General features: G+C 43.4%; 54 protein-coding genes and 1 riboswitch (1 of these 55 running past the window's edge). Of the genes, 41 read left to right on the top strand and 13 right to left on the bottom strand.

The window, feature by feature from the left end:
* Positions 1-372 carry the 3' portion of a hypothetical protein gene (locus KJS58_RS19070; protein ID WP_213534889.1) on the top strand. 189 nt of this gene lie to the left of the window's left edge, so only the last 372 of its 561 coding nucleotides appear in the window; its start codon lies beyond the left edge, outside the window; its stop codon occupies positions 370-372.
* A 40-nt stretch (positions 373-412) separates the two neighbouring features.
* Here KJS58_RS19070 and KJS58_RS19065 read toward each other — a convergent pair whose 3' ends face one another.
* Positions 413-850: an Rrf2 family transcriptional regulator gene (locus KJS58_RS19065; RefSeq protein WP_213534887.1), complete on the bottom strand. Its 438-nt coding sequence runs from the start codon at positions 848-850 to the stop codon at positions 413-415.
* 162 nt (positions 851-1012) lie between these two features.
* Complete coding sequence (locus KJS58_RS19060) at positions 1013-1648, bottom strand: NAD(P)-dependent oxidoreductase (RefSeq protein ID WP_213534885.1); 636 nt, start codon at positions 1646-1648, stop codon at positions 1013-1015.
* A gap of 265 nt (positions 1649-1913) precedes the next feature.
* On the opposite strand from KJS58_RS19060, the gene KJS58_RS19055 reads away from it, so the two are divergent.
* The 6 genes from KJS58_RS19055 (at position 1914) to KJS58_RS19030 (ending at position 8103) form a co-directional block, all read left to right on the top strand.
* The gene (locus KJS58_RS19055) at positions 1914-3050 is read left to right on the top strand and encodes a metallophosphoesterase (protein WP_249717640.1); all 1137 of its coding nucleotides are present in this window, start codon (positions 1914-1916) and stop codon (positions 3048-3050) included.
* A 345-nt stretch (positions 3051-3395) separates the two neighbouring features.
* Complete coding sequence (locus tag KJS58_RS19050; protein WP_213534881.1) at positions 3396-4613, top strand: multidrug effflux MFS transporter; 1218 nt, start codon at positions 3396-3398, stop codon at positions 4611-4613.
* A 280-nt stretch (positions 4614-4893) separates the two neighbouring features.
* The gene (locus KJS58_RS19045; protein WP_213534879.1) at positions 4894-5490 is read left to right on the top strand and encodes a copper resistance CopC family protein; all 597 of its coding nucleotides are present in this window, start codon (positions 4894-4896) and stop codon (positions 5488-5490) included.
* A 50-nt stretch (positions 5491-5540) separates the two neighbouring features.
* Positions 5541-6572, top strand: a complete 1032-nt coding sequence (locus KJS58_RS19040) for a copper resistance D family protein (protein WP_213534877.1) — start codon at positions 5541-5543, stop codon at positions 6570-6572.
* A gap of 105 nt (positions 6573-6677) precedes the next feature.
* A complete protein-coding gene (locus KJS58_RS19035) occupies positions 6678-6989 on the top strand; it encodes an ArsR/SmtB family transcription factor (RefSeq protein ID WP_213534987.1) in 312 nt (103 codons plus the stop codon).
* Positions 6990-7119: 130 nt separating this feature from the next.
* Entirely contained in the window at positions 7120-8103 is a 984-nt protein-coding gene (locus KJS58_RS19030) for a Gfo/Idh/MocA family protein (protein WP_213534872.1), read from the top strand.
* A gap of 76 nt (positions 8104-8179) precedes the next feature.
* Here KJS58_RS19030 and KJS58_RS19025 read toward each other — a convergent pair whose 3' ends face one another.
* Both KJS58_RS19025 and KJS58_RS19020 read right to left on the bottom strand, forming a co-directional pair.
* Positions 8180-8665, bottom strand: a complete 486-nt coding sequence (locus KJS58_RS19025) for a CarD family transcriptional regulator (RefSeq protein WP_213534870.1) — start codon at positions 8663-8665, stop codon at positions 8180-8182.
* 880 nt (positions 8666-9545) lie between these two features.
* Positions 9546-10829 carry an ammonium transporter gene (locus KJS58_RS19020; protein ID WP_213534868.1) on the bottom strand — a complete coding sequence of 428 codons (1284 nt, stop codon included), beginning with the start codon at positions 10827-10829 and terminating at the stop codon, positions 9546-9548.
* A 461-nt stretch (positions 10830-11290) separates the two neighbouring features.
* On the opposite strand from KJS58_RS19020, the gene KJS58_RS19015 reads away from it, so the two are divergent.
* Positions 11291-12433, top strand: a complete 1143-nt coding sequence (locus KJS58_RS19015; RefSeq protein WP_213534866.1) for an AI-2E family transporter — start codon at positions 11291-11293, stop codon at positions 12431-12433.
* Between the two features lie 69 nt (positions 12434-12502).
* Here KJS58_RS19015 and KJS58_RS19010 read toward each other — a convergent pair whose 3' ends face one another.
* Complete coding sequence (locus tag KJS58_RS19010) at positions 12503-12877, bottom strand: ArsR/SmtB family transcription factor (RefSeq protein WP_191800219.1); 375 nt, start codon at positions 12875-12877, stop codon at positions 12503-12505.
* Positions 12878-13068: 191 nt separating this feature from the next.
* Between KJS58_RS19010 and KJS58_RS19005 the strand changes: the two genes are divergently transcribed.
* The 3 genes from KJS58_RS19005 (at position 13069) to KJS58_RS18995 (ending at position 17956) form a co-directional block, all read left to right on the top strand.
* Positions 13069-15324 carry a heavy metal translocating P-type ATPase gene (locus KJS58_RS19005; RefSeq protein WP_249717637.1) on the top strand — a complete coding sequence of 752 codons (2256 nt, stop codon included), beginning with the start codon at positions 13069-13071 and terminating at the stop codon, positions 15322-15324.
* 286 nt (positions 15325-15610) lie between these two features.
* The gene (locus KJS58_RS19000) at positions 15611-17038 is read left to right on the top strand and encodes an aldehyde dehydrogenase family protein (protein ID WP_213534864.1); all 1428 of its coding nucleotides are present in this window, start codon (positions 15611-15613) and stop codon (positions 17036-17038) included.
* A 174-nt stretch (positions 17039-17212) separates the two neighbouring features.
* On the top strand, positions 17213-17956 hold the full coding sequence (locus KJS58_RS18995; RefSeq protein WP_213534862.1) for a MerR family transcriptional regulator: 744 nt from the start codon (positions 17213-17215) through the stop codon (positions 17954-17956).
* 68 nt (positions 17957-18024) lie between these two features.
* Here KJS58_RS18995 and KJS58_RS18990 read toward each other — a convergent pair whose 3' ends face one another.
* A complete protein-coding gene (locus KJS58_RS18990; protein ID WP_213534861.1) occupies positions 18025-18507 on the bottom strand; it encodes a GAF domain-containing protein in 483 nt (160 codons plus the stop codon).
* A 205-nt stretch (positions 18508-18712) separates the two neighbouring features.
* On the opposite strand from KJS58_RS18990, the gene KJS58_RS18985 reads away from it, so the two are divergent.
* Complete coding sequence (locus KJS58_RS18985) at positions 18713-18997, top strand: hypothetical protein (protein ID WP_213534859.1); 285 nt, start codon at positions 18713-18715, stop codon at positions 18995-18997.
* Positions 18998-19118: 121 nt separating this feature from the next.
* On the opposite strand, the gene KJS58_RS18980 is transcribed toward KJS58_RS18985, so the two are convergent.
* Positions 19119-20129, bottom strand: coding sequence for an alpha/beta hydrolase (locus tag KJS58_RS18980; RefSeq protein WP_213534857.1), 1011 nt, complete (start codon positions 20127-20129; stop codon positions 19119-19121).
* Between the two features lie 167 nt (positions 20130-20296).
* Here KJS58_RS18980 and KJS58_RS18975 point away from each other — a divergent pair, with 167 nt between their 5' ends.
* From KJS58_RS18975 to KJS58_RS18965, 3 genes are all read left to right on the top strand, one after another.
* Positions 20297-20866: a GNAT family N-acetyltransferase gene (locus KJS58_RS18975; RefSeq protein ID WP_213534855.1), complete on the top strand. Its 570-nt coding sequence runs from the start codon at positions 20297-20299 to the stop codon at positions 20864-20866.
* A 130-nt stretch (positions 20867-20996) separates the two neighbouring features.
* Complete coding sequence (locus KJS58_RS18970) at positions 20997-22502, top strand: MDR family MFS transporter (RefSeq protein WP_213534853.1); 1506 nt, start codon at positions 20997-20999, stop codon at positions 22500-22502.
* Positions 22503-22668: 166 nt separating this feature from the next.
* Positions 22669-23076: a hypothetical protein gene (locus tag KJS58_RS18965; RefSeq protein ID WP_213534851.1), complete on the top strand. Its 408-nt coding sequence runs from the start codon at positions 22669-22671 to the stop codon at positions 23074-23076.
* 77 nt (positions 23077-23153) lie between these two features.
* Here the strand turns inward: KJS58_RS18965 and KJS58_RS18960 are convergent, their stop codons facing one another.
* Entirely contained in the window at positions 23154-24422 is a 1269-nt protein-coding gene (locus KJS58_RS18960; RefSeq protein WP_213534850.1) for a BaiN/RdsA family NAD(P)/FAD-dependent oxidoreductase, read from the bottom strand.
* A gap of 279 nt (positions 24423-24701) precedes the next feature.
* On the opposite strand from KJS58_RS18960, the gene KJS58_RS18955 reads away from it, so the two are divergent.
* From KJS58_RS18955 to KJS58_RS18925, 7 genes are all read left to right on the top strand, one after another.
* Positions 24702-26393 (top strand): two-component system sensor histidine kinase NtrB, encoded by a 1692-nt coding sequence (locus tag KJS58_RS18955; protein WP_213534848.1) that lies wholly within the window; start codon positions 24702-24704, stop codon positions 26391-26393.
* 462 nt (positions 26394-26855) lie between these two features.
* Positions 26856-27290 (top strand): BrxA/BrxB family bacilliredoxin, encoded by a 435-nt coding sequence (locus KJS58_RS18950; RefSeq protein WP_213534846.1) that lies wholly within the window; start codon positions 26856-26858, stop codon positions 27288-27290.
* Positions 27291-27403: 113 nt separating this feature from the next.
* Positions 27404-28213, top strand: coding sequence for an ammonia-dependent NAD(+) synthetase (gene nadE, locus KJS58_RS18945; RefSeq protein WP_213534844.1), 810 nt, complete (start codon positions 27404-27406; stop codon positions 28211-28213).
* A 164-nt stretch (positions 28214-28377) separates the two neighbouring features.
* The gene (gene acpS / locus KJS58_RS18940) at positions 28378-28785 is read left to right on the top strand and encodes a holo-ACP synthase (RefSeq protein ID WP_213534836.1); all 408 of its coding nucleotides are present in this window, start codon (positions 28378-28380) and stop codon (positions 28783-28785) included.
* A gap of 48 nt (positions 28786-28833) precedes the next feature.
* Positions 28834-29979 carry an A/G-specific adenine glycosylase gene (gene mutY, locus KJS58_RS18935; protein ID WP_213534835.1) on the top strand — a complete coding sequence of 382 codons (1146 nt, stop codon included), beginning with the start codon at positions 28834-28836 and terminating at the stop codon, positions 29977-29979.
* Between the two features lie 162 nt (positions 29980-30141).
* On the top strand, positions 30142-30543 hold the full coding sequence (locus tag KJS58_RS18930) for a CopG family transcriptional regulator (protein ID WP_213534833.1): 402 nt from the start codon (positions 30142-30144) through the stop codon (positions 30541-30543).
* 14 nt (positions 30544-30557) lie between these two features.
* Positions 30558-32300 carry an ABC transporter ATP-binding protein gene (locus KJS58_RS18925; protein ID WP_213534831.1) on the top strand — a complete coding sequence of 581 codons (1743 nt, stop codon included), beginning with the start codon at positions 30558-30560 and terminating at the stop codon, positions 32298-32300.
* Positions 32301-32367: 67 nt separating this feature from the next.
* On the opposite strand, the gene KJS58_RS18920 is transcribed toward KJS58_RS18925, so the two are convergent.
* The gene (locus tag KJS58_RS18920) at positions 32368-32979 is read right to left on the bottom strand and encodes a superoxide dismutase (protein ID WP_213534829.1); all 612 of its coding nucleotides are present in this window, start codon (positions 32977-32979) and stop codon (positions 32368-32370) included.
* A gap of 540 nt (positions 32980-33519) precedes the next feature.
* On the opposite strand from KJS58_RS18920, the gene KJS58_RS18915 reads away from it, so the two are divergent.
* The 6 genes from KJS58_RS18915 (at position 33520) to KJS58_RS18890 (ending at position 38517) form a co-directional block, all read left to right on the top strand.
* The gene (locus KJS58_RS18915; RefSeq protein WP_191800250.1) at positions 33520-33945 is read left to right on the top strand and encodes a GNAT family N-acetyltransferase; all 426 of its coding nucleotides are present in this window, start codon (positions 33520-33522) and stop codon (positions 33943-33945) included.
* Positions 33946-34117: 172 nt separating this feature from the next.
* A complete protein-coding gene (gene lepB, locus KJS58_RS18910) occupies positions 34118-34702 on the top strand; it encodes a signal peptidase I (protein WP_213534827.1) in 585 nt (194 codons plus the stop codon).
* A gap of 51 nt (positions 34703-34753) precedes the next feature.
* Positions 34754-36577 (top strand): tRNA epoxyqueuosine(34) reductase QueG, encoded by a 1824-nt coding sequence (gene queG, locus KJS58_RS18905; protein WP_213534825.1) that lies wholly within the window; start codon positions 34754-34756, stop codon positions 36575-36577.
* A 125-nt stretch (positions 36578-36702) separates the two neighbouring features.
* The gene (locus tag KJS58_RS18900; protein WP_213534823.1) at positions 36703-36966 is read left to right on the top strand and encodes a YneF family protein; all 264 of its coding nucleotides are present in this window, start codon (positions 36703-36705) and stop codon (positions 36964-36966) included.
* 48 nt (positions 36967-37014) lie between these two features.
* On the top strand, positions 37015-37608 hold the full coding sequence (gene folE, locus KJS58_RS18895) for a GTP cyclohydrolase I FolE (protein ID WP_191800258.1): 594 nt from the start codon (positions 37015-37017) through the stop codon (positions 37606-37608).
* A gap of 117 nt (positions 37609-37725) precedes the next feature.
* Entirely contained in the window at positions 37726-38517 is a 792-nt protein-coding gene (locus tag KJS58_RS18890; protein ID WP_249717633.1) for a lipoate--protein ligase family protein, read from the top strand.
* A 107-nt stretch (positions 38518-38624) separates the two neighbouring features.
* Here the strand turns inward: KJS58_RS18890 and KJS58_RS18885 are convergent, their stop codons facing one another.
* Together KJS58_RS18885 and KJS58_RS18880 are read right to left on the bottom strand one after the other, a co-directional pair.
* Positions 38625-39866 carry a Fe-Mn family superoxide dismutase gene (locus KJS58_RS18885; protein ID WP_213534819.1) on the bottom strand — a complete coding sequence of 414 codons (1242 nt, stop codon included), beginning with the start codon at positions 39864-39866 and terminating at the stop codon, positions 38625-38627.
* Between the two features lie 238 nt (positions 39867-40104).
* The gene (locus tag KJS58_RS18880; RefSeq protein ID WP_213534817.1) at positions 40105-41103 is read right to left on the bottom strand and encodes an alpha/beta hydrolase; all 999 of its coding nucleotides are present in this window, start codon (positions 41101-41103) and stop codon (positions 40105-40107) included.
* A gap of 410 nt (positions 41104-41513) precedes the next feature.
* On the opposite strand from KJS58_RS18880, the gene KJS58_RS18875 reads away from it, so the two are divergent.
* The 3 genes from KJS58_RS18875 (at position 41514) to KJS58_RS18865 (ending at position 45536) form a co-directional block, all read left to right on the top strand.
* Positions 41514-42263, top strand: coding sequence for an IclR family transcriptional regulator (locus KJS58_RS18875; RefSeq protein ID WP_213534815.1), 750 nt, complete (start codon positions 41514-41516; stop codon positions 42261-42263).
* 117 nt (positions 42264-42380) lie between these two features.
* A riboswitch (TPP riboswitch) is annotated at positions 42381-42491 on the top strand.
* 298 nt (positions 42492-42789) lie between these two features.
* Positions 42790-44571: a phosphomethylpyrimidine synthase ThiC gene (thiC, locus tag KJS58_RS18870; RefSeq protein WP_213534983.1), complete on the top strand. Its 1782-nt coding sequence runs from the start codon at positions 42790-42792 to the stop codon at positions 44569-44571.
* 110 nt (positions 44572-44681) lie between these two features.
* Positions 44682-45536: a manganese catalase family protein gene (locus KJS58_RS18865; RefSeq protein WP_213534813.1), complete on the top strand. Its 855-nt coding sequence runs from the start codon at positions 44682-44684 to the stop codon at positions 45534-45536.
* Between the two features lie 105 nt (positions 45537-45641).
* Here the strand turns inward: KJS58_RS18865 and acnA are convergent, their stop codons facing one another.
* Complete coding sequence (gene acnA, locus KJS58_RS18860) at positions 45642-48368, bottom strand: aconitate hydratase AcnA (RefSeq protein WP_213534811.1); 2727 nt, start codon at positions 48366-48368, stop codon at positions 45642-45644.
* 214 nt (positions 48369-48582) lie between these two features.
* Between acnA and KJS58_RS18855 the strand changes: the two genes are divergently transcribed.
* From KJS58_RS18855 to KJS58_RS18810, 10 genes are all read left to right on the top strand, one after another.
* A complete protein-coding gene (locus KJS58_RS18855; RefSeq protein ID WP_249717631.1) occupies positions 48583-49629 on the top strand; it encodes an amidase domain-containing protein in 1047 nt (348 codons plus the stop codon).
* A gap of 134 nt (positions 49630-49763) precedes the next feature.
* Complete coding sequence (locus tag KJS58_RS18850; protein WP_191800274.1) at positions 49764-50858, top strand: D-alanine--D-alanine ligase; 1095 nt, start codon at positions 49764-49766, stop codon at positions 50856-50858.
* 84 nt (positions 50859-50942) lie between these two features.
* The gene (locus KJS58_RS18845) at positions 50943-51266 is read left to right on the top strand and encodes a hypothetical protein (RefSeq protein WP_213534809.1); all 324 of its coding nucleotides are present in this window, start codon (positions 50943-50945) and stop codon (positions 51264-51266) included.
* A gap of 83 nt (positions 51267-51349) precedes the next feature.
* On the top strand, positions 51350-52351 hold the full coding sequence (gene uvsE / locus KJS58_RS18840; RefSeq protein ID WP_213534808.1) for a UV DNA damage repair endonuclease UvsE: 1002 nt from the start codon (positions 51350-51352) through the stop codon (positions 52349-52351).
* A gap of 145 nt (positions 52352-52496) precedes the next feature.
* Positions 52497-53369 (top strand): inositol monophosphatase family protein, encoded by an 873-nt coding sequence (locus tag KJS58_RS18835; RefSeq protein ID WP_213534980.1) that lies wholly within the window; start codon positions 52497-52499, stop codon positions 53367-53369.
* 15 nt (positions 53370-53384) lie between these two features.
* A complete protein-coding gene (locus tag KJS58_RS18830; protein WP_213534806.1) occupies positions 53385-53663 on the top strand; it encodes a hypothetical protein in 279 nt (92 codons plus the stop codon).
* A 128-nt stretch (positions 53664-53791) separates the two neighbouring features.
* A complete protein-coding gene (locus tag KJS58_RS18825) occupies positions 53792-55054 on the top strand; it encodes an SGNH/GDSL hydrolase family protein (RefSeq protein WP_213534804.1) in 1263 nt (420 codons plus the stop codon).
* Positions 55055-55395: 341 nt separating this feature from the next.
* Positions 55396-55839 (top strand): helix-turn-helix transcriptional regulator, encoded by a 444-nt coding sequence (locus KJS58_RS18820; RefSeq protein WP_213534802.1) that lies wholly within the window; start codon positions 55396-55398, stop codon positions 55837-55839.
* 32 nt (positions 55840-55871) lie between these two features.
* Positions 55872-57044 carry a rhamnogalacturonan acetylesterase gene (locus tag KJS58_RS18815; RefSeq protein WP_213534800.1) on the top strand — a complete coding sequence of 391 codons (1173 nt, stop codon included), beginning with the start codon at positions 55872-55874 and terminating at the stop codon, positions 57042-57044.
* A gap of 36 nt (positions 57045-57080) precedes the next feature.
* Positions 57081-57464, top strand: coding sequence for a sensory rhodopsin transducer (locus KJS58_RS18810; protein ID WP_213534798.1), 384 nt, complete (start codon positions 57081-57083; stop codon positions 57462-57464).
* 116 nt (positions 57465-57580) lie between these two features.
* Here KJS58_RS18810 and KJS58_RS18805 read toward each other — a convergent pair.
* Positions 57581-57671: IS3 family transposase (locus tag KJS58_RS18805; RefSeq protein ID WP_213531749.1), on the bottom strand; the 91-nt coding region annotated here is incomplete at its 5' end.

Raw genomic sequence — 57671 nt, 5'->3', positions numbered from 1 at the left:
GAATTCAATGAGAGCGAGCAAACGAAGGCGGATGTCCCTGTACTGCTGCAAGCGAACGATCACTTTAAACAAGCGGAAGTTCATTTGAATCAATTCTATTCTTATTTTTCATATCGACTCACGGACCTTCAAGTCCTGTATGAAATACAGTACAAAGAAGAGCTACATGTATTCACTATACCTATCGATTATATAATGGGAAGAGGCAGAGAGAGTGATATTCTGTACCTTATGGAGTATTCAAGTTTATTACTAGATGTATTCCCCTTAGAGTATACGAAGAATAATCGAACTGATTTCTTTATCCAATTTAATGATGTAAATGATCAAGTAAATAAGCACGATTTTAAAAACGAATATATTTGGTCGTAAAAATAAATTGAAAGGAATCTCTGTAAAACGGGTTAACCGTTTACTCCAGAGGTTCCTTTTCTTTTTGGGAGAGGTCATAGATCACATCAGCGATGGAGACACTCGCAAGCTGATCTTCCATTGCTTTTTGAGCAGAAATAAAGATAGGGGAGATCGCATTTTGAATATTACGCCCTACAACGCAGGCAGGATTCGGAGAATCATGTACAGAAAATAGAGCATCTTCTTCCACCGCATTTACCGCCCGGTACACGTCGAGTAGAGTGATGTCTGCTGCCTCTTTTTTGAGCTTCGCCCCTGCAACGCCCGGTTTCACATCAACAAGCCCTGCTTTACTCAGCATGCCTGTAATTCGGCGAATGACCACGGGATTGGTGCCCACGCTGCCCGCGAGAAAGTCTGAGGTGTTGACGGTATCTTTGTTAATCTCAAGCAGTGACAAAATATGAATGCCAACAGCAAATCGGCTAGTAACCATCTTTACGTTAACTCCTTTATTCTTCTGCTCATAGCAGAGTGATTCTTCTATTAAATACGTACATACGTCTTTAATAGTGTAATCTATTGTACCCTGAGTGAACAGTTGTAAACAAAAAGATCCTCCGGGTGGCGGCCCAGAGGATCTGAAACAACAAGGAGATTATTTTTGCTCGCCAACGACAGTGAAACGTTCACCGATATGTGCTGGGTTTTCGATTTCATCCACAATCGCAATTGCATAGTCCGCGTAGCTGATGTAGCTGTCACCTTTAGCGTTCACGATCAAATTATCTTTTCCTTTTTGATAAGAACCACTGCGTGCACCTTCTGCATCAAACATCGCCGCTGGGCTTACGAAAGTCCATTTTAGGTCTGTAGAAGCTTTCAGGTCCTCCAGGTTTTTTCCTTGATTGCTTGCGGTTGGTTTGTAGAGGTCAGGGAATTCTGGTGTGTCGATCAGTTTTGTCGTTTTCGCTTCATCAACGTACAAACTTCCTGCACCGCCGACAACGATCAGCCGAGTACCTTCCACACCGCTCAGTGCCTTAATGAGTGTTTGGCCTGCTTCTACGTGTTTATGCTCTTCACCTGGTGCTGCACCAAAGGCATTCACAACAACATCATATTTATTCAGATCTTCCGTCGTTAGTGCAAAAATATCTTTCTGGATGGCAGGAACCCCGCTAACCTTAGCTGCATTTCTTACAATCGCTGTGACTTCATGTCCACGTTTTCCTGCTTCATCCATAATGAATTTTCCTGCTTTACCACTAGCGCCAATAATTGCAATTTTCATTTTTATTCCTCCAATGTTGTTATTAAAATAAATTCGTTTTTTCAACCTGTAACCATTATAGTTACAAGTGAGATGATTTGTCAACCGTACTCATGATATAAGGGTAATATCGCTGTAAGGAAAGATACGATTCACGCTTACCGGATGTAATATCCAGGAGAGAATGACTGAGGTTGGAATTAGGTTCAGTTGTATAATAAAATGAAGTGTAATCAATTTGCATTATTAAGGAGCGAGGCAGGAACCAATGAAGTTTCCCTTTCGAATGATACTGAACACTTTACTTGTACTGCTTATATTTATTGGGTTACAGCTGTATATCGGCTGGAATATGTACTTGTTTCTTTCTTCTTATGTTTCTGATATCTCTATTTTCGTATTAGGTATCTCTCTGACTGTGGTATCGCTTGGGTATGCGGTCGGACGGATTAAATGGCTTGGACCCGTAGGACGCTTCATAAAAGTGATCGGTTCGTACTATTTTGCACTGCTCGAGTTCTTCATCCTTGTACTTCCGGTGATGGATCTGATCGGATGGATATGTCATCTTGCGGGAGCTGATTCTAAGGCATATATTCCGATACTTGGCTGGGCAACGGTAGTGCTTCTAGGGATCTTCCTACTGCGCGGGTCTTATAATGCGTGGAGTCCTGTCGTAAGAAAATATGAAGTAGCAGTAGCCAAGAAGCCAGAACCAGGTGCTCCCCAAAAGTACACCATCGCAGTAGCTTCCGATATCCATCTTGGAAACATTGTGGGTAATCGATATTTAGCAAAGCTGACCGGACTCCTCAATGGATTAAAGCCTGATCTGACCTTGCTGGTAGGGGATGTGCTTGATGATTCGATTGAACCTTTTTTGCGAAATAAGATGTCAAATGAGATGAAGAAATTATCTGCCAAATACGGTGTTTTTGCAGTGCTTGGTAACCATGAGTACTACGGAGGTCACGTTGATCGTTACGTGAAGGAAATGAGCGAGATTGGAATTCCTGTACTTCGGGACGAGGTAGTCAGTGTAGCAGGCGGAGCTATCTACATTGCGGGACGTAAAGATCTGACTGCAGTACGTATGGATCCAGAAGGACGTTTATCTGTATCAGATCTGCTTACTCCACTGGACCATACAAAACCGATTGTTTTGCTGGATCATCAGCCTTATGCATTTGATAAAGCTCAGGAGGGCGGCGCCGACCTGTTGTTATGCGGACATACGCATAGGGGACAGTTTGCGCCCAATCATTTCATTACAAAGCGACTATTTGAACTGGATTGGGGCTATATGCTGAAAGAACAAATGCATGTTATTGTGTCCTCTGGTTTTGGTTCATGGGGACCGCCTATCCGCCTGGCAAGCAGATCAGAAGTCATTCATATCGAATTGACACTCACCGAAGAATAAGAAAGCGATTTGAAAAAAAGACATTTCCTTTTTATGAGGGATGTCTTTTTTATTAGCACCCTATGATTTACATTATTCTGAATATGTTATCTCATGGGGTGAATAATTAAGGGGACTAAACTAACTATTATCTAAATGATTTATCCAATTAAACGTTAATCAGTAGAATAACTTAGAGAGTGAAGTGATTACGCTAGGGCTATGTTCTTACTTAGAAGTCTTGATGGTTGTAAACTGCCAGAATTATTGTAAAATGAACAAGGGAATTATGAAAAACATTACATAAAGAACTATTAATGTACACACGAGCTTTATTATTTCCATCTAAAAAAGGAGAGAACATTCATGACCCAAGCTCAGGCGATCCAGGAAGCACCGGATCGTGCGAAGCGGCTTTGGCTGGCATTTATACTCGGAACACTGTCAGCTTTCGGCCCATTCTCACTCGATATGTATCTGCCTGCACTCACCATTCTGGCAGATGATTTAAACACAACTGCATCCTATGCCCAGCTTAGTCTTACCGCTTGTATGCTGGGACTTGCGCTTGGTCAGTTAGTAGCAGGACCAATCAGCGATGCGAGAGGACGACGTGGACCGCTGCTGATCGGTCTCGGCATATTTACACTTTCCTCGATCTTATGTTTTATTGCTCCATCTATAGAAATGTTTGTTGTCATGCGTTTTATTCAAGGAGCAGCGGGAGCAGCGGGTATTGTTATCTCAAGAGCCGTGGTTCGTGACTTGTATTCGGGCACAGAGCTCACGAAATTCTTTTCATTACTTATGCTCATCAACGGAGCGGCGCCAATCCTTGCACCAATCGCAGGTGGTCAGCTGCTCACGGTGACTTCTTGGCGAGGTGTGTTCGTCGTCCTCACCGTCATCGGGGTATTATCCTTGATTGGAGTTATCCTTGGTCTGCCTGAGTCACTATCGAAAAATCAGCATACTCAAGGCGGTCTGCAACAGACGTTCCGTGCTTTCGGTACGATCATGAAAGATCGGGTGTTCATGGGCTATGCTCTTTGCCAAGGATTTGTAGGAGCTGCTATGTTTGCCTATATATCAGGCTCGCCTTTTGTTCTTCAAAAAATCTATGAAGTCAGCCCTCAAACCTACAGCTTGATCTTTGCTATGAATGGAGCGGGTATTATTATTGCGAGTCAGATTGCGGGAAGACTTGCAGGACGTGTGGGAGAAACAAGACTGCTGATTGCAGGCTTGTCCCTTGCCGGGATCGGCGGAATCAGCTTACTTCTTGCCATCTTAGCAGATGCTCCGCTGGTTGGTATTTTGATCCCGTTATTCCTAGTGGTTTCTTGTGTTGGTATTGTAAATACCGCAACTTTCGGACTTGCGATGCAGAATCAGAAGAATTCTGCGGGCAGTGCATCGGCTTTGCTTGGTGTTCTTATGTTCCTATTCGGAGGACTGGTAGCTCCTCTCGTCGGAATTGGCGGCGAAGATACGGCAGTACCGATGGGGATTGTGATTGCAACTGCTGAAGTGCTTGCCATTGCCCTGTATATACTCATGGTCAGATCGCGTTCGCGGAAATAGGACCATTCAAATTTTATTAAAGAAGAGGGGATTCTTGATCCTTTCTTCTTTTTGGTTTAGCCTTTTGTAGTGGACTATTTTAGAACGTGCAGTGATATGATCAAGAATATCGAGCGTATTTCGCTCGTGAAAGTTGATTTTTGTTCATAATTCATCTGGTATATCCTGTTTTTCAGAAAAAGTATGACCCGTCTGGGCTATTCTCTTGCTCTGGAAGGTTGGGTTATGCTGAGTCGTAAGTGAGTGTTACATAAAACTGCTCGAAGAGAAAGGATCGATAATGAAAATGATGAAAAAAGGAATTCTTACGCTGGTTCTGTTTTTAGTGCTGTTGCCAGGCGCTGCTTTTGCACATACGGGTCTAGAAAGTGCTGTCCCTGGAAATGGAGATACGGTGACTTCTGCACTGGATGAATTAGTCCTTACGTTTGAAACACCGATTGAGCCGCTTAGTGAGATTAAAGTAGTAAATGAAGAAGGCAACGAAATGGACCTAGCGAATATTGAGGTCAAAGAAAATACACTTACAGCGAAGTTAAGTGAACCGCTGCCGAATGGAGCTTATAAGGTAGACTGGACGATTGTTGGGGAAGATGGGCATACCATTAATAATGAATATGCATTTACCGTAGATGCACCGGTGGAGCCGGAACAGCCGGACAATACTGCTGTCGAGGATGAAAATACAGGAGCGGATACACCTGTAACAAGCGAAGACACAGTAGATGAACAAAATAATACAGCAGCACCTGTAGCAGATGATGCGCAAGAAACAGAAGCTGGCAATACAGGAAATGCAGGAATTTGGATTGCACTCATCGTTGTTGTTATTATTGCGGCTGCCTATGTTGCCCTACGACGTAAAGGGAAAAAATAAAAATGGGCTTTCTTAGCGAAGGTCTGCTATATATCTGTTATGCGTTTCTTATGGGAAGTTTGATTGTTCATCTTGTTCCGGGTAATGCAAAACCGGGGCTCCGTATCCCGCGTCAAGCGGTGATATGGAGTATCGCGGGGACAATGGTTTTAGCTTTTGCACCGCTGCTCCAGATTATTATTCGTTTTGGTTCAGGTATTGGATATGGAAAAGCACTGTCCACCGTACTATTCTCTTTCAAAGAGGGGAAAGCATATCTCCTGGTATTTGGACTCTGTTTATTATTACTCCTTACCTTTTTACTGATAAAAGATGCGCTCCAGAATAAAAAGATACTCTATCCATCTTTGCTGATTGTTCTGTGTATCATTGCAACATTCGGCTATGCGAGCCACTTAGGTGCTATTGGAGGATTTAAGGGAGCTGTCATTCAGACGGTTCATATGCTTTCTATGGCTGTATGGGCGGGAGTGCTTTTTGCTGTTGCGTGGTTTACAGCAGAAGCCCGGCACTGGGATCGTTTTCTGAAATGGTTCACCCCAGTATCGATCGGTTGTGTCGTACTTATCCTGGTATCGGGACTGCTTACGATGAGCTATACGGTACCTGAATATGTAAACTCCTGGATTCTGCCGTATGGGCAGGCACTGTTAATGAAACATTTACTGTTTGTTCCGATTATTATTTGTGGGTTCTGTAATGGATTTTTGATTCGGAGTAAAATGAAACAGAATCAAGGTTTTGCTGTCATTCCTTGGCTCAAAGCAGAAACCATTCTTATTCTATTTGTGCTCTTGTTCACGGCCTTAATGTCGCAGGAAGCACCAGCCCACACGGTTGCTGAAACACTGCAGTACAACGATGCGTCGGCCATATTCATGATGCTTCATCCTGAAGCTAGTGTACCGCTGAACTGGGGAATTACGATCCCAGCGGCTGCTCTTGCAGGGGTTGCTCTACTTATCCTTGCGGGAATGATAATCTCATTCACGAACAAAAAAGCAAGCCCCGCGATGTTACTGATTCTCGGATTTGTTTTTGTACTCACGGCTTACGGAAGCCTAATGCTAAGTGTACAATAGTACGCACCAAGTGGAAGATAGATTGGTTATCGATACCGCCTTTATTTCAAGAATAAAGGTGGTATTTTTATTTACAAATAGATAGGAGCATATATAATGAAGCTTATGGAACCTATAATGATTCATAAAGTGTTGTCGAATGAGACAAGGCGGGATATTCTTGAATGGCTCAAAAAACCCGAAGAACATTTCGGTGATCGGTACCATGCTCCTCCTAATGGAGATCTGACAAAAGGAGTATGTGTAGGAGATATTCAAGCGAAGGCAGGGCTTGCACAATCCGTTATTTCGAATTATTTATTATCGATGCAAAAGGCCGGCCTGCTCTTGTCAGAACGTGTTGGTCAGTGGACATATTACAGACGAAATGAAGAGGTAATTCAGCAGTTTTGTGATGAACTCAAAAAAAATCTATAAGAAAGGAGGCTTTTTTTCTTTATAATTATCTAGATTCCTAGATATAAAGATACGTATGAGCAGCAAAAACTCCTCTTCCTATTTATGATACAATGACAAAAAAAGAGAAGAGACAAAGAGGAGGGGTAACATGGTACGCTTCGGTATTATTGGTACAAACACGATTACAGAGCGTTTTCTAGAGGCGGCAAGCACGCTCACCGATTTCAAGCTTACGGCTGTTTATTCACGGACGGAGAAACGTGCTAAGGAATTTGCTGAGAAGCACGGTGCGGAATTTATTTATACGAATTTGGAACATATGGCTGCGAGTGAAGAACTCGATGCTGTCTACATTGCCAGCCCCAATTCATTACATAGTGAACAAGCGATCCTCATGATGAATCATGGGAAGCATGTTTTGTGTGAGAAACCGATTGCTTCTAACAGTAAACAGCTTCAGGATATGCTGGACGCAGCTGCGGCGAATCAGGTTGTGCTAATGGAAGCGATGAAATCAACACTTCTTCCGGGGTTTGCAAGAATCCAAGAAGAGCTGCCTAAGCTGGGAACGGTTCGTAAATTTAATGTGAACTATTGTCAGTATTCCTCTCGCTATGATGCATATAAAGAAGGTAAGGTTCTTAATGCTTTTAAGCCGGAGTTCTCTAACGGCTCCCTGATGGATATTGGAGTTTATTGCATCTACCCGATGGTCGTTCTGTTTGGCCAACCTGAGAATATCAAAGCAACCAGTGTGATGCTTGATTCGGGTGTAGATGGTGAGGGAAGTATCGTGTTGCAGTACAAAGAAATGGAAGGAGTTATTACATACTCCAAAATAACGAACTCTTATCTGCCATCCGAAATTCAGGGTGAAGAGGGAAGCATGGTTATTGACCATATTAGTACGCCTGGAAAAGTGCAGATTCATTATCGACAGGGTGAAACAGAGACGATCTCGGAAGTATCGAATGAACCTGCTATGAAGTACGAGGCAGCGGAGTTTATCCGTCTTGTACAAAGCGGAGAGCTGGAATCACCTGTGAATTCACATCATCATTCCAGTGTAACCATGGCGATCATGGACACGGTTCGAAGACAGATTGGGCTTGTCTACCCTGCGGATCGCTAAAATAGAGAATAAAAAGATACCCGGTACGCAGAACGAAAGGCGGCCGGGTTATTTGCATCTTTTTATTTAGGAATAATTAGTGTACTGCATGAAGGGTGTTATCCAGTAGAAGAGCTGCTTCTTCAGGCGAAATATTTCGAGCGGTTATGAGTTCGCTGATTACAAGTTTACGTGCATTGTTCAGCATGTTTTTGTCAGTCCAGCCAAGTGTCTTTTTTGAACTCAGATGACTCAAATCACGGATGACTTGCAGCTCCAAATTGAGTTCACCTGTTTTAAGTTTATTCAGCAGATTTTGCTGTCTTGCCGTAGGATTGGAGGGGAGTTCTGAACATTGTTCCAAAAGCACGGATCGTGCGCTTTCCAGCATTTCCTCATCCGCAATATTCCGGATGCCAAGCGATTCAGCATTATGGATAGGAAACGAGACTTCCATTACCGGATGCTCAATGGTCACCTGGTAATACCATTTTTTCTCCCCGAGAAATTCCTTCTCTTCCATAGCCTCAATATGACCTGCACCGTACATGGGGTAGAAAATATAATCGCCTACTTGAAACATAGATAAAACTTCCTTTCCGAAGACCTTGAAATGAAAAAAAGACCCTGATTTAGTTGGGTGTTCGCCGTGAGTTATTCTTCTATTATAGCATACGTGTGAAATCGGCCTGTTTTCAGTGAGGTTGGAGTAAGGGGATAACGGTGTTTCCAAGCTCTCTGCTCCGCTTGTTTTGTCTGGACATAAGTGGATTCGCAGAAGTAATGGTCCAGCCAAAGCGCAGAGAACTAGGAATCACCTAAATCCCCGTAGTCCAACCTTTGTTTCAAAAGGGCCGAGTTCAAAGTAATGCGGTGGAGTAAGGGGAGGACGGTGTTTCCAAGCTCTCTGCTCCGCTTGTTTTGTCTGGACATAAGTGGATTCGCAGAAGTAATGGTCCAGCCAAAGCCAAAAGTCGCAGAGATCTAGGAATCACCTAAAACCCCGGAGTCCAACCTTTGTTTCAAAAGGGCCGAGTTCAAAGTAATGCGGTGGAGTATGGAGATAGCGGTGTTTCCAAGCTCCCTGCTCCACTTGTTTTGTCTGGACATAAGTGAGTTCGAAGAAGCAATGGTCCAGCCAAAGCCAAAAGTCGCAGCGATCTAGGAACCACCTAGATCCCCGGAGTCCAACCTTACTTTCAAAAGGCCGAGTTCAAAGTTATGCGGTTGGAGTAGGGGGATAGCGGTGTTTCCAAGCTCTCTGCTCCACTTGTTTTGTCTGGACAAGGGTGGAATCGAAGAAGCAATGGTCCAGCCAAAGCCAAAAGTCGCAGAGATCTAGGAATCACCTAAAACCCCGGAGTCCAACCTTACTTTCAAAAGGCCGAGTTTAAAGTTATGCGACAACAAAAAACCGGCTGAACGGTTTGGGGAACCATCCAGCCGGTACGGAGGATATTTCATTAGAGGGGGAGGTTCGATTTTTTGATTTCTGCGGAGAGTTGCTCTGGATATCCATATGTTCCGTGTTCACTCAGATCAAGACCAACCAGCTCTTCCTCTTCGGATACGCGGATACCGATCGTTTTCTTCATGATCCACAGAATTGCGAAGGATACAGCGAAGGCGTAGATCGCACAAGTAACAACACCAAGTGCCTGAACTCCCAGCTGTCCGAAGCCGCCGCCATAGAATAGACCCGGGTTACCTACACCTAGCTTATCGACCAGTTCAGGAGTAGCGAAGAAACCAGTGGAGAGTGTACCCCAGATTCCCGCAGTACCATGAGCAGACAAGGCTGCGATGGGATCATCAATTCTCATTTTCTCGAAGAAGCGGATACTGAAGAATACGAGAATACCGGCAATCAGGCCGATCACAATGGCAGCCCAGGAATCTACATAAGCACAAGACGCGGTGATGGCAACGAGTCCTGCAAGCGCGCCGTTTAACATCATACCTACATCAGCTTTACCCATAAAGGCCCAAGCAACGAGGAGAGCTGCAACAGCACCGGCAGCGGCACCAAGCTGTGTATTGATGGCAACAAATCCGAAGAAACTTCCATCTTCCACGGTTATTGTACTGCCTGCGTTAAATCCGAACCAGCCTACCCATAGAATCATCACGCCGAGTGTCGTAAACACTTGGTTATGACCGGGCATATGATTGGGCTTACCATCTTTATTGTATTTACCAATACGCGGTTTTAACAGGATTGTTGCCGCCAACGCTGCACAAGCCCCTGTTAGATGAACTACAGTGGAACCAGCAAAGTCTTGGTCTCCATGTTCAGAGAGCCAGCCGCCGCCCCAAATCCAGTGAGCAATGACAGGATATACAAGTACGGAGAAGAGTACAGCGAAGATGAGATACGCGGATAATTTCGCTCTTTCGGCAAAACCGCCCCAAGCGATGGACATGGATACGGCAGCAAAAGCAAGTTGGAAGATGAACATAACGCTTGGAGCTACGGTGTCTTCTGCAGAAGAGCCTGTGACATTAAATGCGAAGTAATCGCCCCAACCAATGATTGCATTCCCTTGACCGCCAAAGATCAGTGCATAACCCACTGCCCAAAACACGATCGATACGATACCGACTGTAAAAATCGTCTTGCCTGCAACGTGACCGGCATTCTTCATTCGAGTAGAACCTGCTTCAAGAAGAATGAATCCGCCTTGCATGAATAATACCAAAATGGCTCCCAGCATGACCCAAACACTGTTTATTCCGATGACCTCCATCTTGAACCACTCCTTGTTTGTATAAAATGACTTGCATCACGCTGCTGACTGCAATATGAGAATGTGGTTTATATCCGACCATTCTCATAAATGGCAAAGTTTGTTTTTAAGGCTTTGACCGTATTTTAGAGGGTAAATCGCACTTTGTCAATATATCTAACATAACTATCTTTAAATTTTATTTTGTGCACACATTAATTGTATTATTGTTTGCACTTTATTACATATATATTAAAATAAACGCATTATTTGTGCGAAATTGAATAGATATTAGGATGGATAAGCCCGTAAAAGAGATGGTTTACAATAAATCGCTAATATATAACATGTATATGACGTGAGAGGGGTTTATAAATTTTTTGTTTTTTTGCAACGAAGAGCCTAGAAAAACGTATGAAAATTGGGCTTTTTTCATTAATATATAGATAGGAGCTATTGGATCGTAAGAAAGGGATGCGTATATGGAACAAGAGAGAGTTTGGCCAGACAGATTTAAGCGTTTATTTCTCAATAATAAATTTGTTCTTTTTTTGTTGATCATCTTATTGATCGGTCTCAATATTATGGTCTTTACCAAAGTTTCATTCGTTTTTCGGCCTTTAGAAGTTTTGCTTAGGACCATTGTGATACCGATTTTATTAACAGGTGTAGTGTATTATTTACTGAATCCGTTGGTGGACATATTAGAACGCCGAGGTTTAAAAAGGGTATATTCGATTCTGATCTTATATCTTCTAATTGCGGCTATTATTACGATTGTAATCCTTGCGGTCGTTCCCGTTGTACGGCAACAGATTGAGGACTTAATTCTTAATTTTCCAAGATATTATGAGAATGTAGCCTTTCAGTTTGAACAGTTTATTGGAAGTCAGTACCTGACACAGATTCAAAGCGCTGTTAATTTCGATTTGGATAGCATCATTCAGGACTTATCTAAACAGGCGAGCACTATTCTTGATACCACTTTTTCAGGAATTGGCGGTTTCTTAGGAATCCTAACAGAGACCGTGCTTACCATTGTCACCGTGCCGTTTATTCTTTTCTATTTATTAAAAGACGGCAAAAAACTGCCTAATTATCTGTTGGCCTTCCTGCCAACAAAGATGCGGCCAGGGACAACTCGAATTCTTTCGGAATCCAATCATCAGATCAGCTCGTATATTCGCGGGCAGATTATCGTGAGTTTCTGTATTGGTGTTCTGCTGTATATTGGCTATGTCATTATCGGTCTTGATTATGCGCTCATCCTTGCTGTGATTGCTGCCTTTACGAGTATTGTGCCTTATCTCGGACCGGCAATCGCGATCACACCTGCGCTTCTCGTTGCCGCCTTTACTTCGCCGGTGATGCTGCTGAAAATGATCGCCGTTTGGACGATTGTTCAACTGATAGAAGGGAAATTCATATCCCCGCAGATTATGGGAAAATCGCTTAAAGTGCATCCCATTACCATTATCTTTGTCATTCTGACTGCAGGGAATTTGTTTGGAGTGGTTGGGATTTTGCTGGCCGTACCCGGTTATGCCGTTCTCAAAGTGCTCTTCACCCATCTGTTCCATTGGTTCAGGGATGGTTCGGGGCTCTACGATCAGGATATAAAATAAAAAGAAGCATTCTTGCAGACTTTAACTGCATGAATGCTTCTTTTTATTTTTGAAGAAGGTAAACCGATGTTACTCGTGTTTAATATGCTGAAGAGTCTGGATGAAGATTTGTTCAATATGTCCATCGTCGAGCGAATAATATACAGTTTTTCCTTCTTTGCGCCGCTTCACGATACGCATGTTGCGCAGGGAACGAAGCTGATGAGAAATGGCGGATTGTCCCATATCCAAAAGTACTGTGAGATCATGAACGCATAATTCTCTCTGTAATAATGCATCAATAATACGAAGGCGGGTCGGATCACTAAATGCCTTAAACCAGTCAGCCATTTGTACCGACGTTGTTTTATCAAGCAAGGAGTTTCTAAGGTTATCTAGTGATGTATCCGAACCAGAGCATGTTGCATCACAATCTTCGATCGGTATTATTTTTTGATTTTCCATGTGTTTCACCGCCTCTTATATTGTTTTATTATAGCCAAAATAAGGGGAAGTGTATAAATATATATTTTTTGCTCCAAGTATCATTGACTTCATCTTTGACAGGTGCATATAATAAATCCATAAACATATGAACAGTTGCTCATATATTACTTTTAACGATTTCCATGGGAAGTCAGAGGAGATGACAGAGCGTGAGTAATGAAACCAAACAAGTAAAATATGAACTGCTTTTGGATGGTCTTGACTGTGCGAACTGTGCAATGAAGATTGAGAATGGGGTTAGTAAACTGCAAGGAGTCACTTCTGCAACAGTTAATTTTGCAACATGTAAAATGATTCTAACTGTAGAAGATGAGACAGAAGAAGATGTCATTACAGAAGCAAAACGTAAAATTAAGCAGCTCGATTCACATATTAAAGTTTCCGTCGTAGGAGAGAGAAGCCGTCAAAAAGAGAGTGGAAAAGATCAACATGTCCATAATCATGATGCCCATGATCACCACGGACATGATCATAGCCACGACGAAGCGGACGGGCATGAAGGACATAGTCATGATCATAGTTCAGCCCAAATGCGTAAAGTTGCTGTACGGCTTGGTGCAGGGACAGTACTTGCTGTTCTTGCAGCACTGCTGCCGATGGGTGGCTGGGCCGAGGTCTCCTTGTTTGTGCTTGCTTATCTGCTGATTGGCGGTGATGTTTTATGGCAAGCCGTTCGCAATATAGCCAGAGGTCAGGTATTTGATGAATTCTTCCTGATGTCCATTGCTACGTTGGGCGCGTTTGCAATTCGGGAATATCCCGAAGCTGTCGCTGTCATGTTGTTTTATCAGATCGGAGAGATGTTCCAGAGTCTTGCTGTGAACCGTTCACGTAAGTCCATTCAGTCATTAATGAATATACGGCCGGACTATGCAAACGTGGAGACAGACCAAGGCACTCGTAAAATCTCACCTGAACAAGTCGAAATAGGGAATGTCATTATTGTGAAACCCGGAGAGCGGGTACCGCTTGATGGAATCGTGATATCAGGGACCTCTATGCTCGATACCTCTGCGCTGACAGGAGAGTCTCTTCCTAGAGAAGCAGAGCCGGGCAGTGAGATGCTGAGTGGTTTTGTTAATCTGAATGGTGTTCTAAAAATAGAAGTAACCAAATCTTACGGTGAGTCCACGGTATCGAAAATTCTGGATCTTGTCCAAAATGCATCAAACAAAAAAGCACCTACGGAGACATTTATTAATAAATTTGCAAGGGTATATACTCCGATTGTCGTCATTGTAGCCCTGTTGTTAGCCATCATCCCACCGCTTGTGATCAATGGTGCTGAATTCTCAGATTGGCTCTATCGGGCGCTGATCTTTCTTGTTATCTCCTGTCCTTGTGCACTTGTTGTTTCCATTCCGCTTGGATTTTTTGGAGGCATTGGAGCGGCGTCCAAAGCAGGTGTACTTGTGAAAGGTGGGAATTATCTCGAAGCTTTGAGTCAAGTAAAGACAGTCGTATTTGATAAAACGGGAACTCTTACCGAGGGAGTGTTTGAAGTATCCGGAATTTATCCTTCTCGTAAGTTTCTTGCTTCTGCTAGTTCGGAAGAGGATGCCAAACAACAACTATTAGAATATACGGCTTATACAGAACTGCATTCCCATCATCCGATCGCGGCATCTATTCGGAAAGCATATCAAGAAGCGCTTCAAGAAGAGCGGGTTACAGATTATGAGGAATTATCAGGTTATGGAATTAGGGCCAGGGTGGATGATCATATCATCTTTGCAGGGAATACGAAACTCATGAAACAGCAAGAAATTGCCTATGAGGATGCAGCAGCATACGGTACAGTTATTCATGTGGCAGTTGATGATACGTATGCAGGTCATCTTGTTATCTCTGACCGAATCAAGGCAGATGCTGCCCGTGCGCTGGATGATCTTCGTTCCCTCTCGATCCATAAAACAGTGATGCTTACTGGGGACGTGCGCTCCGTTGCCGAATCTGTTGCGAGGGAACTTGGAGTAGATGAGGTGCATGCAGAACTGCTTCCACAGCATAAGGTGGAACAGATGGAACGGATTACTGCTTCAAAAGATTCGAAAGAGAAAGTGATGTTTGTTGGTGATGGCATTAATGATACGCCTGTTCTTGCTCAGGCTGATGTGGGTGTTGCGATGGGAGGTCTTGGGTCGGATGCGGCGATCGAAGCTGCTGATATTGTCATCATGACGGATGAACCTTCTAAGATCGCAACGGCGATTCGTATTGCGAAACGGACCAGAGCTATTGTGTGGCAAAATATCATCTTTGCACTGGGTGTTAAGGCAATTTTCCTCATCCTCGGTGCATTTGGGATAGCAACCATGTGGGAAGCTGTCTTCTCTGATGTGGGTGTGACTGTTCTTGCTGTACTGAACGCTATGCGTATCTTGCGATACAAAGAACCTGCTTGAGCAGTTATATAGCAACCTATTTACGCTTTAAAATGAAGCCTCATCCTTTTTACTGGATGAGGCTTTTTTTTAGGTTCGTTTTATGTTTGTCTATTTACCAAATTACGGTTCCCTCGTAGTTTTCATGAGATAATTCATATTCTACACACAGGAACATGGGCGAAAAATGTTAGTGATTATTGTTTTAATTGCTGTCAGCGGGATATTACTTTATAAGAGATAACAATTATATAAGTCTTTTTTTTCATAGATCATCTTAACTACTAATTCGACGGGAGGTCATAAGATGTTATTACAGCATTTATATATTAACGGACAATGGAGAGAAGCAAAATCCTATACAACACTCCTTTCACCTTACAGTGAAGAGACGATCGCACAAGTTGCTATTGCATCAGAACAAGATGTAGAGGAGGCAGTTGAAGGTGCAGTGGAGGCCTTTAAAGTGATGCGTAAGATGCCTGCACACGAACGTTCTTCCATCCTTGCTAAAGTTGCAGAGCTTTTAGAAGAGCGGAAAGAGGAAGCTTCAGAGCTAATCGCTAAAGAGGCTGCAAAACCTCTCAAGGCAGCAAAGGCTGAGGTGGATCGGACGATTGAAACGTATCGTTTTGCAGCAGAAGAAGCAAAACGAATTCAGGGCGAGACGATCCCTATGGATGCAGCAGCTGGCGGTGAGGGAAGGATTGCTTACACGGTAAAAGAACCTGTCGGTGTGGTCGGAGCGATCACGCCATTTAATTTTCCGATGAATCTGGTTGCACATAAGCTTGGACCTGCCATCGCAGCTGGGAATACGATCGTGTTAAAACCTGCAGGACAGACACCTTTGTCGGCCTACCTGATTGCGGAACTATTTGAAAAAGCAGGCTTGCCCAAAGGTACACTTCAGGTAGTCAGCGGTAATGGAAAAATGATTGGGGACATGCTAGTTACTGACCCGCGTGTGAAACATATAACATTTACGGGCAGTCCAAAAGTCGGAACTGGAATTCGGGAGAAAGCAGGGTTAAAAGGGGTGACACTTGAACTTGGCTCGAATGCTGCGGTCATTATTGATAAAGAACCAGGAGATCTAGAAGCCATTGCAGATCGGGTGACAGCCGGTGCTTACTCTTACCAAGGTCAGGTATGTATCTCCGTGCAGCGAGTGTATGTGCATGAAGAGGTTGCCGATACTTTTACCAAACTTTTAGCTGAGAAAGTCTCTAAGCTGCGTACAGGCGATCCTTTGGACCCAAATACGGATGTATCGGCGCTCATTACAGAGGAAGATACACAGCGAGTAAGGGACTGGATTCAGGAAGCAAAGGCAGAGGGGGCGAAAGTAGTGATTGGCGGAGAATTGGAAGGCCGGGTGCTTAAACCTACCATTCTAACCCATGTTCCGCTTTCTGCAAAAGTTTCCTGTCAGGAGGTATTCGGACCGGTCATGGTAGTTCATAGCGTGAGCTCTATAACAGAAGCGATCCAGCTGGTGAACGATTCTATGTATGGACTTCAAGCTGGTATTTTCACACAAAACATAAATAATGCGATGGAAGCAGCAGATACACTCGAGGTGGGTGGTGTGATGATTAATGATATTCCTACTTTTCGTGTAGACCATATGCCTTACGGGGGTGTGAAACAAAGTGGATTCGGCAGGGAAGGTATCAAATATGCTCTGGATGCAATGACTGAACTGAAACTTGTCGTTATTCATCGAAATTAGAACGCTGTTTCATGTTAATTTTCTTATAACTAGGTTCATTTTGAGCAGAATGGGTAACTAACCATATATAGTAAAATGAGAAGTTCGTACGTTCAAATGTACTTAATCCCATAGAAAATCACCGAGAATAAACAATCATTACAAATCAAAAACAGCAGGAAGGGGGTGTGAGCGTTGCAGTATACATTAGATGATCTTTCCTCTTTTACAGGAGTGGATCAAGAGACGTTAACTTCCTATGAGGAAGAAGGTTTACTCGAATCACACGGGGACTTAGATCATTCACCGATATATGGATATGATAGCTTGCTTGCGCTTCAGCAGATTATGTTATACCGGGAACGGTCTTTGTCCGTTAATCAAATTAAAGAACGAATGCAATCGGAACCGAAGGAACTACTGGGTAGATTGCATGATCATCGTCTACATTTACTCAGGGAATCTTCTCGAATTCATACGTTAATTCAGTCTGTAGATGAAACGATTGAGTCTTTAGAACTCCATAAGGAGGTCGAACCTGATCATTTATTTAGAGGTTTCAGCGAGGAGAAACGAAGTGAAAAAAAGGTGCCAAACCGCTCCTCAAGAGAAATTGAGATGGAGTTAAGTAACTCTACTACTCTGGTGCAGCAAGAATATTTATCATCCCAGGAGACGCTGGATATGATTAATGAACAGCTCCAACAGGCGATGGAGAGGGGACTGACACCTGCAAGTGAGGAAGTACAAAGAACGGTACGAATGCATTTAGATTGGGTTAAACAATTTTATACTCCGACGGCAACGATATATAAAGGCCTGGCAGATCTTTACGTGGAAAAGATACAGTATAGGGAGATATATAATCGTTACCATCCGGGAATGGCAGAGTATATGCGCGACAGTATGCTCGTGTTAGCAGATCGGGAACTGGAGTGAGTGTGATTCTATAAAAAAGGCACCTTGAGAACAATCTCGAGGTGCCTTTTTTTAACGCTCTATTTATCTTATAGCTGTGCTGATAAAATTTCCACGAACTGTTCCAAAAATTCCTGATCTGCTTGGTCAAAACGGGATAAATGGGGGCTGTCTATATCCAGTACACCGAACAATTCTCCATTTTTCACAATAGGAACGACAATTTCACTTTTGGTTGCTTCATCACAAGCGATATGTCCAGGGAATTCATTCACGTTCTCCACCCGTATCGTGCGGAGCTGCTCAGCGGAAGTTCCGCATACGCCTCTTCCTATACCAATACGAATACAAGCAGGAAGACCTTGGAAAGGCCCCAAAACGAGTTCCTTACCATCATAAATATAAAATCCAACCCAGTTGATATCTGTTAAAAATACATTAAGCAAAGCAGAAGCGTTTGCCATATTGGCTATTGCATTAGGTTCATCATAGATTAAGCCTTTTAACTGACTGAGGACGGTATTGTATTGTTCCTCCCGTGTTCCTTCGTAGGCAGTGGTTTGAAATGACATGTGTAATCCCCTTCCAGAAGTCGCTAGTATTATGTTTCACATGTGTATAATGAGCAAAAATCATTATTATATCTAATTAATTGTATGTGATTGATCTCACGTAAGCAAGGGTAATGATGAAGTAAACGAAGGAAGTTTTATAAAATATACAATGGATATCATTCTATGTTGGTAGGCTATTTTAATCACAGAGAGGAGTTATTATATGCTTGCAGATACACAAAATTTATTTATCCGGATCCACATGCTTCACATGGCTCAAAGTGAAGATTTGACGGTAACTGGCGTACTCACCAAACTTGAAACACAAGGTTACAGAGTAGGTGAGCGTGAAGTGAAACAAGAGCTGGAGAGACTTACACAAGAAAATTTCCTGACTTCTCACGATGATAAATTTAGTATCACAGGAGCAGGAATTGCAGAATTTAAAGAAGTTCGTACCCTGCTTGGATCGGTCACGGCAGAGGTTGTTGAAACAGAAACTGTCTAGTTCGTTCCCATCCATCATATGATAAGAAAAAGAAAAAGCGCGTGCACCTCTATGGATAAAGGGGCTCACGCGCTTTTTCTTTTTTTGATTCATGAATTAAAAAGGACGATGCAAGGACGTACTAAGCTTCTAGTGGAGTAAGTGGATCTACTCCCTTGGCTGATTCGGAAGAATAAGCGGGATGAGCGTTATGGGTTATTTCTTTACATACGAGATTTTCTTCTCTATACAAAATCTCATTAACAAAATGCATAACTTCCGTACGGTATAAGGATGGATTGGTCATATAAGCATTAGCGTGCTCTGCTTTTTCCACTAATAATATACGTTTGTATCCGATTTTATGGGTGAATAAATCTTCGCTCATATAGGTAGGAACAAATCGATCCTCTATGCCGTGAATAAACATGACAGGGAGCTCACTTTCTTCTACAGCGCGCAGCGGCGATACCTGTTCTATCCGAAAACCGGCTCTTTTTAGTACACGTCGATGCATGATCGAATAAAACCAGGGAAAAGCTTGAAGTTTCACTCGTTTAATCTGATACTTCATAAGTTCAGTCAGATCGGAGTAAGGACAATCGGCAATCACAAATTTTACACAGGGGTTTGCAATGGACAGATATTCGAGAACCGTACCGCCGCCTAAAGATTGTCCATGCAGACCGATGAGGCAGTCCTGACCAACGCGTTCGTATAAAAAATCCACCCAAGCTGCTACATCATACTTCTCTTTGTATCCAAACGTTGTATAGATGCCTTCACTTTTTCCATGTCTCCGCTGATCAACGAGCAGTAAATTAAACCCGAGCTCGGAGAACATCGTAATGTACTGCGTTGATATGGAGTGAGAAGCGGTGTAACCGTGCACTATAATAATCCAGCGATGGGAAGAAGGGTTGGGTTCGACTATGACGCCATGGAGCTTAAGACCATCTTGGCTTTTAATCCATACATCTTCTTTAGCCAGTTCATCATAGGCAGAGCGGTGATAGACACCTGCCTTTTCAAGCATGGAGAACAAATAATCTTCACTTCGTACCTTCATACGTATCATTTTTCTAAAAGTATACGTAAGAAGTCCTTCAACTAAGAGTAAGAAGGAAAGTAAAATGAAAGCAATTTGATACATCGTGGGTCGTTCCTCCTTCCATGGATACTGACCGTAGTATACCCCTTGATTTATGTCTGATATCCCGGTACCTATGATTAACCACTTGTCTTCTTTTTCTTCCTGTGATTAGATGACTAGAGCAACAAGCCGTTTTACTTCAGAAAGGATGAATAGGAGGAATTAACATGTATAGATGCTCAGGACACCTCCCTGAATTACATACAGAACGATTGTGGCTGAGAAAGCTGCAGAAGCAGGATAGCGCAGCGATTTTCCAGGTATGGTCTGATCCAGCCGTCACAAAATATATGAATATTGAGTCCATGCACAGCAAAGAGGATGCTGAGGAAATGATTGAACTCCTCGATGAGTGCTCGCAGAATGAGGAAGGTTTCCGCTTTGCTATTATTGAAAAGAGCAGTGGTAAAATTATTGGCAGCTGCGGATTTAACAATTGGCAGCTTGAAGGTGCTTTCCGTGGCGAGATTGGATATGAACTGGCTTCTTCGCACTGGCGGCAAGGATTCATGACAGAAGCGGTAACCAAAGTGTTGAATTTCGGGTTTACTACAATGGAATTAAACCGTATAGAGGCTTTAGTTGATCCTCGTAATGATGCTTCTGCCAAGCTGCTTTCATCCCTGTCATTTACCTGTGAAGGGATTCTTCGACAGCTGCAATATACATCTACAGGTTATAAGGATATGCAGATGCACTCCCTTTTGTTTGAAGAATGGAAGTACTTGAGAAAATAAAATACCAAAAACACTTCAAATTATTTCCGGTGAATAAATGAAGCTGCTTTCTTCCATGGGAAGTAAGGGAATGGTAATATGGAATAGGTTTGCGTGAAGAGCAAACAAAGGAAAGAAGGTATTAATTTTCATGACGAATACAAGTAAAATAAATGGCCGTGGCCTCATCTTAATCGGTGTGCTGCTGGCCACATTTTTGTCTGCAATTGAAGGGACTGTGATTGGACCTGCAGGACCGACCATCGTGAGTGACCTTGGCGATGTTTCGCTGCTAAGCTGGATCTTTACGTCCTACTTACTGACGATGGCGGTCAGCACCCCGATCTTTGGTAAAATTAGCGATTTATATGGCAGAAAACCTGTGTTTCTAATCGGTGTAGCTTTGTTTTTATTAGGAAGTATCTTATGTTGTTTTGCTGTAAATATGGAAAGTATGATTGCTTTTCGTGCCATTCAGGGGATTGGAGCCGGGGCTGTAGTTCCTGTGACGTTTACGATTATCGGCGACATTTACAGTATTGAAGAACGCGGCAAGGTGCAGGGATTGATTAGTTCGGTATGGGGAATTTCTTCGTTAGTCGGACCATTAATCGGCGGTTATTTTGTTGATTACCTCGGCTGGCAGTGGATATTTGGATTTAATATTCCCTTTGGTCTTCTAGCGATGTGGTTTGTTGCGAAGTACTTTAAAGAAGAAGTAGTAAAACGAAATACAAAAATCGACTTTGCTGGTGCGGCTACCTTTATTATTGGGATTACTTCGTTATTGATTGTGCTCACGCTCGGCGGTCAGTCTTACGCATGGACCTCACCGTTTATTATTCTTCTACTCATTGGTGCGATAAGTTTTCTGATCTTATTTGTTTATATCGAGAGTAAAGCAGAGGAACCGCTTGTTCCACTGAGTCTATTCCGTATTCGGGATATTACCTTATCTAATATTTCTGGCATGCTCATCAGCGCTCTGCTTATTGGTCTTTCGAGTTACCTTCCCCTGTGGGTACAAGGAGTGCGCGGAGGAAATGCGACTTCTTCCGGTTTAATGCTCGCACCGATGTCAATTGGATGGTTAATCGGAGGGATCATTGCAGGCAGGCTTCTTGTGCGGCTGGGCTCACGTAAAACTACATTGATTGGACTTACGGCTATTGTAATCGGTTCGGTCGGTTTACTATTTGTGGCAGCGAGCACACCAGAATGGGTGATGTACGTATATACTTTCATCTATGGTATTGGATTTGGATTTTCTTTTACCGTGTTTACGATTATTGCACAGTCTTCTGTGGGTCATCGTCAAAGAGGAGCTTCTACAGCGTTGAATACTTTTACACGTACGTTAGGACAAACCATCGGAGCTGCTGCGTTTGGTACTTGGTTAAATGTGCGAATTGCCGCTCTTTCTGAAGAGAATCATCTGGCCCAGCAAGGCATCACACAAGCGGATATCAATCAAATCCTTGCTCCGCATGGTACGGCTTCTATGCCAGATCATTTGAAGATGATGCTGCAAAATGTGCTCGAACTCAGTTTACATTCGCTTTTCGTTATTATGATGATCATTTCCGTTATTGCTTTTCTCGTTACTGCTGGTCTGCGGAATGCAGCGCCTGAACCTGTTACTGACGAAGATCAGTAAGGAATTATTTATCTGTACTTTAACTCCATAATCTATCTAAGATATTTTTCTCTTCATCTTTCATAAATAGACTCTAACATCGGCATACTAAGAAACAGCGTGACAGGCATTCTTGAATTCTAGATATGATGAAGAGAGGATGAGCGACGTGGAGGAACCTGCAATCATGATTCAGTTTCCTGATCAGACAAAAGCTCGCGGAGCGTTTGAAACGTTACTAGAGCTAGGATATAAACCAGAAATGCTCGGATCAGGTCTTATGGATGTAAAAATAGAGCAACAGGACATTACGACAGCTCTTGAAATCATCGAAGTATTTGAAGGAAAGATACAGGATGAGAACGGCAATCGAGAGGGGATTACTCCAAGTTTCGATGCTAAAGATGATACCGAATTCGCATACCTGTCCATTCCGGCCCATACGGTTAATGAAGATTTAGATGAAGCTTATTTATCTGGACGGAGCGACAATCCTTTCGGAGATAACTTCTTGGAAGAGGAACGTAATTACAGTACGGACCATGATGATTTTGGGGCAGCCTACGGCGGCTTTTCGGGTAGTGTAAAAGCGTGACTATACAAAAAAAGCGATCATTCCGCAATGATCGCTTTTTTGTATGTGCATAGCTCTAATAGATCGTTTATATCTGCTTATGCTCCAGTAGTTTGTTCTGCAGCGTGTTTACCTGCGGTGTATCCAGTGGAGAAGGCAGCGGTGATATTATATCCTCCGGTGTAGCCGTGAATATCAAGAATTTCTCCGCAAAAATAAAGACCTTGCATGAGCTTAGATTCCATTGTTTTCGGGTATATTTCTTTTAAGTTTACTCCGCCTCCCGTCACAAACGCTTCGGCAAGTGAACGAGTTCCTGTTACGACAATAGGAAAACCTTTTATTAAATTCGCAAGGGTTTCAAGCGCGCCTTTAGGAAGGTGGTGATATGTCGTATCTTCTTCAATCTCTGCCTTTGTCAGGATTACGGGGATAAGCCGCTCGGGAACGATTCCCTTCAGCGAGTTTTTGATCGCTTTTTTCGGTTCCTGTTCAAGTTTGTGCTTTAGTTCTTGCGTCATTTCTCCAAGAGATTTCGAGGGATAGAGATCAAGCTTCATCGTTACCTGATGTGAACCTGTTTTCTTCTGTACTTTGCGAATGAACTGACTGCATCGTAGAGCTACAGGTCCTGACAAGCCGAAATGAGTAAATATCATATCTCCTTCATGACGAATAATGGCTTTATCTTTTGCATCATGAACCGAGAGGGCAACGCCCGATAAAGACAGGCCTTGCAGTTCTTTGGACTGAATAAAACGCTCGCCTGAAACAATAGGCACCTCAGTAGGATATAGCTCTGTAATAGTATGACCCGCAGCTTCAGCCCATGGGTATCCATCCCCAGTAGAACCGGTTTGAGGTACTGATTTTCCTCCCGTCGCGACAATGACCGCATCCGAATGAATCATCTTACCAGATGCGAGTTTCACCCCAGCAACCTTCTGATCCTCATACACAATTTCGGACACGGGTGTATCTGTATACATCTTTACCCCGAGAGCGGTTGCTTTGCCGATCAGTGCATCCACTACCGTCTTGGCCCGGTCTGATACCGGGAACATTCTTCCGTTGTCTTCTTCTTTTAAAGCAATGCCCAAATCCTCAAAGAACCGCATAATTCCTCTGTTATCCATATGTTGAAAAGCACTATACAAAAACTTTCCATTTCCTGGTATGTGGCGGATCAGCTCGTCTGGTTCTTTGGCATTGGTTACGTTACAACGTCCACCGCCGGAAATTCCAAGTTTCCGTCCAAGTTTATTACCTTTATCTATAAGAAGAACGGAAGCCCCATGTTCCGCCGCTGCAACAGAAGCCATAAGACCGGATGGTCCTCCGCCAATCACAATTACATTTACATTCATTGTATGAATTAACCTCTTTCTATACCTTATTACGAATTCAAAACCCTGTTATAGGTCTCAGGGTGGGTCTCTTATCTATCGTATCAGAACCATGACATGAAGTCGAAACGATGTCGTAATTTGTGTTTATTTTGAAATAAAGAGAAAAGAACTTGATGAATATCGGTAATCTTGCGTATCTACACACAGAAAATATTGTAAAATAATGACTGCTGTGTTTTAATCAGGTTACATAAGGATGTGCTTCGGTAACGGTGCGCGAAGGAGGAATAACAGCCCATGTTAGCGGTCAAAGGTATTTTGTTGCAAGTCCTGCTTGCTGGTATAACTCCGCTTTTATTTTTCCTGTTTTTAGGGCGACTCGGGACCGAATTTCAGGAGATGAAAAAAGTATCGTCGTCAGTGCAGATCCAGCGTAGTTTACTGCTCTCTTGTCTTATTACGCTTTGTTTATGTTTTCTTTTTTCATCTGTCTTATTAGATAAGATATATCTGAACTTAAGTTTAATACCTGTCACCTTATCCATCTTGTACGGATCCTATCCGATTGGGATTTTAGTCTCTATCATCTCGATGTTAGCCTTCTCTTTTATCTCCGATTATTGGACAGAACCCGCTATCTTTTTAGGATCAGGCGCTTTACTTTATCCTATTATGTTATTGTTCGTAAAATATTTTAAAAAAGCAAGTCTATCCAGTAAAAAGAAAATATTTACGATGATTTGGTTTGCTTACACGATTCCTTGTTATGGAATTGTTCTGTGGAAATATAATAATTTAGAGCGGACAGAACAGATTGAATATGCGCTCTATTCATCGCTATACATTTTTTCCTCACTGCTTGTCTTTCTAGCTGCTATTCATTTAATGGAAAAAATTTTGGTGTATCACAGCTTTGCTGCTGAACTTGAAATACGCTGGAAAGAATATCGTCATCAATTAGATATGAATGAACATTTATTAAATACCGTACCTGTGTCGGTGGTTGCATTTGACATCGAAGGGAATATTGTCAATGCCAATACACGAATGCTTACTCAGATGAAGACGAAGGAATTTATGCCGAATTCCCCTGAAGAAATGATTGGAAGGCGAATTGAAGCCATCATTGGTATTGAACATGGACTGCGTGTAACCGAGCGAATTCGGAGTGCAAGCCAAACCGGTGAGATCACCTCTGAGTACCTGAGAGTAGGAACTAACACCTATTTCACTACCATATCTCCCGTTAAAAACCCGATTAGTGGAAGAATGATCGGATCATCAATGGTTCTTCAGGATATAACGGAACTGGAGAAACTTCGAAATGAGCTTGCCCATGTAGAAAGGCTTGGTGTTGTCGGTCAAATGGCAGCCAGTATTACACATGAGGTGCGTAATCCAATGGCTGTAGTCAGAGGATTTCTTCAGCTGCTTAGGGAGAAGAGTCCCCGGTCTCTTGATCATTATTACCATATTGTGATGGATGAATTAGATCGTGCAAACAGTATTATTAATGACTTTCTTTCTTTAGCTCAGAATCATGCTTCTGAAAAAGAAGAAGTTCATCTCCATCATATCATTAAGGAGCTGACCCCTTTACTGCTCGCAGATGCGAACATGAGAGGTCAAACCATAGAAGTTACATTAGATGACGATATTCCAAGCAAATTTGTTGATCCAAAGGAGATTAAGCAGCTGATACTGAACTTGGCACGAAACGGAATGGAAGCGATGGGGAATAAAGGAACGCTGATCATTAGTACGGCATTGGACGAGGGTGATGTGAGACTCAGTGTAAGTGACAGCGGCCAAGGGATTCCCCTTGAAACGCAAAATAAACTCTTCGAACCATTCTTTACAACCAAATCAGAAGGAACGGGACTTGGTTTATCTTTATGCCAAGGCATCGCCGAAAGACATAATGCAATCATCAGAATCGAATCCGAAGAAGGGATAGGCACTACTTTTCATGTGATTTTTAAAAATTAATAAAATGGCGGCCTGTTTAATCAAGGGCAGATTCGTGTATCAATACATAAGAACTTAGGGGCATAAGTTAAGAGGGGATAAAAATCCTTATTCAGAGTCATAATAAGTTTGCCATCATGCTTTAGGTGTGTGGCTTAAGCATAATAGATAACTTTGTGACGAAGAGAGGAGGGATTCCCTGTGTCAAAAAATGATTCTAAACAACAACAGCTTCAAAAGGAATCCAACAAAAAGAGCCATTCTAAAGGTCAAGTAACTGACAAGAAGCTGCAAGGTGACAATTTCCCTGCAACCTAGGTTGCAAAAAGATTCAAATCCTTGTGTATCTATGAAGGGGATCCATCTGTTTGATGAGCGTTCATCCTCCCTTGCGTTCACAACTTATGAATGTATAATAAGGTTAGCATCGATTTTTACAGTGATTAATCTAATATACAGATATTCATAAGGAGTGAATAAAACATGTCTATGTCTTTTGATCAATACATGAGAGATATGGTTCAGCCAATGAGGGATGAACTTACAAACCTTGGTATAAAGGAACTTCGCACTGCTGAAGAAGTAGAAGCGAATTTGCCAGAAGCAAAAGGAACAACACTGGTCGTTGTCAATTCTGTATGCGGATGCGCAGCAGGTCAGGCACGTCCAGGAGTTGCTAAAGCACTGGAAAACGAGGTGAAACCGGATCACTTATTCACCGTGTTTGCAGGTCAAGATAAGGAAGCAACTGCAAAAGCGCGTGAGTTTTTTGCTCCGTACCCACCATCATCTCCTTCTATAGCCCTGCTCAAGGATGGGGAACTTGTACACTTTATCGAACGTCATCAGGTGGAAAACCGTTCTGCAGAAGAGATTGCAGCTGATCTGACAGACGCTTTTAATCGTTACTGCAAATAGTCAGTTACATAACGCCCCTAGGTTTTCGGTTAAAACCCGAATGCGCTTGGGGCGTTTTGGCTTTTTCTTTTCTTATTGCCTATAAATATCATGGAGAAACCGAGGTGTGGATGATGAGTTTACAAGAACAGATCATTGCTGAATTAAAAGTGAAGAAAAGCATTAATCCGGAAGAAGAAGTTCGTAAACGTGTGGATTTTCTGAAGGACTATGTAAAACAATCACATACGAAGGGACTTCTCATTGCGATTAGCGGCGGACTTGATAGTGCAGTTGCAGCTGGACTATGTAAACAAGCTACTGACGAACTCACGAAGGAAACAGGGGAAGAATACAAAACGCTCGGCGTATTTCAACCTTACGGTGAACAATCGGATATTGAACATAGTTATGCTACAGCGAAAGCATTTGACCTTAAATATACAGTGGAAACGAATATTGAAGAAGCAGTAAATGAAATCGCACTTGAAGTGGAGCATGGTTTCAAAAATATGGGGATGTCTCGTCATATGTCACCGCAGGGCAAAGGAAATGTAAAAGCTAGAACACGGATGGTCATGCAATATGCATTATCTTTCGAAATGAATCTGCTCGTTGTGGGTACAGATCATGCGTCAGAGGCGATTACCGGCTTCTATACAAAATGGGGAGATGGTGCAGTTGACATCACTCCGCTATCCAGTCTGAATAAACGTCAGATTCGCCAGGTTGCTGCTCATATTGGTGTACCTGATGAAATTATTAATAAGGCACCTACAGCAGGACTATGGGAAGGCCAAACAGATGAGGATGAACTCGGAATTTCCTATGAGGATAACAGCGACTATCTGGAAGGAAAAGAAATTCCTGCTGAAGCAAAAGAGAAGCTCGAAGCAGCTTATCGACGTACTGGCCATAAACGTAACGCGATTCCAGGTATTTAATACATTACGAATAATTACGATACGGAGTGTCTTACGTATATGTTGCCCCCGTTATTTCTGGCTTATGCCGGAAACGGGGGTTTTTGTCATCTCTAGAACATAGATTCTCGTGAGTCAGACTGTTACAATAGATTGGACCTAATATAGAAGGGTGGTGATCTCAGATGATCTATGGAATCGGCAATGATGTACTGGAAACGAAGCGAATTCGGCGTATTTTAGAAAGTGATCGAAGGACTTCCTTTATTAACAGGCTTCTGACCAAAAAAGAGCAGGATCTTCTTTTTATAAGAAATAAAAATGAGCTGGCTTATGTCTCGGGACGTTTTGCTGCTAAAGAAGCCATAACAAAAGCATTTGGCTGCGGAATAGGAAAAACGATTGGATTTCAAGATCTCGAAATTTTGCCTGATGAGAAGGGGAAACCTATCGTTTCATTAACTGAGGATGCTTGGCAGCGTCTTGATCTCACCGGGGAACAGGAGTATCTTATTCATCTGAGTATTTCACATCAACCCGCTGTAGCCGCAGCTTTTGCGATCGTAGAACGAATAGAAAAAGCGGCAGAATAATGCAGCTTACTATAGATGTAGAAACAAGGATGGGAGAACAAACAGGAAATGGATCAACGTATGGCAAAACAATATTTCAGCACTGAGCTGCTGAATTGGTATATGCAGAATAAACGGGATTTGCCTTGGCGTCGCCATCGCAACCCTTATTATATTTGGGTATCTGAAATTATGCTTCAACAAACCAGGGTAGAAACCGTTAAGCCTTATTTTGAACGGTTCATTACTCGCTTTCCGACTTTGACGGATCTGGCCGAAGCGCCAGAGGAAGATGTACTGAAGCTCTGGGAAGGGCTTGGTTATTATTCACGTGCACGAAACCTTCAAGCGGCAGCAAAGCAAGTCCTTGAGCTCCATGGGGGAGAGGTGCCTAATGAAAAGGATGCTGTCTTTAACCTCAAGGGAGTAGGTCCGTATACAGCGGGTGCAATTCTCAGCATTGCTTTTAATCAGCCTGAGCCTGCCGTGGATGGAAATGTTATGCGGGTATTGTCGCGGTACTTCTTAATTGAAGACGATATTATGAAAGGCAGTACTCGGGTCAAAATGGAGACTTTGGCAGCGGAGCTCATTCCGCAAGGACGAGCAGGTGACTTTAATCAAGCGCTGATGGAACTAGGCGCCCTTGTATGTACACCGAAATCACCGCATTGTCTGACTTGTCCTGTGATGGAGATGTGCAAAGGCCGGATCGAAGGCAGAGAAGATACTTTGCCTGTGAAGAAGAAAGCGAAACCACCTCGCCCAGAGCAGCGTATTGCAGCCTTGGTTACAGGAACATCAATAAACGAAGGTAAGATTCTCGTTCGTCAGCGTCCGCAAACCGGGCTGCTTGCTAGAATGTGGGAGCTGCCGCATGTACTTGCTTCTGAGCCAGGCGGACTTGCTTCACAGGTACCGGATGAGCCAGCTATGGACATGATGAAAGGTCATCTACTAGAAGAGGGTTACGCAATAAATCCGAAAGAGTTCTGGAAGATTGCTGAACATACGTTTAGTCATATTCATTGGAATCTTCAAGTGTATCGCTGTGAACAAGCAGATCACATGGTAAGCCCTGCTATGGTGGCAGAACAGGTCGAAACTTATAAGACCGAAGGATATGTATATAAGTGGATCGGGCCAAACGATATGGAAACCATGGCGTTTCCGAATGTATTCCTAAAACTGCTTAAAGAACATTTTGCCTTATAAAATACAAATATTTCTTACGCTAAGTCTGCTTCGTTGAAGCAGACTTTTTCTTTTTATATTCAAAAAATAAAATGATTGAATATAATGGAATTAAATGTTATAAAATAAGGTATACATACTCCACACGGAGTATAAATTTAGGAAAAGAGGAATTCCCCCGAGATGAATGATCAAGATAAAATCGAGAAAGTGACCGTAAATGTAGGGATTGTAGACTTAGGTCAGATGGATTTGTTGGTAGATCAAGCCTTTTATTCAAACCGGACTGATTTTATCAGGACAGCCATTCGGAATCAGCTTGAGGCGCATCGGAAGGACATACAGGATTATGTAACACGTAAAATAACAGCAGTCGGTGTGGTGATTTATGATCGGCACGATCTTGAAATGTTACGGGAGTCAAAGACAAAGATTGAGATTCGTCTTATCGGTCAACTCGTATTTGCTAAAGATGTCGATGTAGAACTAGTACGTGACACAGTAAAGCACATCCAGCATTTCGGAGTAATAAAAGCAAGCAAAGAAGTGAAAGAAGTGATTAAGGAAATCCAAACTTTAGGATAAAAGGAGCTGTATAGGTGGCTGTTTTTAGAGGTCTAATCCGCAAATATTGGTACTTCTATGTGGTGCTTGGTCTAGTAACGGTTATTGATATCACGATGAATTTATCCATTGCATGGCTTTTTGGCAACTTAACAGAAACGGCTGTATCCCGTAATACGGCGAAATTTCTTCCTCTGCTGTACGTCGGAATCGCACTCATTCTCATCATGGGTATTAATCAATATGTGAACGGATATTTAAAATCTCGTGTATCTGCAAACGTACAGGATGAGCTCCGTGCCCTGACTTTTCGTAAAATGCTAGGGCTTTCACAAGCCTACTACGACAAGCATCATTCAGGAGACCTGCTGTCCCGAATTACGACAGACAACAAGACGATTGGCGGTGCGCTCGGTCATACTCTTATTGAATTGATCAAAAATCCGCTTATGGCTCTCTGTGCTTTTATCTACCTCGTCATCATTGAATGGCGGCTGGCATTAATCTCCTTGCTGATTGGACCGACTATTTTATTATGCGGTGTACTGCTTGGGCGCAGTATCCGGGAGAGATCAACTGTATCACAGCAAAAGTGGGGGACCATGATCTCCTTTGTGCAGGATGTGGCAGGCGCGAGTATAATTTTCAAAGTATTTCGACTGGAATCCATTTTTAATCAAAAATTCAGCACCCAGTCTAGAGCAGTAAGAGAACAGGAAATAAAGCTGGGCGCAACCACAAGTATTTTGCAATCTTTATCGAATATGATCGGTTTTTCGGCTTTTGTCCTCGCCATAACATACGGAGCCTATCTTGTAGCTGACGATGTAATTACGATCGGAAGTCTTATGGCTTTTGTTCAGCTGATGAACTACGTCATTATGCCATTCACGACATTTGCTTCTACCTGGGGAGAACTGCAGATTTCACTAGGAGCGGCGGACCGAATACAGGAAGTGCTTAAAGAGCAGCCAGAAGAAGTGGAGACACGGGGATCGTTACCAAGGAGAAACCATGGAGAGAAGGAAGTTCGTGTTTCCCTTGAGCAAGTCGATTTTGCCTATTCAGATCGTAAGGTGCTGGATCATTTCAGTATAGAGATTGAACATGGGAAGTTCACTGCAATAGTAGGAGCAAGCGGCAGTGGAAAAAGCACGTTGTTCCGATTGTTGCTCGGCTTTTATAGTCCTGATCAAGGGGACATTCGTATGAATGGGGTGAGCTATTCGGATATGTCTTTACACGAAATACGAGCCCTGTATGCACTTGTACCGCAAGAGCCTCAGCTTTTTACAGGGAGCATTCGTGAGAATATCTTATATGGTAATCCGGAAGCTGCTGAGGAAGATATGAGGGAGGCAGTAGTACATGCGAATGCTCATTTGTTCATAGAGCAGTTTCCTGAGGGACTGGATACGCAGGTGGGGGAGAAAGGCAGCCAGTTGTCTGGAGGACAACGTCAGCGGATTGCTATTGCTAGAGCGATTCTAAAGAATGCGCCCATTCTTCTTTTGGATGAAGCCACAGCCTCACTTGATAATGAATCGGAACATTTGGTACAGGATGCGCTGCGGCAGCTTATGAACGGAAGAACAACGGTAGCAATAGCCCATCGTTTGTCTACCATTCAGCAGGCCGACAAAATCGTTGTTATTCATGAGGGAAGAATCGTAGAGACCGGTACTCATGAGGATTTGATGCAGTTATGTGGTCATTATTATGAGTTATATCGGACCAGACAAAATAATGAACTCATCGAAGCAGAATCAATTGCTTAGCATAACCTGATAAAAACAGCCGCCTTGTTTATAACAAGGCGGCTGTTTCGAACAGTTAGGAAATTAATTATTTCGCAGCTTCGTAACGTTTATTTACTTCATCCCAGTTGATTACATTCCAGAAGGAAGCAATGTAATCAGGACGTTTGTTTTGATATTTCAGGTAGTAAGCATGTTCCCAAACATCAAGACCAAGAACTGGAGTCAGTCCTTCCATAATAGGGCTGTCTTGGTTAGGTGTGCTTGTAATTGCAAGTTTGCCGTCTTTACCTACAACGAGCCAAGCCCAGCCGCTGCCGAAACGAGTTGTTGCTGCTTTAGCGAAATCTTCTTTGAATTTATCAAAGCCGCCAAGCTCGCTGTCAATCGCTGCTGCAATTGCACCTGTAGGAGCGCCGCCGCCGTTAGGTCCGATAATTTCCCAGAACAGGCTGTGGTTATGATGTCCGCCGCCGTTGTTACGAACCGCTGTACGGATGCTTTCAGGTACGCTGTCAAGGTTTGCGATCAGATCTTCAAGGGATTTACCTTGAAGTTCAGGAGCGTTTTCCAAAGCTGCGTTCAAGTTAGTTACATAAGTATTGTGATGACGATCGTGGTGGATTTCCATTGTTTGAGCATCGATATGTGGTTCTAGTGCGTCGTTTGCGTAAGGAAGTGCTGGTAATTGGAATGCCATAATGAAATTCCTCCTAATAAAATAGTTTTAAGTGAAAGGTACAGTCTCTATGTAAGAATTACCTCTCGTCATTTCTATTAAACCGTATTCAGCGTATTTAATCAACATTTTTGTTGAATAAGTTGTTATATAAGGCTTTATAATTTACATGAAGTTTACATTGTAAAATTATCATATGATAGATAACCTAACGCAGATAACAGATGTTGGCCGAAATGGAAGCCTAAAAATGTAAACGCTATAAATGAAGCGCTTTCAGAAAAAAATTGCGTGTTTTCTGTAATAAAATGTGGTTTAATGGACCAAGAAGTAAATACTTTTCGTTTTTTGTCGTAATTATATTTCCTGAACATTTCTAGTTGGCCTTTATGGGCGTGACAGATGTTCCAGCCGGCTCTTGGCCGGTTTTTCTGCCTGTATTTGAATACATATTCTGATTGTATCTAAATACATACAGAAAAGTGATCATCGGGTTTTGGGTAAAAAGGGATGCCTTTTTTGTAAAACCTCACTAAAGTTAACGAAAAGGGAGATTAACAGATGAACATTCGTTCCTTTCAGTTGAGTGACGCAAATCGCGTGACGGAGCTGCTGCAAGTTGCTTTGTCGGAAGATTGCTACGAGAACACGATTGGGCCTTTTGCAAGACAATTATCCTGGGACTCGGACCTAATCATGGTTGCTGAGAAAGACGGGGAACTTGTAGGTGCATTAATTGGGACTATCGATCAGAATCAAGGTTATATTTATCGTATTGCCATTCATCCAGATGCTAGACGCCGTGGAGTGGGCAAAGCTTTGGTTAAAGCTGTGGAGAAACGTTTTCAGCAGCGCAAAGTAACCCGCGTATGGGTTGCAGGTGATGAACATAACAAGGCAGCGATGCCTTTGTACGAGGCAATGGGATATGGTGCCAACCAGATTATGAAAGCTTTTCAGAATCTGAGTATTCTGGTCCACAACTAACTAGAGAATCAGGCATAAATAATAGACACAAATAAATAGAACTAATATTCATCATATCAGGCATATCTTGGCTTCCGTTGCAAATGGAACCGAGATATGCTTTTCTATTCATATGGCATTTATAGAATATAGATAAAAAACGGCACTACAGATGATAGAGGTGACTTAAGGGATGAATCGTCATGTACCGCAAAAAAAAGATCGTCCGGTGAAACCATCTCCCTCGGGCTTTTCGATCACAAGAGAGCTAAAGGAATGGTTCAAAACAATTGCCATCGCTTTAGTCATTATGCTGCTTCTGAACCTATTTGTGTTTAACATTTCCATCGTTAAGGGTGAATCCATGCAGCCTACTCTTACCGAACAAAATCGACTATTTATAAACAAGATCATATATGAGTTTGAGCAGCCGCAGCGACAAGATGTGGTTGTGCTTCATGATCCAAGCAATGGACCTGACCGTAAAGAGTTTCTTGTGAAGAGAGTCATTGGGATTCCCGGTGATCTCGTTGAGATTCGGGATCATGTATTATATGTGAATGGTGAAGCACAACAAGAGTCTTACACGGATACAATCATTGAAGATCCAGATTTTGGACCGATCAAACTCCAGGAGGATCACTACTTTGTAATGGGTGATAATCGCCATGCAGGGATGAGTAAGGATAGTCGTTTATTCGGAAGTGTTATAGCAGATGAGATTGTAGGAAAGGCTGAATTTATTTTTTGGCCTAAGGAGAGTATGAAAAAACTCTGAACGATACAACGTATGACAGAAACATACATTATATAACTTAGAGGTGAGAGTATGATTAGCGGACAGTCAGTACCGAGCCCAGATGGGCGTTACGAATGGTTGAAGCAAGAAATTATTGCCGCAGCGCCGTCACTCGGTATTGATGATATCGGGTTTGCGGCCGCTGATCCTTTTGTTTCATTACGTTCAATCTTAGAAGAGCACCGGGCAAAAGGTTATGAATCAGGGTTCGAAGAGCGAGATATAGAGAAACGGGTCAACCCTGCTTTAGATGATGCGAAACCAGCTTCACTGATTGCGATCGCCATTGCGTATCCATCAAAGATGAAAGATCCACCGAAGTCAGAACCGGGAAAATATAGAGGGATTTTGGCGCGTTCATCTTGGGGACAAGATTATCATCATGTCCTTCGAGCAGCGATGGATAAACTTTCGGATTTTATCAAGGAAAGAGTACCAGAAGCTCGCATTGAAAGCATGGTTGATACGGGAGTTTTGGTAGACCGTGCTGTTTCCCAGCGAGCGGGTATTGGATTTAGCGGCAAAAATTGTGCCATCATTTCTCCTACACTCGGTTCCTGGATTTTTCTTGGGGAGCTTGTGACGAACATTCCTTTCACACCGGATGAACCGGTTACGGAAGGTTGCGGGGAATGCACGAAATGTATTGATGCCTGCCCTACCGGCGCTTTGGTTGGACCGGGACAGCTCAATGCTCAGAAATGTATATCTTTCTTGACACAAACCAAAGGATTTTTGGATGATGAATATATGAAAAAAATCGGGAATCGGCTTTATGGATGTGATACATGCCAGATTGTATGTCCTAAGAACAAGGGAAAAAACTGGAATCATCATCCTGAATTTGAGCCAGACCCGGAGGTTGTAAAACCGTTATTGTTACCGATTCTTGATTTAAGCAATAAAGAATTCAAAGAACGTTTTGGTCACACCTCTGCCGCTTGGCGAGGTAAAAAACCAATTCAGCGTAATGCAGTTATTGGACTGGGGAATTTTAAAGATAAGTCAGCTATACCGAAATTGAGCGAAGTGCTCCTGCGCGATCCGCGGCCTGAGCTGAGAGGAACCGCCGCATGGGCACTCGGCCAAATAGGAGGGGACGAAGTAATGAACACACTAACAAAGGCATCTTTAAGAGAAGAACATGAGACCGTCCTGGCGATGATCCAAAAAGCGGGAGAACGTTTGGGTGCTGAACTTCCTGCAAAAACCAATAGTGAAGCTGTACTAAGCAGCAGTTCTAGTGAACAACATGACGAAACTGCCCCAGAGGCGGATCATATAGAAGGTAAGACTCCGGATCAGGCTGTATCCTGGAAGCCAACAACGGTTACAAACCATTCGGGTACGCCTATTTATTATCATGAGATGATGACAGACCTTGGAGAGTTAACATTATGTGCAACGCCACAGGGCCTCGCACGACTGGACTTTGGTAATTATGCGGTGCGTGAAGCTCATCTGCAGCAATGGGCGAGAACGTGGATTGGAGAGTATCATTTTGTTCGTGATCTAACTCCTTTTAAGGAAGCAGTGTGGCAGCTGGACGAGTATCTAAAGGGTAAACGTAAATCGTTTGAACTAAAGCTCGATCAGCACGGAACCCCTTTTGAAGTTCAAGTGTGGAAAGCACTGGCTGATATTCCTTTTGGTCAAAGTGTATCAAGTTTGGATTTAGCAGAGACGATCGGCAGACCCAAAGCAGTGCGTTCTGTTGTGGCCGCTATCGGGAAAAATCCGCTGTCCATCATTATTCCACATCATCGTGTAACGGGTAATGAAGGTGGCGTTATCATATATCCAGGCGGCTTGTCTGTAAAAGAGAAGCTTATGACGATAGAGAAACAGAATTAGATAGAAAAGTGGTAAGATAAACACCAATTTCCGTTTGCTAGCAGCCATCCTACATGCTATGATATCGTTTGTAAACCGTTTTTAAACACGATAGGAAATCTAGTTAAAAATAGGGGTGTAGAAGTATGTGGGATATTATCATACCCATTATTACACTAATTGTGGGCTTGATCGGAGGATTCTTTATTGGAGCTTTCTATCTGCGTAAACAGATGGAGAAAATGCAAAATGATCCTGAGGCTTTACAAAAAATGGCTAAGCAAATGGGTTACAATTTGAATAGCAAGCAGATGCAGCGTGCTCAACAGATGATGAAATCCCAGCAAGGCGGTAATGGATCTGGTAGAATGCAACCGCCTATGCGTAAAAATCAGGGCAGAAAAAGATAGCAGCTGCAATTTGCCTGCCAAAATGCGACGGCGGGGAGGTTATACGAAATGGCTGGACTTAAAGATTACGTGAATTCTTCTGTTGCGGATAATCGCGAGCAGATTGAATACCATGTTGAACAAATATTAAAGCTGATTGGTGAAGATACAAACCGTGAAGGTTTGCTTGAGACACCAGCGCGCGTTACTCGTATGTACGAAGAGATTTTTGCAGGTTACGAAGTAGATCCAAAAGATGTGCTGGGTGTAACTTTTGATGAGAATCATGAAGAGCTTGTTATCGTCAAAGATATCGTGTTCTACAGCCAATGCGAACACCATATGGCTCCCTTTTTCGGGAAAGTTCATATCGGATACGTTCCAAGTGGACAAATTGTCGGTCTTAGCAAACTTGCGAGATTGGTAGAAGCAGTAACTCGCCGTCTTCAGGTGCAAGAACGTATCACATCCCAAATTGCTGATATTTTGGATGAAGCTTTGAAGCCAAATGGTGTGATGGTTGTCGTTGAAGGTGAACATTTATGTATGTGCGCTCGCGGCATCAAAAAACCGGGCAGCATGACGGTTACATCTGCAACGCGCGGTACATTCCGTGAGAATGCAGCTTCTCGTGCTGAGTTTCTTTCTTTGCTTAAAGGATAATACCGTTAGACGGGCCTTGGCATATGAAGTACGGATCGAAAGCCTTGACCTTATAGGTCAAGGCTTTTTTGTATGTGTACAGATGAAATATACATGGAAGGAAAGGAGCAGAATAACATGTTCGAGGAACTACAGATCTATGAATCTCCGCTCATGAGAAGTTCAGAAGATGTGCTTGCTGCTTTTGCATGGGAAGAAGTGCTCTGTAAGCAGGTTGGACAAGGGCATCCCCCGGTTGCTCATCTATGGAGGCATGAGAATGCGCTGGTGATCGGACTTAGAGACCGCAGGCTTAAAGGGGCATCAGATGTACTGCAGAGCTATGAGTCGCGCGGAATCCGTACTTGTGTACGTCCTTCGGGAGGGGCTGCTGTAAAACTTACACCTGGGGTGATTAATGTATCTTTGATCATGCCAAACACAGATCGAGTCATAAATATTCATGAAGATTTTAAGAAGATGGTAAGTTACATACAAGAGGCATTACTGCCTTGGGGAGCTGTGGCAAAGGCTGGGGAAATTGAGGGAGCCTTTTGCCCAGGAGATTATGATGTAAGCATAGCTGGTCGTAAATTTTGCGGTATAGCCCAGCGTCGTTTAGCGAAAGCCTACCTCATTACCGCTTTTATTATTGTCGAGGATCATGGGGATGAGCTGGCAGCAGAAGTACGTGAATTCTATGACGCAGCTGCCTTAGATGAAGAAGAACATTATCCGCAGGTTGTAGCAGGAACGATGGGAGGTCTCCGTGAACTGGCAGGTGTGCCTTCAGCTGAAGCTTACATGAATTCGCTTATTCAAGTTTTTCGTAAGCAAGCTGTACATGTATCTGAAACCGAGCCTAAGGTAAGCAGAGAAGAAGTAGAAAAGATGGTAACCACATTAAAAGAAAGATATGATCGGGACTAGAAAGTGATTATAGAATTGTAAAAAAAACAGCCTGTGCAGAAGCGAACAGGCTGTTTTCGCGGCATATTATTTTATTGTAATTGGCATCTATTACACTTTACTGAAGATTAATAAGGTGCCCAGCGCAGCTTACGCGCTTCCATGAATCGTTCGGATACCTCTGGCCAGTAAACCACATTCCACCAGTCCGTGATGTATCTTTTTCGTTCATTCTGATGTTTAAGGTAATAAGCATGTTCCCACAGATCGAGAGGAAGCAATGGGACGATATCGTATTGAGACAGATTCTGGTGTTTCTCCGCTTGTAGAATTTCTAGACGATGTGACCTAGGGCTCCAGACAAGAACAGCCCATCCCCCGCCCTCTACTTTATTCGCTGCTTCTGTAAAATGCTTCTTGAAAGCTTCATAACTTCCAAAGTCTTTGCGGATTTGCTCGCCGAGAGAGCCGGTGGGTTTGCCGCCCCCTTTCGGGTTCATGATGTTCCAAAAGATCGTATGCAAATAATGACCGGCTCCATTAAACGCAAGCTCCCGTTCCCAATGCTTTACGAGTTCAAAATCCCCATCTTTTCTGGCCTCTTGCAATTTCTTCTCTGCTTTGTTCAGATCATCCACATAGGTTTTATGATGCTTATCATGATGGATACGCATCGTTTTCTCGTCAATATAAGGTTCAAGTGCATTATAAGCGTAAGGAAGAGGAGGGAGTTTGTGCCCCCCGATCGGTACAGGCGATTCTGGAGTGCTTGCTTCAAGTGACACACTAGAATCCGTATCTGCTTGAGAAGAAGCTGTGGTTGCAATAGTGAAATCTTCTTCGCCAAGTCGGTCATATCCCACTACTTCGGGATAAGGGAAGGGTTCTTCATCCCAGTAGTCTCGCTTATGAGCGTTCGCATGTTGGTTAATTAGATTAGAAACCGCATTGGGATGATCCAAAGGTTTTAACTGATTTATGCTTTTTTCACACTGATTTCGAATATATTCAAGTATTACTTTTGCGGAAGGATGCTTTGCTACGGATTCACTGCCGCTTAGTAAATGACCAAGTTGCCGATGGAATTCTTTGGACTGGGAGAAACAAGTCTGAAGCAGAACATCCATCTGACCGAGCATATATTCATTAGCAGGCTCAGCAACTTCCTTCGTTTTCTTCTTCCAGTCGTCCGCTGTGTAGCTTGTTCTCTCAAAAACAGATTTCCATTCATCAAGCAGTTTTACATAAGGGGATTCTAGATTCGGTACAATAGACTGAATAATAGCAATGTATTCCTTTTCTGCATCTTTCCAAGAACCAATCTCTTCAAGAACACGCAGTGGCAAATAGGGACCATACGCAAGCTCCATATACGGGTTACCTCCTAAAATAATTGATATGTTCTTTTTCAGTCGCAGCATCTACTCGGGGACGTTATCTCTTCTATCTCTATTCTTGGAGGGGCTTGGTTTATGATGACTTGTCAAAGAATACGAAACAGGCAAGGGGGGGATAGCTGGTTAATAGATACAAGCACATGCTGCGAGCTTTTTTGGATACACAAAAAAGGCACCTTGGTTTAAGGTGCCATCTCAATGAACTATTGTATTATTGCTGTGCTAGTTGTATATTACCGAGGAACATCGATACTTTTCGTAAATATTCCTTTGGGTGTTCTCTAAAGATAAGCTCGTGCCGCGCATCCTCTACAATCCATACATCTGAATTTGGATTCGTTTGATTGCTAGCGAGTAGTTCAGCCATAGGATAAGGAGCTTTATCATCCTGTGTGCCATGAATGAACAAGATTGGAATGTCATAATCTGTTGTTTTTACTTCCTGATACGGTATGGAATTCAGACTCGTACCATTAAGAATCGGAAATAACATGGTAAGAATCTGTAGTGTCGGCTGTCTAGGTAAGTCGATCTGATTCTGGATATTATGATAAAGGGTATCTGGTTCAAGCAGGAAGGTGCTGTCGAGGATCATAGCATCAATATCATCCGAGACGAGAGCTGCCTGTAAAGCCGTACCTGCTCCCATCGAAAAGCCCCAAACAACGACTTCCTGAGCACCCTTTTGCTTCGCTAATTGTACTGCACCGAGCAACTGCTTGGACTCTGCTTTTCCTCCTGTAGCAACACCGCGGCTGTTCTGGGAGGCAAATCCGTAGTCAAACATAATGACATTAAAGTTTTGCTGGTGAGCGTAATGAGCCAGGTCATACATAGGAATCCAAGATTCCTCCCGATTAGCACCATATCCATGGCTCAAAACGATGGTTTTTTTTGCACCGTCTTCCTCTGCGGGAATATACCATCCATTCACATTCCGGCTTCCATCGACTGCAGGAAACGTAACTTCTTCATAAGCCATCCCTTTGGCAAGCATAGGATTTGAGTATACGGGTGCTACTGTCGGATTCGACAGTACCCAAGCAATATAGGCATGAAGGGCAATAAAGCAGAATACAAAAAAGAATATGATGGATAGAATAAGAGCTACAATAATATGTTTAAAACGAATCAACCGTGGTGAGATTGCTGGAGGAATCGTTGATACGTCTCGCTGAAGATGACTATTGCTCTTGGATGTAGGAAACATTCAGGATCCCCTCCTTCTAGTTAGTATTTTATACAACTTGATCTCTCACGACTAAAGGACTAGTTATTGTATGAGTTCTCATAAATTTCCGACAAAGTATGACATGTTATTCATTAGTCACTTCTTGACTCTCTTACTATTATTTTTAATCCTATGTTCTACAAGTAGCAAAGTCAATCCATTAAGATGATTTGTTACACAGATGTAATATTCGACAATCTAGTAGTAAAAGGTACTTGTCAAGTGAAGCAAGCCCTAATCTCAGAAGATGAGAAGAGGGCTTTAATAAGATGATAATATCCTCTAAATGAGATTCATTCTCAATAATTTTCTTTACTTTAAGGACGAGTTCTCATATAATTTATGTAACCAGGTTTCACGTGATGAAACATGAAAGGAGCATGGATCCCATGGAAGATCAGGATCGCAAATCAACTGTTCGAGCGGTCGAACGGGCACTGGACATTCTGCTCACTTTTACAGGTCAAACGGACCTTGGGCTAACCGAAATATCCAGCAAGATTGGATTACATAAAAGTACGGTGCATCGACTGTTGTCGACTCTGGAGGAGAGAGGGTTTGTTATCCGTAATCCCGCTACTGAGAAATATCGGCTAGGGATTCGGATATGGGAACTCGCTGCGCATATGTCGCAAAGTGATGATCCCGCCGTGTTGCTGCTCCCTGCAATGGAACAGCTGCGCGATAATCTAGGAGAGACCGTTAGTTTGTATCTAAGGGATGGCATTGAGCGTATTCGTGTTCAGGCTGTGCAAAGCAACCAGGCCATTCGCCGGGTTGCTCCTGTAGGAGTCAGACTTCCTTTATCTGTAGGTGCTTCGAGCAAAGTACTTGTCGCTTTTGCACCGATGGAAGAGCAGGAACAATTAATCAGGGAGTTTGATCCCCAGATTCCTTTTGACAAAGAAACTTATCTAGCACAGCTTCAAGAGATTAAAGCCTTGGGTTTTGCTACAAGTTATGAAGAAAGAGAGCCGGGAGCAGCCGCCGTTTCTGCCCCGATTTTTGACCGTAAAGGGAATGTGGCAGCAGCTTTATCCGTCTCGGGACCTGTCAGCAGATTATCTCAGGAGACGCTGCATGAATATGGACCTGTGCTTGTCAGAGCCGCTGCTCAGATGGGGCTTATGCTGAGATAACAACAGCTATTAAGCTGGAATATGTAAATATTAGGTTGTGTTTCTCGTTTTTATGAGATACCCTAATAGAGACCGTTCTTTACAAGGGCGGAAGTGATCTATCATTACAACGTAATAACAACTTACTAGGGGAGCCCGTAAGGCCGGGCTGAGATGGTGTCGCAAGATACCGGACTCTTTGCACCTGATCTGGATCATACCAGCGTAGGGAAGTAATTGGCGATAACATTAGGAGCTTATTCGATTCCATCTAACAGGTAGCTTATCTGATTTCAGAAGCCGTGTCATGACGCGACTTTCGAAATTCGCCTGTGTATAGATATGGAGAGAGTAGGAACAAACTATTGTATAGAAGCTGATTCCCCTAAGGGAGTCGGCTTTTTTTATTGTCGTACACTTCTTGCAGCAAAGGTTCATGTGATTCTTTTACAGGGGCGGTAAGCCACTTTGAAGGAGGATGAAGAAGATGAAATTGCAGCAACAAGGCAGTACCGAAAATAGTAAAGCAGAGGGCGTTACAGAAGGAATGGGGAGTGAATCGATGTACATTCCTTTTCCTGCAAGCCGTAAAGTGTACAAGACAGGATCCCGGCCTGATCTTGTTGTCCCGGAACGCGAAATAGAGCTCAGTCCCACACAAACTCCGCAAGGCGTAGAGATCAACGAACCTTTTCGTGTCTATGATACGAGCGGACCGATGGGGGATGCCGATTATGAAGCAGATATTACGAAAGGACTTCCTGCACTTCGGCATGAGTGGATATGGGAGCGCGGGGATGTAGAGTATTATGAGGGGCGGACCGTGAAACCGGAAGATAATGGACTGCGGTCAGAACGAAGTGTTCAGCAAGCAGCCGAAGTTTTTCCAGGAGAGACAAGCAGGCCGTTGCGAGCAAAATCGGGTCAGAATGTGACGCAGCTGCATTATGCCCGCCGGGGGATCATCACACCGGAGATGGAGTTTGCTGCTATTCGTGAAGGGCTCGAACCGGAATTTGTACGCGAAGAAATTGCTAGTGGACGAGCAATTCTGCCGTCTAATATTAATCACCCGGAAGCTGAGCCGATGATAATCGGAAGAAATTTCCTTGTGAAAATCAACGCAAACATTGGTAACTCCGCTGTTTCTTCTTCTATTAAGGAAGAGGTAGAGAAAATGACGTGGGCGGTACGCTGGGGAGCCGATACGGTGATGGATTTATCAACCGGTCGTAACATTCATACCACGCGGGAATGGATTATTCGTAATGCTCCTGTTCCCATTGGGACGGTGCCTTTATATCAGGCGCTCGAAAAAGTGAACGGAGAAGCAGATCAGCTGAGCTGGGAAGTGTACCGGGATACCTTGATTGAACAGGCAGAACAAGGTGTTGATTATTTTACGATCCATGCTGGGGTGCTGCTTAGGTATATTCCTATGACTGCCAAGCGAATGACAGGGATTGTGTCCCGAGGCGGTTCGATTATGGCAGCTTGGTGCTTAGCCCATCATAAGGAGAATTTTTTATATACTCATTTTGAAGAAATATGCGAGATTATGAAGACCTACGATGTTGCTTTCTCGCTGGGTGATGGACTGCGGCCAGGAAGTATCTATGATGCGAATGATGAGGCACAGATGGCGGAACTTGCTACGCTGGGGGAACTCACGCAAATCGCCTGGAAGCACGATATCCAGGTGATGATCGAGGGACCGGGTCATGTACCGATGCACAAGATTAAAGAAAATGTAGATCTGCAGATGGAAATTTGTAAGGAAGCTCCATTTTACACTTTGGGTCCTTTAACAACCGATATTGCACCGGGTTATGATCATATCACTTCTGCTATCGGTGCTGCGATGATCGGTTGGTTTGGTACTTCGATGCTTTGTTATGTTACGCCGAAAGAGCATCTCGGTCTGCCAGATAAGAATGATGTTCGTGAAGGAGTTATCGCCTATAAAATTGCTGCACATGCAGCGGATTTGGCGAAGGGTCATATAGGAGCACAGCGGCGTGATGATGCTTTATCCAAAGCGCGATTCGAATTCCGCTGGAGGGACCAATTCCATCTTTCGCTCGATCCAGAACGAGCGCTGTCTTATCATGATGAGACCTTGCCTGCCGAGGGGGCAAAGACGGCTCATTTTTGCTCAATGTGTGGACCGAAGTTCTGTAGTATGCGAATTACTCAGGATATCCGAAATCTTGCTGCTGAAAAGGGAGTAAGCGAGGCTGAGGCGGTTCATGCTGGAATGCAAGAGAAAGCAGCAGAGTACCGAGATAAGCGGTCCTTTGTATCGTCTTTTGATATAGATCCTTCTTAATAATAGAAAGTTATCCATTTCATGAAGCAGTACTCTCTATTGTATAAATCATGATAGGGGAGAACAAAATAGGGTATCCGAATGATCAGAAATGAAGGAGGCCCTATCCTATGTATTTTTACAAAGAAGATTTAATTAATATTATTGTACCAGACAAGCCCGATCCAGCAGCAGCTAAAGTGATTCAGGAAACGCTTGGCGGACAATTTGGTGAAATGCGTACGATGATGCAGTATTTCTTTCAGAGCAGTAATTTTCGGGGTAAAGCAACCCAGTATCGTGATTTGATTCGTGGTGTATTTCTTGAGGAAATCGCCCATGTGGAACTTGTTCAGCAAACCATTAATCAACTGCTGAGCGGAAGTGGAGAAGCAGTCCCTGGTAATGCTGGGGTAGATGGGGCACCGATTGATGAAGCTGTTCGTCATGCAAATCCTCACCATTATATTATGGGTGGACAAGGTTCACTACCTGTAGATGCAGGCGGGAATCCTTGGCTTGGAAGTTATGTATATAATCATGGGAATCTAACTGCTGATTTACTTAATAACGTGGTGCTAGAGTCTACTGGTGTTTTGCAAAAGACAAGGATCTATGAGATGAGTTCCAATAAAACATTCCGCGAAACCCTTGGATTTCTGATTGTAAGAGATAATGCGCATCAGAATGCTTTTGCCAAAGCACTGGAGACCCTGGGGGTAGACTGGGGAAAAATATTCCCCATCCCTAACTACGATATTAATAAGTATCCAGAGTGCAGAAAATATGTAGACCTGGGATACCATAATGCACAGTTTAATTTCCGATTGGATTCAACCCGGATTGGGGAGATTTTCACAGGGGAATCGCCAAGCCGAAATGGAGGGGAACTTCAAGTTACTGATCCGCCGGAAGGTTTCCCGGTACCTGAATTGCCAGAACAGCCTAATATGCATAGTCCAGGACTGTATGATCTGAACCATTAGTTAAAAAGTACTTACTGAGTATAGCAACAAAAAAACAAAGAAGCCGCAATCTCTTGCCAATAGGCAGGAAATTGCGGCTTCTTTTATAAGCTCAAAAGTGAAGGTTTAGACGGTTTGCTCGTCATTTTGCATCAGCTGACGAAGTACAGTTTGCAGAATACCGCCATTGTGGTAGTAATCTACATCCACCATACTGTCAAGACGTGCAATCACTGGGAAATCAAACTCGGTTCCATCTTCTCTAGTAGCAGTTACCGTCAGTTCTTGGCCTGGAGTGACATCATTACTGAGTCCAACGATATCAAACGTTTCACGACCGTTCAGACCTAGGCTTGACCATCCATAACCTTCTTTGAATTGAAGAGGGAGAACGCCCATACCTACGAGGTTACTGCGGTGAATCCGTTCAAAGCTTTCTGCGATAACAGCTTTCACGCCGAGCAGAAGGGTACCTTTTGCTGCCCAGTCACGGGAGCTTCCTGTACCGTATTCTTTACCTGCAAGCACGACTAAGTTTCTGCCTTTTTCTTGATACTTCATGGAAGCATCGTAGATGGACATTACTTCATCGGTTGGGAGGTAGGTGGTTACTCCGCCTTCTGTACCAGGTGCAACTTGGTTACGAATCCGAATGTTTGCGAAAGTACCGCGCATCATAACTTCGTGGTTACCACGGCGGGAACCATACGAGTTGAAGTCTTTACGCTCAACACCATGTTCTTTCAGGTACAATCCAGCAGGACTCGATGGAGAGATATTCCCTGCAGGAGAGATATGGTCCGTTGTAACGGAATCACCCAAGAGAGCTAGAACATTTGCATCACGGATATTTTGAATGTCATTCAGCTCGTCACCGAGACCTTCAAAGAACGGAGGATTCTGAATGTAAGTGGAGTTCTCATCCCACTCATACAGTTCGCCTTCTGGAATTTCAATGGCATTCCAGCGTTCGTTCGCTGTAAAGACATTAGCATATTTATTGCGGAACATGTCTCTGTTCAAGGAAACGTTAATTGCTTCTTGAATTTCCGCAGAAGAAGGCCAGATATCTTTCAGATATACAGGCTGATTATTTGTATCATAACCAATTGGATCGTTTTGAAGATCGATATTTACGGTTCCAGCCAGTGCGTATGCAACAACAAGTGGCGGAGAAGCCAGGTAGTTTGCTTTTACTTGAGCATGAACACGGCCCTCAAAGTTCCGGTTACCGGAAAGTACAGCTGCAACCGTGAGGTCGTTATCTGTAATTGCCTGGCTTACTTCATCAGGAAGTGGACCGGAGTTACCGATACATGTCGCACAGCCATAACCAGCAACATTAAATCCGAGTTTCTCAAGCGGCTCCAGAAGTCCTGCTTTTGTCAGATACTCTGTTACTACGAGAGAACCTGGAGTCAGAGAGCTCTTCACATAACCTGGTTTAGTAAGTCCGCGCTCTACTGCCTTTTTAGCAAGAAGTCCTGCACCGACCATTACGCTCGGGTTAGAAGTGTTCGTACAGCTCGTAATTGCCGCAATAACGACTGCTCCAGCAGAGAGTTCACTCTTAGAACCGTCCGGGTGAGTAATCGATACTTTCTCAGCGATCTTCTCATCGCTGAGTCCATAGCCGCCTTTATCTACGGGTGTACGTACAATGCCTTCCCAGTTCTCTTTCATTTTTGTCAGTTCAATACGGTCTTGCGGACGTTTAGGTCCTGCAAGGCTTGGTACAACAGACGCTAGATCGAGTTCAATGGTATCCGAGAAAACAGGGTCTTCTGTATGATTCGTACGGAACATGCCTTGAGCTTTGTAATATGCTTCAACCAGCTCAATTTGCTCTTCCGGACGACCTGTATTACGAAGATAGTTCAATGTTTCTGTGTCAACAGGGAAGTATCCTACGGTTGCGCCGTACTCAGGAGCCATGTTTGCTACCGTTGCACGGTCAGCAAGGCTGATGTTAGAGAGTCCAGGACCATAGAACTCGACGAATTTACCGACAACGCCTTTTTTACGAAGCATTTCTGTAACGGTAAGTGCAAGGTCTGTTGCTGTTGCACCTTCAGCGAGGCTGCCGGTAAGTTTGAATCCAATAACTTCAGGAGTTACAAAATATAGCGGCTGTCCGAGCATTCCAGCTTCTGCTTCAATACCGCCAACGCCCCAGCCAACAACGCCAAGACCATTAATCATCGTGGTATGGGAGTCTGTACCAACGAGGGAATCCGGGAATACTACTGTTTCACCGTCAATCACTTTGGTAGCGGCCACAGAAGCGAGATATTCAAGGTTAACTTGGTGAACGATCCCTGTGGAAGGCGGAACGGCACGGAAGTTATCAAATGCCGTTTGCGCCCAGCGCAAGAAGCGATAACGTTCTTCGTTACGTTCAAATTCCACTTTAATATTATAATCCAGCGCATCGTTTGTTCCGTAAGCATCAACCATAACCGAGTGGTCGATAACGAGGTCAACAGGGACAAGCGGATTGATTTTTTTAGGGTCGCCGCCTGCTTTTTTCACCGTATCACGCATCGCAGCGAGATCGACAACAACCGGTACACCGGTGAAATCTTGCAATACAATACGTGCAGGAATAAATGGAATTTCTTTATTGTTATCTTTGCCTTCAGCCCAGCCTGTAAGCTGGCTTACGTGTTCTTCTGTAATTGCGCGGCCATCGAACTGACGAACGGCAGCTTCTAGTAATACTTTAATAGAGAAGGGAAGTTTAGAGATATCGCCATGACCTTGATCTTGCAAAGACTTGAGGCTGTAGTAACGGTACGTTTTGCCCCCGACTTCAAGCGAACTTGCAGCAGAGAAATGGTTCTTTTGAGACATGCATGTACCTCCTAATTGATAGTATTCGGATGAGTTCATTTCCACAGGTCCATCGTCGTTTGTTTCACTGTACGAAACGCTATTTCAAAAACGAACTTTTGAGTTTAGTATACCGTTTTCAAACTTGTTCGTAAAGGGTTTTTTCAGGGTTGATGTGCTCAGGACCCGTACATACCCTGGGATACTTTGTCATATAGATGAAAGAAAAGGGAGCTTGGAACGTTGGCAATGGCTAGGGGCATGGGAAAGGGGAGAAAAAGGCGTGGAACGTGAATGGAATCATGCGTTATACACCTATGTTAATGATTACAATGCTTGCGAAATCAGCTGTAAACCACATCATGAGCCGTTGATTGCAGATGTGGCGATACTCGAGAAGAGGGCGGAGCGGCTCCTTTTGTTAGAGCAGTGGTATCATGAACGTGAATCTCATCCTGTCCGAAGCGAGACGCGGGCCAAACTGCTTCAGGTACTATCAAATGAGCCATACCAAGGAGTTGTCGATGTACAGCTCTATCGTCGCCTTTATTATATGAAGTCAGGTATTACCCATAGGGAGGATCGGATTGAAAAAGAGCGGCTTACTTTTTACAAACAACAAGGCCGCTGGGGCATTTCGAGTATTGTTCATGATGTCCCTGAACGTAAACCAATTATTCTAGGAGATTCAATGAGCGATGAGAATAGCTTCGCCTTAAACAAACCGCTTTTAAATAGAGAATTATTATATCCCGGCATTCCGGCAAGGCCTTCTCGTTATCGCAGAGAGGATGCGGTAGCCTATGCAGACAGGTGGTGGGATTCGGGTAATCCCGAGTTCGAGGAATTTGATGTGAACTGCACCAATTATATCTCTCAATGTCTCTTTGCAGGGGGAGCGCCGATCAACTATACTGGTAGGAGAGAGTCAGGCTGGTGGTATAGAGGTTACGTAGGTGGAAGAGAATTATGGAGCTTTAGCTGGGCCGTTTCTCATAGTTTGCAGAATTACTTAGCTCATGCTCGTACGGGTCTTACTGCAACCCTTGTTGACAGTCCGAGTGAACTTCAGCTCGGGGATGTTATTTTTTATGATTGGGATGGTGATGGTAGATACCAGCACAGCACCATAGTGACAGGGTTTGATGCGGGAGGAATGCCGCTCGTGAATGCAAACACAGTCAGCAGCCGGCATCGCTACTGGGACTATAAGGATTCTTATGCTTGGACAACTGCGACCAGATACCGTTTTTTTCATATCTCTGATACGCTAGGAACATAATACGGAACGATCATCATCCTTGATGAATATACTGCTGGCATAGATACGGTGGGCCTTGGCGGATACGATATCTTCTTAACGAATGTTTAACTTTCTCCAAGACCTATCCGTTTAATAGAAACCGGAGGTAAGGCATGGTACAGAATAAAATGACCGTAGGTATTGTATACGGTGGTAAATCAGGGGAACACGAAGTATCCCTGCAGACTGCATTTGCTGTGACAAGTGCTTTTGATTATGACAAATACGAGCTCGTTCCTTTTTATATCTCGAAGCAGGGGACATGGGCAAAAGGAAATATGCTTACAGCTCCGCCTGCAAGCGTAGATGCACTAAAACTTAAGGGTAATCCCGAGGATACTCGAGATGCACTGAATACGTTATTCAGCCGTCTATACGGCGGCGAGAGTGAAATCGATGTTATGTTTCCGCTCTTGCATGGCACGTATGGTGAAGATGGTACAATTCAAGGACTTTTCGAAATGGCTGATATGCCATACGTAGGTGCAGGCGTACTGCCATCTGCTGCCGGCATGGATAAAGTAACGATGAAGAAGTTATTTGCACAGGCGGGTATTGAGCAGTGTGAGTATGCTTACTTTAATCATATTCAGTGGAAACGTTCAAGCGATGAACTCATTGTGAATATGGAAGGCCAGCTTGGATACCCAATGTTCGTTAAACCGGCGAATCTTGGCTCAAGTGTAGGTATTTCTAAAGCACGCAATCGGGAAGAACTGATCGAAGCAGTTGATTATGCTCTTCGCTATGATATCAAAGTCATCGTAGAAGAGTTCGTCGATGCAAGAGAAGTGGAAGTCAGCGTACTTGGTAATGAAGAAGCAATTGCTTCCGTTCCGGGCGAGATCGTATCTTCCAGCGATTATTATGATTATGCAGCGAAGTACACGGATGGACAATCCGAAATGCTGATCCCGGCTCCTCTTGATGAAGAGAAAGCAGATCAAGTTCGCGAAGCAGCACTGAGTGCATTCCGGGCGATTGAAGGAAACGGGATTACTCGTGCAGACTTCTTCGTTCGCCGTTCGGATGGAAAGATTCTTATCAATGAAGTGAATACAATGCCTGGATTTACCCCATTCAGTATGTATCCACTGTTGTGGCGGGAAACAGGTATATCCTATAAGGCGCTTCTTGATCGTATGATCGAGCTTGCCTTGGAACGTTATGAACTGAAACAAGCATTGCAATACGAAAATAATAAATAAGATGTAAGCGAGAAGGGGAGCGATGACTTCCCCTTTTTGCTATAACGAAAAAGGAAATAAGAGAATGGAAGGGGAGGACAAGTCATGGGATTTCAGACCGAGTTTAATTCAGTATGTAAGTTTAAAAGTGAACAAGAGCTGTACGAGCTTCTAGAATACGGAAGAGGTAAAATGGTGAAACAGGGCTTGCGCGTCTTTCCTACAGGGCAAAAAGTAATTGCGTATACCCCAGATAACGTGGCGATCGCGATAGTGAAAATTGTAGGCTGCATCGCAGAAATTAACTTTCAGAATCAAGAAGTGACCGAGGTTGAGATGATTCTCGAGCGTAAGCTTACAGAAGAAGAGTCACGAATTCAGACAAAGCTTGCTTATGAAATGTTCTTTGGAGAACAAACGAAGAGCTGAAGCAGAAGGAACAGGGTTTTAACAAGTCTCTTACGGGTATAATCTGTACTATTAAGGTTACTGTGAGAGGAAGGACTCATCCTATGATCGTACGCTTCGGTTATGTAGCTATGTCTGTCCTTGTAAACAATGCTTCTCCATCGAAGACGATGACAATGGCTAGTTTTAATAAAATGGGAGATCGAGAGGCAGCCATTCGCAAACTTGAGCGTATCGCTGCCGAAAATTTACATAACACATTAAGATTACTTAGGCACAACCTCGCTCATCAGATTTGGGTATACCGTTTTTCTTCGAAACTGATCCCGCTGGCCACACATGCAGATTTGCAGGACTGGAACCCGTTTGAAGCGCTAACCCCATCCTTTCGGGAGGTAGGCGATTTTGTGAAAAAGCACAAGATGAGAGTATCCTTTCATCCGGATCATTTTACGGTGCTTAGTACACCGCGTGAGGACGTTTTGGCAAGTTCGATCCGTGATCTGCAGCATCACAAATCTATGCTGGGTGCCATGGGGCTGAATGCTACGGCGAAGAACAATATACATATCGGCGGAGCCTATGGTAATAAACAGCGCTCGGCTGAACGTTTTATAGAGAATTTTAGTGCCTTGGCATCCGATATCAAGGAAAGAATGACACTGGAGAATGATGATAAGACATTTAACGCGGTGGAGACTCTTGAGGTTTGCAAGAAAACAGGTCTTCCCATGGTTTTAGATATTCACCACCAGTGGGTAAATAATGATGGAGAGAAACCTTGGGAGTTGTGGGAAGAGATTCAGGCTACCTGGACCACTCCTTTCGCTCAGGCTGATACTCTACCAGAGACTCCTTTAGCTCCTAAAGTCCATATTTCGAGTCCTAAGAATGAAAAAGACATCCGTAGTCATGCAGATGGAGTGGAGCTGGAACCACTGCTTACTTTTTTAAGAGAGATTGCGAAGGATACGCCGTTTCTTGATGTGATGATTGAAGCAAAACGTAAGGACGAAGCGTTATTTGCGCTTATGGATGCATTTAAGACTTTAACGGGGGAAGGTATCGAAATTCTAGATGGAGCTACCATTCGTGTAACGCCCTGATCCCAATTCGTACAATTTTGTGAATCAGGACTTTTGTGGGTAACCGATATGCTCCTGAAACGTTACTATAGTAAGCAAGAGTAAGCAAATTGAATATTTTCTAACATGGTGTTCTCTTAGAAATGAGGAAAGTAGTGTGATTGTTTTGAATGAAAATCAGAAGACTCCTTATGTAGTTTCAAGTAAGAGTTATACAGCTGTTGCTATTAATGCTGCTGCGAAAACAGGGGAATGGATTAAGAGCAAAGTCGGTTCCAATCTGAAGATGTCGACAAAATATTCCGAGCAGGACCTTGTTACGGAAGTGGATAAAGGGGCGGAGCAAATGATCCGCCGATTAATTCTGACTCATTTTCCGGACCATGCTATTCTTGGTGAAGAAGGCGTAGAGCCGGGCCCGGATGCTTCTAATCTTGCTTTGCAAGCGGTAAAAGATGAGGAGTTTCTATGGATTGTAGATCCGGTAGACGGAACAACGAACTTTGTTCATGGATTTCCATTTTTCTCCGTATCCATTGCGCTCGCACATCACGGAGAGATCATTGTAGGCGTGATCTATGACCCCATCCGAGACGAGTTGTTTGTAGCTGAAAAAGGAAAAGGGGCTTATGTACATGGAAACCGTATGCAAGTCTCTTTAGAAGAGCACCTTTCCGATGGACTTATAGCCGTCGGTTTTCCGCCGGACCCAAGCTTTGCCTTGCCTACGAATATGGCAGCAGTGCAGGCTCTGGCTCCCAAAGTCCGTAATTTACGAGCAGGCGGATCTGCCGCACTGCATCTTGCCTATGTTGCGGCAGGCAGACTGAGCGGATATACAGAGATTGGACTTAACCCATGGGATATCGCAGCAGGTGCCTTACTCGTTCAGGAGTCAGGTGGTATGGTAACAAGCGCAGCAGGGCATCCTTATGATCTGTCGGTGCGCCATGTTACAGCAAGTAATGGAAAGCTGCATCACGAACTGATTACTGTCCTGAAAGAAGCGAAAGCCACAGGTATCGCAGAAGACAAGTGAAGGAGGAATGCAGATATGCCAGATTCACATGAACTTGAGAAAAAGCTGAGCGATATGCTTACGGACGGTGAACCGGATTATGGAGATCCTGAGAAAAGAGAGCGGGAACAGGTCTCTCCTAAATACGAGATCCGAATTCAGACAGAGCTGGATCCGATCGTAGAAGAAACGTTAAAATATCGCAGTATGGCTAAAGAAGTAGACGATCGTTATGACGCCTATATGGAAAAAACCAAGCATTCTTCCACCAACAAACCTTTGGCTGAAAAGAAAGATTCAGAAACAGAAAAATAAAGAAGTGCTTAACAAATTCAGAAGAAGTTCTCTCTTAAGGTGAAGAGAGAACTTCTTTTTTATTTGTACCCGTAGTCCTGCATAGGTGGTAAAATAAGGAATTATAAAAAGGGGGCGACATATCATCTATGTTGAAGTGGACTAGCATTAAAAATAAGGTGCGGACATGTTCTGTATCGCTTATCGCGATTGGATTCCTTTTAGGAACAGGACCATTGTCTGCACAGGCACAGGAAATAACGAAGGAATATCGCATTGTAACGCTGGGAGATTCCATTACTGTCGGTTTTGAGCCGGGAATGGAAGATTTTAAAACAAGTCCTTATGGTTACGTTGAACGACTGGAAGAGCAAGCCCTGCTGCATGGACGTACCAAAGTTAGTAACTACGGCATCGCGGGACTGAAAACATCAGGCCTTCTTCAGTTTACAGATGCGATTGCTAAGGGAGAGAAGAAATCTTCTGAAGCGATTCAGGAAGCATTGCCTGACCCAAGGGTTGGAGATTTTACAGATCAGATAAAGCAGATTCAGACCGAAGTTACCGAAGCGGATGTCATCGCTATTACGATCGGCGGAAATGATGTATCGGAGTTACTGGTTACAGGGGAAAGTCTCACAGATGCTCAGCTGAGTGAGCGAGTAAAGGAACTGCTGAGTCGTTATTCGGAGCAGGTAACCGCTTCAGTAAATGATCTGCATGCCTTAAACGAAGATGCTCTCTTTGTGATTGCAGATCAGTATCAGCCCCTCCCCAAAGTGGGCAATGAAGCTCTATACAACAAGCTGATGGGTGCAGCCGCTTTATTTACAGATACGGTGGATACGGTGGCAGCCCAGCTGAACGAACAGGGAGTTCGTATAAAAGTCGCTCATGTGGCGAAGGAGTTTGTGGGAGGAGAGGGAACGATGACCCATATGATCAGGCATCGTGACTTTCATCCCAATCAATATGGATATGAAGCCATCGCTGAGGTATTCGCTAAAGTGATCTGGGGAGATTATGTAAAGCTTCAGATACCTGATCGGGAGGAGCCGATGAATATTTTCGTGAGCGGTAAGCAGCTTGCTACTCCTTATAAACCTGTTCTTAAAAATAATCAGAACTATATTGCGATTCAGGATATTGTAGAAGCCGTATCCGCAGAATCCAAATGGGATAATCAGACGAAATCTACGAAAATCACATATGGTACGAAAACGGTAGAAATTAAAATGGGATCAAAGACCGTACTTGTGAATGATCAATCGATTCCAGTTGCAACACCAGCCTTCTTACAAAAAGTCGGTAAAGAATCCAAAACCTATGTGCCTCTTGCCCTAGTTGCAGAAAATCTTGGTTTTGATGTCCAGTATCAGTCCAAATTAAAAACGGTCTTTATCAATCCTTAAATTTTAGCGTGGTAGTATTGAAGGAAGGTTATCTCTGAGTGGTTACCCCTGGGGGTAACCTTTTTTCACTTTCATCAAATCCAAACTGTACAATATACAGGAATTGGGTTTATAATCAAAATAAAGAAATTCAAAGAACAACACAGATTTAAATGTGGTAAGTTGTTATTTTTCCAAATGCAAAACAGATGGAGGAGGTAATTAAGTTTCTTTTTTTGTTTACAATTTAAAACGCTTACAATTTATTTTAGGTAGATAATTAATGTTTGGCTTCATCAGAAGGGCAGCAGAGAATGTTTGTACACTAATGTACTGTTCCTTAAAAGGAGGCGCGTTTGTACATGAACGATTTACTGCAAATGGAACATATGAGTCAAGGATCAGCCTATTCATTACTAGATACGTCTTTACCTCTCTCAAAAGAAAAAAATATGGAAGCAGTCAGTAGACAGTCGATGATCGTCTATCAGCTTTTGGAACTTGTTCATCGTCATTATGCAGATTCGGACATTTCATTAAATACCATTGCTAGACATAAGCTGTATATGAATCCGGACTATTTAGGAAAAGTATTTAAGAGAATTACAGGAATCGGCTTCTCTCAATATCTCAATCAATATCGGATACAGCAGGCATGCAGTTACATGCGGCACAAAGATCAGGATGCGAAAATTTTTGAACTTGCAGAGTCATTTGGCTTTGGAAGGAATCCGCAGTATTTCAGTCAAGTGTTTAAAAAGTGGACAGGGGTTACTCCCTCGGATTATCGAAGCAGAGCGAGATGAAGGTTATAAGATGAAGGAGATGAGGTCACTTCATGATTCATTATAAATTTGATTTTGGACCTGGAACGGCAGCAGAAGGCTATACTGGGGTTCTTCCGGATACGCTGTATCATGCGGAACTTGGTTATGGATTTGAATCCATAGACCGAGTGTATGGGAGAGATCGTTCACAGGAGCAAACGGATCTTGCTTCATCTAAGAAGGCTTCTACTATTAAAAAAACACTTCAAGACCGTTTTTGCATTCCGCTTCATGCGGCTTTTATCCTCGATGTTCCGCCCGGTACATATCGTGTTCATACGTTAATGGGCGACAACAATACCGAATCGATTACTGAGATTCGGGCAGGTGAAGGCAGACTCATGATGCCGCCTGTTCATACCCAGCCTGGGCAATGGATTGAAGAAAAATTCAGTGTTGTTGTTCGTGAAGGTGAACCGTTACGACTTTCTTTTTCCGGTCCTGCTCCGAGGATTAATGCACTCGAAGTAATGGAAGCGAATGAGACGCTTACCGTTTATATTGCTGGGGATTCTACGGTATGTGATCAGCCTGCATCAGGCTATCCCTATGCGGGATGGGGGCAGATGTTGCCATCCTTTTTCAAACATGATGTGGCGGTAGATAATCATGCACATTCGGGACGCAGTACGAAAAGTTTCATCGAAGAGGGACGGCTGGATGGGATACTAACTAACATCAAAGCCGGAGATTTTCTCTTTATTCAGTTTGGTCATAATGATGAGAAATCAGATGTACTAAGAGGAACGAAGCCGTTTACAACCTATCAGGAATATCTGAGTAAATATACTCTGGCAGCTCGAGAGCGCGAAGCTCATCCGGTTCTGATTACTCCTGTACAGCGCAGATACTTTAACGAAGATGGAACCCTCATGGACACACATGGGGATTATATTGTTGCTATGAAAGAACTCGCAGAAAAGGAGAATGTTCCTTTGATTGATCTCGCTGCTCGCAGCAAGATCGTATTTGAACAAGCTGGGGTGGAAGGCAGTAAACTCGATTTCTTGTGGGCTTGGCCTGGCGAATATATTCATTTTCCTGCTGGAGTAGAAGATAATACACATTTCTCGCAGTACGGGGCAAAAAGAATGGCTAGAATTGTAGCCGCCTCTATAGCTGAACTCGCAATTCATCCGCTGACTATGTTTTTGCGTTCACCGGAAGCTTTGAGAGACAGGTAATAGCGGAAATAAACCTATTTGAAGGGAGATACGAGGATGAGTTCAATTAGACCGGAAGCCGCAAAAGGTAACACCGTATGGGTAATTCCAGATGGATACATTCCTCCGCAGAGCAGCGGTGCGCTTGAAAGTCATGAAAGTATTTGTGTCCTAAATATAGGAAGACAAGATGCGAATCTACGGATTACTGTCTTTTTTGAAGATCGCGATCCGCTCGAGTGTAATGTGATTAGGGTATCTGCAAGGCGAACTTCTCACATCAGGACGGCCAGCCTTCAGGCGGATGGGGAGTTTATACCGCTTGGTGTGCCTTATGCACTTATTGTGGAAAGTGATATTCCCATTATTGTTCAGTACAGCAGGCTTGATACATCTCAGCCTGAACTGGCACTCATGAGTGTAATGGCTTATCCCGTATAGGGGGTAAGAATGAATCAAGGTTTCTGTTTTTGTTTCTCTAAGACGAATACTTTATCATACGAAAAAGAACCGCCCTCCAGTGAAGTGACCCCTAAATGTTAGACACGGTTATTTCATTAGGCAGCTTGGGTAAAACGAGTTCGGTACTGTACCGGACTCGTTTTTAATTTTGCCTTCAATCGTTTTGTGTTGTAGTAGTTCATATAT

Origin of the sequence: Paenibacillus sp. J45TS6 (genome assembly GCF_018403285.1) — a bacterium.
GTDB lineage: Bacteria > Bacillota > Bacilli > Paenibacillales > Paenibacillaceae > Paenibacillus.
The sequence above is the reverse complement of the archived record's forward strand: the minus strand, read 5'-3'. Positions and strand labels throughout refer to the sequence as shown.

What these genes read in the sequence shown, in the direction of transcription:
- KJS58_RS18975 (WP_213534855.1), top strand. Translation starts at nt 20,297, where the DNA reads ATGTATAGATGCTCAGGACACCTCCCTGAATTACATACAGAACGATTG.
- KJS58_RS18990 (WP_213534861.1), bottom strand. Translation starts at nt 18,507, where the DNA reads ATGTCATTTCAAACCACTGCCTACGAAGGAACACGGGAGGAACAATAC.
- KJS58_RS18965 (WP_213534851.1), top strand. Translation starts at nt 22,669, where the DNA reads ATGATTCAGTTTCCTGATCAGACAAAAGCTCGCGGAGCGTTTGAAACG.
- KJS58_RS18880 (WP_213534817.1), bottom strand. Translation starts at nt 41,103, where the DNA reads ATGTTTCCTACATCCAAGAGCAATAGTCATCTTCAGCGAGACGTATCA.
- KJS58_RS18825 (WP_213534804.1), top strand. Translation starts at nt 53,792, where the DNA reads ATGTTGAAGTGGACTAGCATTAAAAATAAGGTGCGGACATGTTCTGTA.
- KJS58_RS18820 (WP_213534802.1), top strand. Translation starts at nt 55,396, where the DNA reads ATGAACGATTTACTGCAAATGGAACATATGAGTCAAGGATCAGCCTAT.
- KJS58_RS18890 (WP_249717633.1), top strand. Translation starts at nt 37,726, where the DNA reads ATGTTCGAGGAACTACAGATCTATGAATCTCCGCTCATGAGAAGTTCA.
- KJS58_RS19010 (WP_191800219.1), bottom strand. Translation starts at nt 12,877, where the DNA reads ATGGAAAATCAAAAAATAATACCGATCGAAGATTGTGATGCAACATGC.
- mutY (WP_213534835.1), top strand. Translation starts at nt 28,834, where the DNA reads ATGGATCAACGTATGGCAAAACAATATTTCAGCACTGAGCTGCTGAAT.
- KJS58_RS18985 (WP_213534859.1), top strand. Translation starts at nt 18,713, where the DNA reads ATGCTTGCAGATACACAAAATTTATTTATCCGGATCCACATGCTTCAC.
- KJS58_RS18900 (WP_213534823.1), top strand. Translation starts at nt 36,703, where the DNA reads ATGTGGGATATTATCATACCCATTATTACACTAATTGTGGGCTTGATC.
- KJS58_RS19000 (WP_213534864.1), top strand. Translation starts at nt 15,611, where the DNA reads ATGTTATTACAGCATTTATATATTAACGGACAATGGAGAGAAGCAAAA.
- KJS58_RS18845 (WP_213534809.1), top strand. Translation starts at nt 50,943, where the DNA reads ATGGGATTTCAGACCGAGTTTAATTCAGTATGTAAGTTTAAAAGTGAA.
- lepB (WP_213534827.1), top strand. Translation starts at nt 34,118, where the DNA reads ATGAATCGTCATGTACCGCAAAAAAAAGATCGTCCGGTGAAACCATCT.
- KJS58_RS19060 (WP_213534885.1), bottom strand. Translation starts at nt 1,648, where the DNA reads ATGAAAATTGCAATTATTGGCGCTAGTGGTAAAGCAGGAAAATTCATT.
- KJS58_RS18850 (WP_191800274.1), top strand. Translation starts at nt 49,764, where the DNA reads ATGGTACAGAATAAAATGACCGTAGGTATTGTATACGGTGGTAAATCA.
- KJS58_RS19035 (WP_213534987.1), top strand. Translation starts at nt 6,678, where the DNA reads ATGGAACCTATAATGATTCATAAAGTGTTGTCGAATGAGACAAGGCGG.
- KJS58_RS19020 (WP_213534868.1), bottom strand. Translation starts at nt 10,829, where the DNA reads ATGGAGGTCATCGGAATAAACAGTGTTTGGGTCATGCTGGGAGCCATT.
- uvsE (WP_213534808.1), top strand. Translation starts at nt 51,350, where the DNA reads ATGATCGTACGCTTCGGTTATGTAGCTATGTCTGTCCTTGTAAACAAT.
- nadE (WP_213534844.1), top strand. Translation starts at nt 27,404, where the DNA reads ATGAGTTTACAAGAACAGATCATTGCTGAATTAAAAGTGAAGAAAAGC.
- KJS58_RS18915 (WP_191800250.1), top strand. Translation starts at nt 33,520, where the DNA reads ATGAACATTCGTTCCTTTCAGTTGAGTGACGCAAATCGCGTGACGGAG.
- KJS58_RS18930 (WP_213534833.1), top strand. Translation starts at nt 30,142, where the DNA reads ATGAATGATCAAGATAAAATCGAGAAAGTGACCGTAAATGTAGGGATT.
- KJS58_RS19025 (WP_213534870.1), bottom strand. Translation starts at nt 8,665, where the DNA reads ATGTTTCAAGTAGGCGATTATATTTTCTACCCCATGTACGGTGCAGGT.
- KJS58_RS18920 (WP_213534829.1), bottom strand. Translation starts at nt 32,979, where the DNA reads ATGGCATTCCAATTACCAGCACTTCCTTACGCAAACGACGCACTAGAA.
- KJS58_RS18950 (WP_213534846.1), top strand. Translation starts at nt 26,856, where the DNA reads ATGTCTATGTCTTTTGATCAATACATGAGAGATATGGTTCAGCCAATG.
- KJS58_RS19030 (WP_213534872.1), top strand. Translation starts at nt 7,120, where the DNA reads ATGGTACGCTTCGGTATTATTGGTACAAACACGATTACAGAGCGTTTT.
- KJS58_RS18875 (WP_213534815.1), top strand. Translation starts at nt 41,514, where the DNA reads ATGGAAGATCAGGATCGCAAATCAACTGTTCGAGCGGTCGAACGGGCA.
- acnA (WP_213534811.1), bottom strand. Translation starts at nt 48,368, where the DNA reads ATGTCTCAAAAGAACCATTTCTCTGCTGCAAGTTCGCTTGAAGTCGGG.
- thiC (WP_213534983.1), top strand. Translation starts at nt 42,790, where the DNA reads ATGGGGAGTGAATCGATGTACATTCCTTTTCCTGCAAGCCGTAAAGTG.
- KJS58_RS19040 (WP_213534877.1), top strand. Translation starts at nt 5,541, where the DNA reads ATGGGAAGTTTGATTGTTCATCTTGTTCCGGGTAATGCAAAACCGGGG.
- folE (WP_191800258.1), top strand. Translation starts at nt 37,015, where the DNA reads ATGGCTGGACTTAAAGATTACGTGAATTCTTCTGTTGCGGATAATCGC.
- KJS58_RS18885 (WP_213534819.1), bottom strand. Translation starts at nt 39,866, where the DNA reads ATGGAGCTTGCGTATGGTCCCTATTTGCCACTGCGTGTTCTTGAAGAG.
- KJS58_RS18815 (WP_213534800.1), top strand. Translation starts at nt 55,872, where the DNA reads ATGATTCATTATAAATTTGATTTTGGACCTGGAACGGCAGCAGAAGGC.
- KJS58_RS18980 (WP_213534857.1), bottom strand. Translation starts at nt 20,129, where the DNA reads ATGTATCAAATTGCTTTCATTTTACTTTCCTTCTTACTCTTAGTTGAA.
- KJS58_RS18955 (WP_213534848.1), top strand. Translation starts at nt 24,702, where the DNA reads ATGTTAGCGGTCAAAGGTATTTTGTTGCAAGTCCTGCTTGCTGGTATA.
- KJS58_RS19045 (WP_213534879.1), top strand. Translation starts at nt 4,894, where the DNA reads ATGAAAATGATGAAAAAAGGAATTCTTACGCTGGTTCTGTTTTTAGTG.
- KJS58_RS18970 (WP_213534853.1), top strand. Translation starts at nt 20,997, where the DNA reads ATGACGAATACAAGTAAAATAAATGGCCGTGGCCTCATCTTAATCGGT.
- KJS58_RS19065 (WP_213534887.1), bottom strand. Translation starts at nt 850, where the DNA reads ATGGTTACTAGCCGATTTGCTGTTGGCATTCATATTTTGTCACTGCTT.
- KJS58_RS19050 (WP_213534881.1), top strand. Translation starts at nt 3,396, where the DNA reads ATGACCCAAGCTCAGGCGATCCAGGAAGCACCGGATCGTGCGAAGCGG.
- acpS (WP_213534836.1), top strand. Translation starts at nt 28,378, where the DNA reads ATGATCTATGGAATCGGCAATGATGTACTGGAAACGAAGCGAATTCGG.
- KJS58_RS18830 (WP_213534806.1), top strand. Translation starts at nt 53,385, where the DNA reads ATGCCAGATTCACATGAACTTGAGAAAAAGCTGAGCGATATGCTTACG.
- KJS58_RS18810 (WP_213534798.1), top strand. Translation starts at nt 57,081, where the DNA reads ATGAGTTCAATTAGACCGGAAGCCGCAAAAGGTAACACCGTATGGGTA.
- KJS58_RS19015 (WP_213534866.1), top strand. Translation starts at nt 11,291, where the DNA reads ATGGAACAAGAGAGAGTTTGGCCAGACAGATTTAAGCGTTTATTTCTC.
- KJS58_RS19055 (WP_249717640.1), top strand. Translation starts at nt 1,914, where the DNA reads ATGATACTGAACACTTTACTTGTACTGCTTATATTTATTGGGTTACAG.
- queG (WP_213534825.1), top strand. Translation starts at nt 34,754, where the DNA reads ATGATTAGCGGACAGTCAGTACCGAGCCCAGATGGGCGTTACGAATGG.
- KJS58_RS18960 (WP_213534850.1), bottom strand. Translation starts at nt 24,422, where the DNA reads ATGAATGTAAATGTAATTGTGATTGGCGGAGGACCATCCGGTCTTATG.
- KJS58_RS18865 (WP_213534813.1), top strand. Translation starts at nt 44,682, where the DNA reads ATGTATTTTTACAAAGAAGATTTAATTAATATTATTGTACCAGACAAG.